This is a genomic window from Cytobacillus sp. T106 (genome assembly GCF_040492155.1).
Taxonomy (GTDB): Bacteria; Bacillota; Bacilli; order Bacillales; family Cytobacillaceae; genus Bacillus_AB; species Bacillus_AB infantis.
Genome location: NZ_JBEUMK010000015.1, coordinates 1 through 57671 on the forward strand (window position 1 = coordinate 1; position 57671 = coordinate 57671).

Annotated in this window: 55 protein-coding genes, 1 tRNA gene and 1 other RNA gene (1 of these 57 running past the window's edge); 48 read left to right on the top strand and 9 right to left on the bottom strand. The window is 47.7% G+C overall.

What is annotated here, in order from left to right; translation table 11 throughout:
- Positions 1-241: 241 nt before the first annotated feature.
- From ABU165_RS20700 to nagA, 4 genes are all read right to left on the bottom strand, one after another.
- Entirely contained in the window at positions 242-895 is a 654-nt protein-coding gene (locus ABU165_RS20700; RefSeq protein WP_318060818.1) for an N-acetylmuramoyl-L-alanine amidase, read from the bottom strand.
- 587 nt (positions 896-1482) lie between these two features.
- On the bottom strand, positions 1483-2208 hold the full coding sequence (locus ABU165_RS20705; RefSeq protein WP_311225611.1) for a GntR family transcriptional regulator: 726 nt from the start codon (positions 2206-2208) through the stop codon (positions 1483-1485).
- Positions 2209-2220: 12 nt separating this feature from the next.
- A complete protein-coding gene (gene nagB, locus ABU165_RS20710) occupies positions 2221-2946 on the bottom strand; it encodes a glucosamine-6-phosphate deaminase (RefSeq protein WP_022544385.1) in 726 nt (241 codons plus the stop codon).
- A complete protein-coding gene (gene nagA, locus ABU165_RS20715; protein ID WP_318060817.1) occupies positions 2946-4121 on the bottom strand; it encodes an N-acetylglucosamine-6-phosphate deacetylase in 1176 nt (391 codons plus the stop codon). Before nagA ends, nagB begins: the two co-directional genes overlap by 1 nt.
- Before the next feature lie 247 nt (positions 4122-4368).
- Between nagA and hprK the strand changes: the two genes are divergently transcribed.
- From hprK to ABU165_RS20815, 20 genes are all read left to right on the top strand, one after another.
- Positions 4369-5298: an HPr(Ser) kinase/phosphatase gene (gene hprK / locus ABU165_RS20720; protein ID WP_009793047.1), complete on the top strand. Its 930-nt coding sequence runs from the start codon at positions 4369-4371 to the stop codon at positions 5296-5298.
- 57 nt (positions 5299-5355) lie between these two features.
- A complete protein-coding gene (lgt, locus tag ABU165_RS20725; protein WP_318060816.1) occupies positions 5356-6174 on the top strand; it encodes a prolipoprotein diacylglyceryl transferase in 819 nt (272 codons plus the stop codon).
- A 34-nt stretch (positions 6175-6208) separates the two neighbouring features.
- The gene (locus ABU165_RS20730) at positions 6209-7156 is read left to right on the top strand and encodes a nucleoside recognition domain-containing protein (protein WP_148949644.1); all 948 of its coding nucleotides are present in this window, start codon (positions 6209-6211) and stop codon (positions 7154-7156) included.
- The gene (gene ppaX, locus ABU165_RS20735) at positions 7153-7806 is read left to right on the top strand and encodes a pyrophosphatase PpaX (RefSeq protein ID WP_009793050.1); all 654 of its coding nucleotides are present in this window, start codon (positions 7153-7155) and stop codon (positions 7804-7806) included. Before ABU165_RS20730 ends, ppaX begins: the two co-directional genes overlap by 4 nt.
- Positions 7803-8336 (top strand): acyltransferase, encoded by a 534-nt coding sequence (locus ABU165_RS20740; protein ID WP_009793051.1) that lies wholly within the window; start codon positions 7803-7805, stop codon positions 8334-8336. The genes ppaX and ABU165_RS20740 overlap by 4 nt, the downstream gene beginning before the upstream one ends.
- Before the next feature lie 404 nt (positions 8337-8740).
- Entirely contained in the window at positions 8741-9925 is a 1185-nt protein-coding gene (locus ABU165_RS20745; protein WP_022544382.1) for an ATP phosphoribosyltransferase regulatory subunit, read from the top strand.
- On the top strand, positions 9922-10563 hold the full coding sequence (gene hisG, locus ABU165_RS20750) for an ATP phosphoribosyltransferase (protein ID WP_009793053.1): 642 nt from the start codon (positions 9922-9924) through the stop codon (positions 10561-10563). Before ABU165_RS20745 ends, hisG begins: the two co-directional genes overlap by 4 nt.
- A gap of 27 nt (positions 10564-10590) precedes the next feature.
- Positions 10591-11871, top strand: a complete 1281-nt coding sequence (hisD, locus tag ABU165_RS20755) for a histidinol dehydrogenase (protein ID WP_248138645.1) — start codon at positions 10591-10593, stop codon at positions 11869-11871.
- Positions 11872-12459, top strand: a complete 588-nt coding sequence (hisB, locus tag ABU165_RS20760; protein ID WP_094768519.1) for an imidazoleglycerol-phosphate dehydratase HisB — start codon at positions 11872-11874, stop codon at positions 12457-12459.
- A gap of 1 nt (position 12460) precedes the next feature.
- Positions 12461-13099 carry an imidazole glycerol phosphate synthase subunit HisH gene (gene hisH, locus ABU165_RS20765; RefSeq protein ID WP_318060815.1) on the top strand — a complete coding sequence of 213 codons (639 nt, stop codon included), beginning with the start codon at positions 12461-12463 and terminating at the stop codon, positions 13097-13099.
- Positions 13096-13827: a 1-(5-phosphoribosyl)-5-[(5-phosphoribosylamino)methylideneamino]imidazole-4-carboxamide isomerase gene (gene hisA / locus ABU165_RS20770; protein ID WP_318060814.1), complete on the top strand. Its 732-nt coding sequence runs from the start codon at positions 13096-13098 to the stop codon at positions 13825-13827. Before hisH ends, hisA begins: the two co-directional genes overlap by 4 nt.
- Positions 13827-14585, top strand: coding sequence for an imidazole glycerol phosphate synthase subunit HisF (gene hisF / locus ABU165_RS20775; RefSeq protein WP_318060813.1), 759 nt, complete (start codon positions 13827-13829; stop codon positions 14583-14585). Before hisA ends, hisF begins: the two co-directional genes overlap by 1 nt.
- Positions 14582-15217 carry a bifunctional phosphoribosyl-AMP cyclohydrolase/phosphoribosyl-ATP diphosphatase HisIE gene (gene hisIE / locus ABU165_RS20780; protein WP_318060812.1) on the top strand — a complete coding sequence of 212 codons (636 nt, stop codon included), beginning with the start codon at positions 14582-14584 and terminating at the stop codon, positions 15215-15217. Before hisF ends, hisIE begins: the two co-directional genes overlap by 4 nt.
- A gap of 472 nt (positions 15218-15689) precedes the next feature.
- Positions 15690-17189, top strand: a complete 1500-nt coding sequence (locus tag ABU165_RS20785) for a tetratricopeptide repeat protein (RefSeq protein WP_022544381.1) — start codon at positions 15690-15692, stop codon at positions 17187-17189.
- 219 nt (positions 17190-17408) lie between these two features.
- Positions 17409-18359, top strand: coding sequence for a thioredoxin-disulfide reductase (gene trxB / locus ABU165_RS20790; protein ID WP_009793062.1), 951 nt, complete (start codon positions 17409-17411; stop codon positions 18357-18359).
- 569 nt (positions 18360-18928) lie between these two features.
- Positions 18929-19387: an 8-oxo-dGTP diphosphatase gene (locus ABU165_RS20795; protein ID WP_094768572.1), complete on the top strand. Its 459-nt coding sequence runs from the start codon at positions 18929-18931 to the stop codon at positions 19385-19387.
- Between the two features lie 29 nt (positions 19388-19416).
- Complete coding sequence (rapZ, locus tag ABU165_RS20800; protein ID WP_009793065.1) at positions 19417-20310, top strand: RNase adapter RapZ; 894 nt, start codon at positions 19417-19419, stop codon at positions 20308-20310.
- Positions 20307-21290: a gluconeogenesis factor YvcK family protein gene (locus tag ABU165_RS20805; protein WP_094768526.1), complete on the top strand. Its 984-nt coding sequence runs from the start codon at positions 20307-20309 to the stop codon at positions 21288-21290. The genes rapZ and ABU165_RS20805 overlap by 4 nt, the downstream gene beginning before the upstream one ends.
- Before the next feature lie 41 nt (positions 21291-21331).
- Positions 21332-22282: a DNA-binding protein WhiA gene (gene whiA / locus ABU165_RS20810; protein WP_009793067.1), complete on the top strand. Its 951-nt coding sequence runs from the start codon at positions 21332-21334 to the stop codon at positions 22280-22282.
- 30 nt (positions 22283-22312) lie between these two features.
- Complete coding sequence (locus tag ABU165_RS20815) at positions 22313-22570, top strand: HPr family phosphocarrier protein (protein ID WP_009793068.1); 258 nt, start codon at positions 22313-22315, stop codon at positions 22568-22570.
- A 115-nt stretch (positions 22571-22685) separates the two neighbouring features.
- Here ABU165_RS20815 and clpP read toward each other — a convergent pair whose 3' ends face one another.
- Positions 22686-23291 carry an ATP-dependent Clp endopeptidase proteolytic subunit ClpP gene (gene clpP / locus ABU165_RS20820; protein WP_009793069.1) on the bottom strand — a complete coding sequence of 202 codons (606 nt, stop codon included), beginning with the start codon at positions 23289-23291 and terminating at the stop codon, positions 22686-22688.
- A 334-nt stretch (positions 23292-23625) separates the two neighbouring features.
- On the opposite strand from clpP, the gene ABU165_RS20825 reads away from it, so the two are divergent.
- From ABU165_RS20825 to eno, 10 genes are all read left to right on the top strand, one after another.
- On the top strand, positions 23626-24132 hold the full coding sequence (locus tag ABU165_RS20825) for a DUF6241 domain-containing protein (RefSeq protein WP_318060811.1): 507 nt from the start codon (positions 23626-23628) through the stop codon (positions 24130-24132).
- A 96-nt stretch (positions 24133-24228) separates the two neighbouring features.
- Positions 24229-24300, top strand: a tRNA-Arg gene (locus ABU165_RS20830).
- 142 nt (positions 24301-24442) lie between these two features.
- Entirely contained in the window at positions 24443-25774 is a 1332-nt protein-coding gene (gene rpoN, locus ABU165_RS20835; protein WP_318060810.1) for an RNA polymerase factor sigma-54, read from the top strand.
- Positions 25775-25791: 17 nt separating this feature from the next.
- Positions 25792-26046 carry a glutaredoxin family protein gene (locus tag ABU165_RS20840; RefSeq protein ID WP_224949684.1) on the top strand — a complete coding sequence of 85 codons (255 nt, stop codon included), beginning with the start codon at positions 25792-25794 and terminating at the stop codon, positions 26044-26046.
- A 150-nt stretch (positions 26047-26196) separates the two neighbouring features.
- A complete protein-coding gene (locus ABU165_RS20845; RefSeq protein ID WP_318060809.1) occupies positions 26197-27219 on the top strand; it encodes a sugar-binding transcriptional regulator in 1023 nt (340 codons plus the stop codon).
- Positions 27220-27276: 57 nt separating this feature from the next.
- Positions 27277-28284 (top strand): type I glyceraldehyde-3-phosphate dehydrogenase, encoded by a 1008-nt coding sequence (gene gap, locus ABU165_RS20850; protein WP_094768528.1) that lies wholly within the window; start codon positions 27277-27279, stop codon positions 28282-28284.
- A gap of 196 nt (positions 28285-28480) precedes the next feature.
- The gene (locus ABU165_RS20855) at positions 28481-29665 is read left to right on the top strand and encodes a phosphoglycerate kinase (protein ID WP_101549481.1); all 1185 of its coding nucleotides are present in this window, start codon (positions 28481-28483) and stop codon (positions 29663-29665) included.
- Positions 29666-29692: 27 nt separating this feature from the next.
- Positions 29693-30454 (top strand): triose-phosphate isomerase, encoded by a 762-nt coding sequence (gene tpiA / locus ABU165_RS20860; protein WP_009793077.1) that lies wholly within the window; start codon positions 29693-29695, stop codon positions 30452-30454.
- On the top strand, positions 30447-31982 hold the full coding sequence (gpmI, locus tag ABU165_RS20865) for a 2,3-bisphosphoglycerate-independent phosphoglycerate mutase (RefSeq protein WP_009793078.1): 1536 nt from the start codon (positions 30447-30449) through the stop codon (positions 31980-31982). The genes tpiA and gpmI overlap by 8 nt, the downstream gene beginning before the upstream one ends.
- 25 nt (positions 31983-32007) lie before the next feature.
- Positions 32008-33303, top strand: a complete 1296-nt coding sequence (gene eno / locus ABU165_RS20870) for a phosphopyruvate hydratase (protein WP_009793079.1) — start codon at positions 32008-32010, stop codon at positions 33301-33303.
- Between the two features lie 220 nt (positions 33304-33523).
- On the opposite strand, the gene ABU165_RS20875 is transcribed toward eno, so the two are convergent.
- A complete protein-coding gene (locus ABU165_RS20875) occupies positions 33524-33796 on the bottom strand; it encodes a hypothetical protein (protein WP_318060808.1) in 273 nt (90 codons plus the stop codon).
- Positions 33797-33864: 68 nt separating this feature from the next.
- Positions 33865-34479 carry a nuclease-related domain-containing protein gene (locus ABU165_RS20880; protein WP_318060807.1) on the bottom strand — a complete coding sequence of 205 codons (615 nt, stop codon included), beginning with the start codon at positions 34477-34479 and terminating at the stop codon, positions 33865-33867.
- Positions 34480-34729: 250 nt separating this feature from the next.
- Between ABU165_RS20880 and secG the strand changes: the two genes are divergently transcribed.
- The 6 genes from secG to ABU165_RS20910 all read left to right on the top strand — a co-directional run bounded on the left by secG (position 34730) and on the right by ABU165_RS20910 (position 40414).
- Entirely contained in the window at positions 34730-34963 is a 234-nt protein-coding gene (gene secG / locus ABU165_RS20885) for a preprotein translocase subunit SecG (protein WP_009793081.1), read from the top strand.
- A gap of 172 nt (positions 34964-35135) precedes the next feature.
- Complete coding sequence (locus tag ABU165_RS20890; protein WP_318060806.1) at positions 35136-35882, top strand: alpha/beta hydrolase; 747 nt, start codon at positions 35136-35138, stop codon at positions 35880-35882.
- Between the two features lie 27 nt (positions 35883-35909).
- Positions 35910-38255, top strand: coding sequence for a ribonuclease R (gene rnr / locus ABU165_RS20895; protein WP_318060805.1), 2346 nt, complete (start codon positions 35910-35912; stop codon positions 38253-38255).
- 115 nt (positions 38256-38370) lie between these two features.
- Positions 38371-38838 carry an SsrA-binding protein SmpB gene (gene smpB / locus ABU165_RS20900; protein WP_009793084.1) on the top strand — a complete coding sequence of 156 codons (468 nt, stop codon included), beginning with the start codon at positions 38371-38373 and terminating at the stop codon, positions 38836-38838.
- A 176-nt stretch (positions 38839-39014) separates the two neighbouring features.
- Positions 39015-39373: a transfer-messenger RNA gene (gene ssrA, locus ABU165_RS20905) on the top strand.
- Positions 39374-39511: 138 nt separating this feature from the next.
- Positions 39512-40414, top strand: coding sequence for a helix-turn-helix domain-containing protein (locus tag ABU165_RS20910; RefSeq protein WP_318060804.1), 903 nt, complete (start codon positions 39512-39514; stop codon positions 40412-40414).
- 34 nt (positions 40415-40448) lie between these two features.
- Here ABU165_RS20910 and ABU165_RS20915 read toward each other — a convergent pair whose 3' ends face one another.
- Positions 40449-40988, bottom strand: coding sequence for a flavodoxin family protein (locus tag ABU165_RS20915; protein WP_318060803.1), 540 nt, complete (start codon positions 40986-40988; stop codon positions 40449-40451).
- A 130-nt stretch (positions 40989-41118) separates the two neighbouring features.
- On the opposite strand from ABU165_RS20915, the gene ABU165_RS20920 reads away from it, so the two are divergent.
- From ABU165_RS20920 to ABU165_RS20960, 9 genes are all read left to right on the top strand, one after another.
- Entirely contained in the window at positions 41119-41445 is a 327-nt protein-coding gene (locus ABU165_RS20920) for a thioredoxin family protein (protein ID WP_009793089.1), read from the top strand.
- 242 nt (positions 41446-41687) lie between these two features.
- On the top strand, positions 41688-42644 hold the full coding sequence (gene opuFA / locus ABU165_RS20925; RefSeq protein ID WP_101549506.1) for an osmoprotectant update ABC transporter ATP-binding subunit OpuFA: 957 nt from the start codon (positions 41688-41690) through the stop codon (positions 42642-42644).
- On the top strand, positions 42637-44154 hold the full coding sequence (opuFB, locus tag ABU165_RS20930) for an osmoprotectant update ABC transporter permease/substrate-binding subunit OpuFB (protein WP_318060802.1): 1518 nt from the start codon (positions 42637-42639) through the stop codon (positions 44152-44154). The genes opuFA and opuFB overlap by 8 nt, the downstream gene beginning before the upstream one ends.
- 144 nt (positions 44155-44298) lie before the next feature.
- On the top strand, positions 44299-44451 hold the full coding sequence (locus ABU165_RS20935) for a DUF1540 domain-containing protein (RefSeq protein WP_009793092.1): 153 nt from the start codon (positions 44299-44301) through the stop codon (positions 44449-44451).
- Positions 44452-44622: 171 nt separating this feature from the next.
- The gene (locus ABU165_RS20940) at positions 44623-46182 is read left to right on the top strand and encodes a histidine kinase N-terminal 7TM domain-containing diguanylate cyclase (RefSeq protein WP_318060801.1); all 1560 of its coding nucleotides are present in this window, start codon (positions 44623-44625) and stop codon (positions 46180-46182) included.
- Between the two features lie 877 nt (positions 46183-47059).
- A complete protein-coding gene (locus tag ABU165_RS20945) occupies positions 47060-48205 on the top strand; it encodes an ABC transporter ATP-binding protein (protein WP_318060800.1) in 1146 nt (381 codons plus the stop codon).
- Positions 48198-49751 (top strand): glycine betaine ABC transporter substrate-binding protein, encoded by a 1554-nt coding sequence (locus ABU165_RS20950; RefSeq protein ID WP_224949702.1) that lies wholly within the window; start codon positions 48198-48200, stop codon positions 49749-49751. Before ABU165_RS20945 ends, ABU165_RS20950 begins: the two co-directional genes overlap by 8 nt.
- Before the next feature lie 425 nt (positions 49752-50176).
- On the top strand, positions 50177-50638 hold the full coding sequence (locus ABU165_RS20955) for a MarR family winged helix-turn-helix transcriptional regulator (RefSeq protein ID WP_009793098.1): 462 nt from the start codon (positions 50177-50179) through the stop codon (positions 50636-50638).
- A 2-nt stretch (positions 50639-50640) separates the two neighbouring features.
- Positions 50641-53772, top strand: a complete 3132-nt coding sequence (locus ABU165_RS20960) for an MMPL family transporter (protein WP_318060799.1) — start codon at positions 50641-50643, stop codon at positions 53770-53772.
- Between the two features lie 152 nt (positions 53773-53924).
- On the opposite strand, the gene ABU165_RS20965 is transcribed toward ABU165_RS20960, so the two are convergent.
- Positions 53925-55622, bottom strand: coding sequence for a methyl-accepting chemotaxis protein (locus ABU165_RS20965; protein WP_253618311.1), 1698 nt, complete (start codon positions 55620-55622; stop codon positions 53925-53927).
- A 259-nt stretch (positions 55623-55881) separates the two neighbouring features.
- Between ABU165_RS20965 and ABU165_RS20970 the strand changes: the two genes are divergently transcribed.
- The 3 genes in view from ABU165_RS20970 to ABU165_RS20980 are tightly spaced (at most 15 nt apart) and all read left to right on the top strand, a layout consistent with a single transcriptional unit that may run on beyond the window.
- The gene (locus ABU165_RS20970; RefSeq protein ID WP_318060798.1) at positions 55882-56601 is read left to right on the top strand and encodes a hypothetical protein; all 720 of its coding nucleotides are present in this window, start codon (positions 55882-55884) and stop codon (positions 56599-56601) included.
- 15 nt (positions 56602-56616) lie between these two features.
- Positions 56617-57012 (top strand): GntR family transcriptional regulator, encoded by a 396-nt coding sequence (locus tag ABU165_RS20975; RefSeq protein ID WP_009793102.1) that lies wholly within the window; start codon positions 56617-56619, stop codon positions 57010-57012.
- Positions 57013-57014: 2 nt separating this feature from the next.
- Positions 57015-57671, top strand: partial view of an ATP-binding cassette domain-containing protein gene (locus tag ABU165_RS20980; RefSeq protein WP_180827303.1) — the 5' portion only. 216 nt of this gene lie beyond the right edge of the window; only the first 657 of its 873 coding nucleotides appear in the window; it begins with the start codon at positions 57015-57017; its stop codon lies beyond the right edge, outside the window.

The following is a 57671-nucleotide window of genomic DNA, read 5'->3' on the forward strand; positions in this document are numbered from 1 at the left end:
CGCTGCGCGCTGTGGGGTCTCAACTTTTCCGCTATTTCCCGCAGGAGTCTACGTGCCTTCCACTCCGATCAACAGGGTTTCTAAAGTTTTTTGTGTCCTAGAGATTAGGCTAGTTTACTAATTCCAAAAAAAGGCCAGTAGGATTAATTAAATCGGCTGAGGGCGGAAGATTATATACCATGCACTTTTGTCTATAAAAATGAGCGGATCACTTTATGCGGTGACCGCTCTTTTTTTATTCTCAGGAGTAAGTAATATAAGCCGGTACCCCGTTTTCTCTTAGTCTTCCGGCGAGGGATTGGGCGTTTTTTAGTTGGGAGAAGGCTCCGGCCTGGACTCTGTAGAGGCCGCCGGCTGGTTTGTAAAATGATAGGAGTGCCATGCCGATGGTTTCTCCGCAGAGCTGCTGGTATTCTTTGGATTGCAGCAGACTGCATTCTGTTTTATTGGTCATGAATCCGCATTCGATGAGGATGGCTGTCATGGTGGTTTTTCTTAGTACATGGAAGTCCGCAGTTTTGACTCCGCGGTCGGCCAGGCCGGTTTCTTTTACGAGCTGTGCCTGGACGGATTGGGCTAGCTTTACTGCTTCTGCAGGGCGGGAGGTGTGGACGTATGTTTCGATTCCGTTTGCGCTGTTCCAGCCTGTTCCGTAGGCGTTGGCGTGGATGGAGACATAGCAGTCTGCTTTCCAGCGGTTGGCTATTCCGGTTCTTTCGGATAATGGGATGTCCCATTCGTCGGAATGAGTGTCCATGACGGTTAATCCGGCCTGTTCGAGGAGTTTGCGGCAGTGGTGGGCGGCCTGGCGGTTGAATTCGTATTCTCTGAAGCCGTCGGGGCTTCTTTTTCCAGGGGTTTCGTAGCCGTGTCCTGCGTCGAGTATGATTTTCATTTGTTTCCCTCCTAATGATTTGTTCATTTACTATATAGGGAGAAATGGGGATTTAGGACATGGTGAGGGAGAAAAAATTTTAGGAACTATGTAGTTTGGTTCTTTGGATGTAGTCTGTTGATCTGCGTTCCAGGCACTTCACTTTCCGCGGCGCTGAGCCTCCTCAGAGCGAGCTCTTGCGGGGTGTCAGCTTTGCCGCTGCAATCCCGCAGGAGTCTTCGTGCCTTCCACTCCGATCAACAGGGTTTTTAGAATTTATTTGCATTAGCAAAAGGGAGACCTTAGCTCTCTTTGAATGGGGCTGTTGATCTGCGCTGCAGGCACTTCGCTTTCCGCGGGGCGGAGTTGAGCCTCCTCGCGCTGCGCGCTGTGGGGTCTCAACTTTTCCGCTATTTCCCGCAGGAGTCTACGTGCCTTCCACTCCGATCAACAGAGCTTCTGAAATTGATTGGGCAACCTAAAGCTGCTTTCAAAGGCTCCCTTAAACTCCCTTAAATATGACAGCATTCCGAGTTGAGTAACTTAACCCGCCCCCATGAAGAAGCACATCCTCCCCATTCTATACTGATTTAATAACCGCTGAACCCTCACACCCTCCGCATTGTATGAATAAATTTATACCTGTCAGCACGGTATGCCGATTGGACGAATTCGAAGGGGGTACCGTCGGAGAGCCGGGTTGTGCGGAGGATGAGGAGGATGGGGGAGCCTTCTTGTATGGAGAGAAGTCCTGCCTCCCGGTTTTTGGCGCCGGCTGCTTCGATTTCCTGTTCTGCTTCTGCAATGGACAGGGATAGGCGTTTTTCAGCGTATTCGTAAAGGGAATGGCCCAGGTCCTCTTCGGTCAGGCCGGGCATGAGCGCTTCAGGGATATAGTTGGTTTCCAGTGCCATGGGGAGTCCGTCGGCCAGGCGGATCCTGGAGATTTCATAGACTGGGCTGCCCTCGGCAATCTGGAGGCGTGATGCTATGCCGCCTGGAGCCGGCAGTGTCTGAAAGGAAAGGGTGCGGCTGCTCGGCTTCATCCCGCGCATCTGCATATCCTCCGTGAAACTTGTTAGCCCCTGAAGCTCCTGCTCTACTTTTTGTTTGTTGACGAATGTGCCGCGGCCTTTTTCCCGATATAGGAGGCCTTCCCTCACAAGATTGCTGATGGCCTGCCTGACGGTCATCCTGCTGATCTGGAACTGCTCGGCATATTCCCGTTCAGATGGGATGGCTTCTTCTTCCTGCAGGAGGCCTTCCCTGATCTGCTTTTTCAGCTGTTCTTCCAGCTGATGATAGATGGGGATCGGTGAATTTTTATCAATCATATGAATGTCTCCTTATACCTTTTGCAGTGCCTCTGCGTCAGCCACGATTGTCACTTGCGGATGCAGCTGGAGGGCGGAGGCAGGGAATTTTTCATCCGGCTTTCCGTTCAATAGGTGATAGACGGCTTCGGCCTTTGATTTTCCGGAAGCAAGCAGCAGGATTTCCCTGCTGTCCAGGATAGAGGCAATGCCCATTGTGATGGCCTGGTTCGGAACTTCTTCTATGCTGGAGAAAAATCGGCTGTTTGCTTCGATTGTGCTTTTATCAAGGTCTACGACATGGGTCCTGCTTGAAAAGGGGGTTCCTGGTTCGTTGAAGCCGATATGGCCGTTCTGGCCGATGCCAAGCACCTGAAGGTCAATTCCGCCAAGCATTTTGATCTGCCTGTCATAGCGCCTGCATTCCTCTGTCAGGTCAGCAGCCAGGCCATTCGGAATATAAGTCTGGCTCAAAGGTATATCGATATGCTTGAACAGGTTTTCATTCATGAAGGTATGATAGCTGTTTTTATCTTCCTTCGGGAGGCCGATATATTCATCAAGATTGGCGGTATGGATATTTTTATAAGAAGTCCGGTTTTCCTTATAATCTGCTGCTAAGCAATCATAAAGCCCTTTCGGTGTGCTGCCGGTTGCAAGGCCCAGTGTGAGGGAAGGAGCCGATTTGATTTTTTCCAGGATGATCTGGCAGGCAATCGAGCTCATATCCTGGTAGTTTTTTGCTTGGACGATTTTCATCATTCTACCTCCAAATGATTATATGCGACTTTTCCGCGGCAGATCGTCAGTACGATGTCCATGTTTTCGTTCAGTACAGTAAGATCGGCATCTTTTCCTTCTGCAATGCTGCCTTTGCGGTCGAATACTTTCAGCTGCTTTGCCGGATTTTCGCTGGCGAGCTTGACTGCCTCAGCCAATGTGATATCCGCGAACTTGGTCATATTTTTAACAGAGTCTTTCATTCTCAGGATGCTTCCCGCCAGTGTGCCGTCCTCAAGCAAGGCCATCCCATCCTTGACAGTAACATCCTGGCCGCCGAGATCATAGGTGCCGTTTTTCAGGCATTTTGCCCTCATTGAGTCGGTGATCAGCACCATTCCGTCCATGCCTTTGCTGTTCAATGCAAGTTTGATCATTTCTGGACGCACATGGACTCCATCTGCAATCATTTCCACGATCAGTTCTTTGAAGAGGAGAGCTGCGCCTGCTGTGCCTGGTTCACGGTGATGAAGTCCCTTCATGCCATTGAACAGGTGGGTTACATGGGTCGCACCTGCTTCGACAGCCTCCCTGACTTCTTCATAGTCAGCATCGGAATGCCCGATGGAAGCGATAACGCCTGTTTCGGCCAGATGGCGGACCAGCTCTTTTCCGCCCTCGAGTTCAGGTGCAAGGGTGATGAGCCTGATCAGCTGTCCGGATTTTTCCTGCCAAGCCTTGAATAACTCGACATCACTTTTCAGGATATGCTCGAGCGGCTGGGCGCCTTTTCGTTTTTCGTTGATGAATGGGCCTTCCAGGTGGATGCCGAGCATTTCGGCCTCAAAACCTTCCGGCTTGTATGCCGCTGCATTTGCCAATGCCTTTTCGATCAAGGATCTTTCCTGTGTAATGGTGGTCGCGAGGAAGCTTGTCGTCCCTTCGGCGGGAAGGGTCCGGGCTATTGTCTGTAATGCTTCAGGTGTGCTGTCCATCGTATCGGCCCCGCCTGCACCGTGGATATGAAGGTCGATAAAGCCCGGCGCCAGGGTTGCACCGGCATCCAGCTCTATCGTCTTGTCTGCAGACTGGCCGCCAAGCTCATCCGCCGGGCCGAAGCTTTTAATCTTGCCGTCTTCAACCAATATATATCCTTTATCAATTATTCCATCCTCTGTCAGCACTCTGCTGTTTTTTAAAAGTAGGGAACTCATGCCTCACATCTCCGTTCTGAATCCTGATATTTTATATTTCCATGATAAAATAAACACATATAGTTGTCTATACCAATTTTGTATCCTTTATGTAAAGGTTTTTGAAAAAATCAGATAGCACAATTTGGTTCTGCGGGGAAAAATGCTACAATAAGATGAAACTTTATTGTCTAGTTTCTCCAATCGAAAGAAACCATTCATTATAATAGACCTTATCAGGCGCATTCCGCAAAAGGAGGACAACAGCGTGGCAAAAGTGCGAACAAAAGACATCATTGAGAAATTTAATTTAGAGCTGATCAGCGGGGAGGAAGGGATCAGCCGTCCGATTACAACCAGTGATATTTCCAGACCCGGGCTTGAAATGGCGGGCTTTTTCGACTATTACCCTGCAGAGCGCATCCAGCTTATAGGGAAGACAGAGATGAGCTTTGCGGAAAAGCTGAGTGATGCAGACAGGCAAAACAGGATGGAATCCCTCTGCACTGATATCACGCCAGGCATCATCATTACAAGGGATATGGAAGTGCCGGAAGGGCTGATTGAGGCTTCGGAAAGGGAAGCGGTGCCTGTCATGCGTTCCAAGCAGAAAACGACGAGGTTCTCCGGCCTTTTGACAAATTTCCTTGAAAGCAAGCTGGCCCCGACGACCGCAGTGCATGGCGTGCTAGTCGATATATACGGAGTTGGCGTGCTCATTACGGGCAAGAGCGGCGTCGGTAAAAGTGAAACGGCCCTTGAGCTTGTGAAAAGAGGCCACCGCCTTGTTGCTGACGACTGCGTGGAAATCCGCCAGGAAGATGAAGATTATCTTGTCGGTACTTCGCCGGAACTGATTGAGCACTTGCTTGAAATCAGGGGACTGGGCATCATTAATGTGATGACCTTGTTCGGTGCAGGTGCTGTCCGCAGCAATAAACGCATTTCCCTCGTTATGAATCTTGAGCTGTGGGATCAGAAAAAACAATATGACCGTCTTGGCCTTGATGAAGAGAAAATGAAGATCATTGACACAGATATCACAAGGCTGACCATCCCGGTCCGTCCGGGGCGGAACCTGGCTGTCATCATTGAAGTGGCGGCGATGAATTTCCGCTTGAAGCGAATGGGCGTCAATGCCGCAGAACAATTTACAAGCCGCCTTTCTGATGTGATCGAGGACGGGGACAACGACTAGTATACCCAAATAAATAGAGAGTTTCTGTAAGGGGATTCTGCAAAAAGGAGAATGATTATGGAAGAAAATATCCAGCCGCTTGATCCGATTGCTTTTTCGCTCGGTCCCATCCAGGTTCACTGGTACGGGCTGATCATCGGTACGGGGATTGCGCTTGCTTTATGGCTGGCCATGCGCGAAGGGGAAAAGCGCGGGCTGCAGAAGGAATTGTTTGCTGATCTGATGCTGTGGGCGATTCCGATCGCAATTTTGTCTGCAAGGCTGTATTATGTCATTTTTGAATGGGACTATTATGCACAAAACCCTGCCGAAATCATAAAGATCTGGCATGGCGGAATCGCTATACACGGGGCACTGATCGGCTCAGTCATCACTGCGTATGTTTTTGCGAAGAAAAAAGGCATTTCTTTCTGGCAGCTGGCTGACATCACCGCGCCGAGCATCATCCTTGGCCAGGCCATCGGCCGCTGGGGCAACTTTATGAATCAGGAAGCACATGGCCGTGAAGTGACACGTGCGTTTTTGGAAAATCTTCATCTTCCGGAGTTCATCATAAATCAGATGTACATAAACGGAACGTATTACCACCCGACCTTCCTGTATGAATCAGTATGGAATATAGCCGGATTTGTTATCCTGCTGTCTTTAAGAAGAGTAAATTTGCGCAGGGGCGAGCTTTTCCTTACGTATGTGATCTGGTACAGCATCGGCCGCTTTTTCGTTGAAGGGATGAGGACGGACAGCCTGATGCTGACTGAGAGTCTCCGCATGGCGCAGTTTATATCCATCGTCCTGGTCATCGGGGCCATAGTGCTCATCGTTATCAGAAGAACAAAGGGTTATGCAGATAAAAGGTATTTGGATAGGAGTGCTTAAGCTCATAGTATAAAAACAAAGGGGAGAGAGAAACATGCTGTTCGGCACGCTCAAACGAGGATTAGCTGCAGGGCTTAAAACGACATGGTCACTGGGGAAAATCATTTTCCCTGTCACGCTGATCGTTGCGCTGCTTCAATATACGCCTGTGCTTCCCTGGGTCATTAAGGTGATAACGCCGCTGATGGGACTGCTTGGACTATCCGGTGATGCCGCCATTCCGCTTGTGCTCGGGAACTTCCTGAATCTGTACGCAGCCATCGGGGCCATCCTGACATTGGATCTTTCGGTGAAGGAAGTATTCATCATTGCGGTTATGCTGTCCTTCTCGCATAATATCCTGATTGAATCCGGTGTGGCGCTCAAGGTGGGTGTTAAGCTCTGGATTATCCTGGCTGTACGTTTCGGCCTGGCCATCCTGTCTGCCGTGGTGATCAATCTGGTATGGCGCGGCGGCTCCGAGCTTGCACAGTACGGCCTGATCCCGGCCAAGGAAGAACAGGCATCAGGTGTTGCTGCCATTCTTCTAGAAGCGGTAACCAAGGCGGGTCTCGGGATTCTGCAGCTCGCCATCATCGTCATTCCGCTGATGATTGGGATACAGCTGCTGAAAGACTTGAAATGGCTGGATGTTTTTTCAAAATGGATGGCGCCTGCAACAAGGGCGCTGGGAATGAAAGAGAATACCTCGACCACTTTGGCTGCCGGCCTGATTTTTGGCCTGGCATACGGGGCGGGAGTCATGATACAGGCTGTCAAAGAGGACGGAGTCAGCAGGAAGGATGTAACCATCGCGTTCATCTTCCTGGTCGCATGCCATGCGGTAATCGAAGATACACTTATTTTCCTCCCGCTGGGCATTCCGGTGCTGCCGCTGCTCCTGATACGCCTTGGCACAGCCATTGTACTGACATTGGCGGTCGCCTTTTTCTGGAACCGCCGTTCCCAAGTGGCCAGCAATAGAAAGGAAGCTGCTTTGTGAACGAAAACATAAACACGATTTTATTTGATCTGGACGGAACATTGATTGATACAAATGAACTGATCATCAGCTCATTCCTCCACACGCTTGAAGCGTATTATCCGAACAAATACAAGCGGGAGGATGTGCTTCCGTTCATGGGTCCGACCCTGCATGAGACTTTTGCCGGCATTGATGAAAGCCGGGTTGAAGAGATGATCGGCAAATACCGCGAGTTCAATCTTGCGAACCATGATGTGCTTGTCAAAGAGTTTGATGGTGTGTTTGATACAGTCAGGACCCTGAAGGAATCAGGCTACAAGCTTGGGATTGTTACGACGAAGGTTATGCCAGTCGTGGAAAAAGGGCTGAAGCTGACGAATCTGGACCAGTTCTTTGAAGTTGTTGTGGCACTGGACCATGTTGAAAAAGCTAAGCCTGATCCGGAGCCGATTTACAAGGCGCTTGAGCTCCTCGGCTCCCGTCCGGAGGAAGCTATCATGGTGGGGGATAACCACCATGATATCCTTGCCGGGCATAATGCAGGCACCAAATCAGCCGCTGTCGCCTGGTCTGCTAAGGGCAGGGAGCATCTGATGCAGTATAAGCCTGATTTTATGCTGGAGAATATGGCTGACCTCCTTGATATCCTGGAGGATTATAAAGGATGAGGAAGACAGTCAGGCATCCGGTTGAGGGCGCCAATTCTCTCTGGCATGTGTACAAAACGGTCCCGTTTGCGAAGGTTGTAAAAAATTTCATCGTCATACAGCTGGCCCGGTACACCCCTTTTCTCGGATTGAAAAACTGGCTGTACCGTACATTCCTGAAAATGAAGGTCGGCGATCAGACTTCGTTCGCGCTTATGGTCATGCTGGATGTGATGTTCCCGGAAAAAATAAGCGTCGGACGCAACACGGTCATCGGCTATAACACGACCATCCTGGCGCACGAATATTTAATCCGCGAATACCGCCTCGGTGAGGTGAAAATCGGCAGCGAGGTCATGATCGGCGCCAACTCAACTCTGCTGCCCGGAATCACGATCGGCGACGGTGCGATCGTCTCCGCCGGCACCCTTGTCCACAAGGACGTCCCGCCCGGCAGTTTCGTCGGGGGAAACCCGATGCGCGTCATTTATACAAAAGAAGAACTGCAAAAGCGCTGGCAGGATGATCCGATCTACGGCCAGGCTGAGTGAGAAAAGCTCCATTAACTTCGGTTGATGGAGCTTTTTTGATAGGAGGAGGGGACAGGTAAATCGTGAAAGCTGCAAAAAGGGGAACTTGCTAATATATCGGAAAAGCCGCAAATAAAATTGGAAACTCGCAAATAAAACTTAAAACCCGCAAATATAATCAGATTCCCGCAAATAAAACAAAAATCCCGCAAATATAAACCATAGAACCCCTGCATATACCGGTTCCAAGCCCAGTACTCAACTGCCTCAAAAGCTTTTCCACGGATACATCCCCCCGATTTTCAGAAAATAAGCATTAATGGTTGACGCATGCTGGAAACAGCGATAAACTACTATTAACTTCAATTCGATAACATATTAGCGAACTAAAGGATTCGGAACTTTTGATTTAGAGGTGGAATACGATGAGCCGTTTATTTATGTTTGAAAAGCCATTAGGCATGCGTGATACATTGCCTGAAATATATGAAACAAAAAGCAGGGTCCGCTCTTCCATTGAAGAGGAGATGAAGAGCTGGGGCTATCAATTTATGGAAACACCGGCGCTAGAATATTATGAAACCGTCGGTTCGGCTTCGGCGACACTTGATCAGCAGCTGTTCAAGCTCCTGGACCAGCAGGGCCATACTCTTGTGCTCCGGCCGGATATGACAGCCCCGATTGCCCGGGTGGCTGCATCCAGGCTTTTGAAAGAAGATCTTCCATTGAGACTCGCCTATTCAGCCAATGTATACCGGGCCCAGCAGAGAGAAGGCGGCCGCCCGGCTGAATTTGAACAGATCGGCGTCGAGCTGATTGGCGATGATTCAATCAGCGCGGATGGCGAAGGCCTGGCTCTCCTCATCAGCTCGCTGAAAAAAGCGGGGCTGGAGGACTTCCAGCTGTCTGTCGGCCATATCGGCTTTGTACAGGAGTTTTTCCGCCAGGTTCTTGGAACAGAAGAAAGGGCCAATGAATTAACGAGATTTCTTTATGAAAAAAATTATGTCGGGTACCGGGAGCATGTGAAGAATCTCCCGCTATCTTCTATAGATAAGCAGCGCCTCCTGGATTTCCTTCAGCTCAGGGGCGGCCGTGAAGCGATTGAGCAGGCGTTCAGCCTGATTGAAAATAATAAGGGCAGGGAAGCGATCGTCCAGCTTGAACGTCTGTGGGACACGATGGCCGATTTTGGCGAAGGTGAAAAAATCAAGCTTGATCTGACGCTTGTCAGCCATATGAGCTATTACACCGGAATCTTATTTGAAGTATACGCAGGGAATGTCGGCTTTCCGATCGGCAATGGGGGCCGCTATGACCTTCTGCTGAAAAAGTTCGGAAAATCTTCAGGGGCGACCGGCTTTGCCATCCGGCTTGACCGCCTGCTTGAAGCTCTAGGCGGAGCAGGGGAAAAAGAGCCGCTCCATTGCATCATCTTTAGCTCGGAGCGCAGGCGCGAGGCATATGAAAAAGCAAAGGTTATGCGGAAATCAGGGATCAAGGCTGTGCTTCAGGATATCAGCGGCGTCAAAAACCTGGATGCGTGCACAAGCCAATATGATGATATTACCTTTTTAGTTGGAAAAGCCGGGAAGGAGGAGCAGCAATGAAGGACCTGCTGACGATTGCGATGCCGAAAGGGCGGATATTTGAGGAGGCTGCAGAGCTGCTGCGCCAGGCCGGCTTCGATCTGCCGCCCGAATTTGATGACTCACGCAAGCTGATCATTGATGTGGAAGAAGAAAGATTTCAATTTATCCTTGCAAAGCCGATGGACGTACCGACCTATGTGGAGCATGGGGTGGCGGACCTCGGGATAGCAGGAAAAGACGTTATGCTCGAGGAAGAGCGTGATATATATGAGCTGCTTGATTTGAAAATCAGTGCCTGCTATCTTGCTGTAGCAGGAATTCCGGGTACAAAAATGAATGAAGTGGCGCCAAAAGTGGCAACTAAATATCCGAATGTGGCCGCGGCATATTTCCGCGAGCAGGGGGAACAAGTTGAAATCATCAAGCTGAACGGCTCCATTGAACTTGCCCCGCTGATCGGACTGTCGGACAGGATCGTCGATATCGTGTCAACAGGCAGGACACTGAAAGAAAATGGACTGGTCGAGTACGAGCAGATCGTCGGCATCACATCCAGGCTGATTGTCAATCCGGTCAGCTACCGGATCAAGGACAAGCGCATCAGCGAGATTGTCGACAAGCTCAGCAGGGTCGTGAATGAACAGGCAGCTCAATAGCTTGCTGCTTCAGGGAGGGGAAACAGGATGAAAATCATCAGAGTATCAGAAGAGATTTCTATTAAGAGATCGGTTGACAGCGGTACGGAAGAGCAAAGGAATGCTGTTAAAAGCATCATTGCCGAAGTGCGCAAAAATGGTGACGAGGCAGTCCTCAGCTACACAGAAAAATTTGACGGGATCCAGCTTTCCTCCTTCGCGGCCACTCCTGCTGAAGTAGAGGAAGCCTACAGTACAATTGATCCTTCAATCCTCGAGGTAATCAAGGAGGCCGCAGCCAATATCCGCAGCTTTCACGAGAAGCAGCTTCGGCCATCCTGGATGACGACAGATGAAGATGGGACGATGCTCGGACAGAAGGTGACTCCCCTTGATTCAGCAGGCTTGTATGTTCCGGGCGGCACTGCAGCCTATCCATCCTCTGTCCTGATGAATGTAATTCCGGCAAAAGTGGCTGGAGTCAGAAGGATCGTTATCACCTCCCCGCCAGGCCGGGACGGAAAGCTCCCGGCTGCAGTACTTGTAGCTGCTAAGGAAGCAGGAGCAGAAGAGATCTATAAAATCGGCGGTGCACAGGCCATTGCTGCATTGGCTTATGGAACAGAATCCATTAAGCCTGTAGACAAAATTACTGGACCGGGTAATATTTTTGTAGCTCTTGCCAAAAGGGAAGTCTTTGGAGATGTTGATATTGATATGATTGCCGGCCCGAGCGAAATTGCCGTGCTCGCCGACGAAACGGCGAGAGCAAACGAAGTGGCTGCAGATCTGCTGTCACAGGCAGAGCATGATCCGATGGCCTGCAGTGTTCTGGTTACAGCCTCCTCAATTCTCGCTGAAAAGGTAGCAGAAGAGGTGGAACGGCAGCTTGCAGATCTCCCCCGCCGGGAAATTGCCGGAAAATCAATTGAAGACTTCGGTATGATTTATGTGGCGGAAACTATGGAAGAAGCCGTAGAAACGGTGAACCGTCTGGCACCTGAGCACCTCGAAGTGCTGACGGAAAACCCGATGGAGCTTCTCGGCCAGATTAGGCATGCTGGGGCCATCTTCCTGGGGAGATACAGCCCTGAGCCTGTCGGCGACTATTTTGCCGGCCCGAATCATGTATTGCCGACGAACGGGACAGCCCGTTTCTCCAGTCCGCTCAATGTGGAGGATTTTCAGAAAAAATCGAGCATCGTTTATTATAGTAAAAAATCGCTTCAGGAAAATGGAGCAAAAATCGCTGCCTTTGCCAGGCTTGAAGGCCTGGAAGCCCATGCGCGGGCAATCGAGGAGCGCCTGAATAACAAGGAGGAAAAATAAATGGCAAGAACGGCATCTGTTGAACGGAATACAAACGAAACACAAATAGCTCTATCCCTCGAAATTGATGGAGAAGGACAATCCAAACTGGAAACGCCTGTCCCATTTATGACACATATGCTCGACCTTTTTGCCAAGCACGGGCAATTCAATCTGACAGTAGATGCGAAGGGCGACACAGAGGTGGATGACCATCATACAACAGAGGATATCGGCATCTGCCTCGGCCAGGTTTTAAAGGAAGCGCTAGGGGATAAAAAAGGCATCAAACGCTACGGAAATGCATTTGTGCCGATGGATGAAGCATTAGCGCAAGTTGTTGTCGACCTGAGCAACCGTCCGCACCTGGAAATCAGGGCAGACTTCCCGAGCCAGAAGGTCGGCACCTTCGATACAGAGCTTGTCCATGAATTCCTGTGGAAGCTGGCCCTTGAAGCGCGGATGAATCTGCATGTGATCGTCCACTATGGCCAAAATACACATCATATTATCGAAGCCATTTTCAAGGCGCTTGCAAGGGCGCTTGATGAAGCGACGACAATCGATCCAAGAATTAAAGGAGTTCCGTCAACGAAAGGGATGTTATAAAATGATCGGCATCATTGATTATGGAATGGGTAATCTGTTCAGCGTAAGCAAAGCGCTAGAGCGGCTTGAAGTCCCTTACTTTCTATCAGAAGACCAGGAAGAGCTGAAAAAAGCGGATGGGCTGATCCTTCCTGGAGTAGGCAGCTTCAAGGATGCGATGGACCGGCTGAATGCTACCGGGCTGACAGGGATGATTCAGGAATATACCGCGGCAGGCAAGCCGCTTGCCGGCATCTGCCTTGGCATGCAGCTTTTGTTCGAAAGCAGTGAGGAAAATGGCTATTCAGAAGGCTTGAAACTTTTGCCTGGAAAGGTTGTCCGTTTTCCAGGAGAAGATGAGCAAGGGGAAAAATACAAGGTCCCGCATATGGGCTGGAACAGGCTTGAGTTCATCAACTCTTCACCGATTCTGAAGAATGTGGAAGAAGGATATGTTTATTTTGTCCACTCCTATTATGCAGAGCCGGGCGATCATGATGTTGTCATTGCAAGAAGCTTTTATGATAGGGAAGTTCCTGCTGTGGTCGGCAGGGACAATGTCTTCGGGATGCAGTTCCACCCGGAAAAAAGCAGTTCCCTTGGCATGGAGCTGCTGCGGAATTTTACGACGATAGCCAGCAAAGGAGGAGGGTCCCAATGAGCTTTACAATCTATCCGGCCATTGATATGAGAGCAGGCAAATGTGTCCGCCTGCTGCAGGGAGATTATGAGAAGGAAACGATTTACGGCGATTCTCCGTTCGATATGGCCAAATCTTTTGCAGATGCAGGCGCAGAATGGATACATATGGTCGACCTTGACGGCGCAAAAGATGGCAAGCGTGTGAATGACTCTTTTGTCATTAAGGCTGCGCAGGAGCTTGGTGCAAAGGTCCAGATAGGCGGGGGAATACGGACAGAGGAGGATATCGCCCACTATCTCAATAATGGCGTTTCCCGTGTGATCATCGGCAGCATCGCTGTTTCCAATCCTGAGTTTGCTATAGAAATGATCCGCAAGTACGGCGATAAAATTGCGGTCGGTCTTGATGCAAAGGATGGCTATGTTGCGACACATGGCTGGCTCAATACTTCCGAGGTAAAAGCGGTTGAGCTTGGGAAGCGGTTTGCTGAAGCTGGAGCAGAGACCTTTATTTTTACCGATATCGCGACAGACGGGATGCTGTCCGGGCCAAATGCGGATGCTGTCAGGGAGCTCGCGGCAGCGACCGGAAAAATCGTCATTGCTTCAGGGGGCGTAAGCAGCCTTGCTGATTTGGCAGCATTGAAGGAGAATGAGGCTGAGGGTGTTGCCGGCGCGATTGTCGGGAAAGCCATCTATGAAGGCCGGTTCACGGTTGAACAGGCCTTGAAGGAAGTGACCCGCTGATGCTGACAAAACGAATCATTCCATGCCTGGATGTTAAGGAAGGCCGGGTTGTAAAAGGAATTCAGTTTGTACAGCTCCGCGATGCCGGCGATCCGGTCGAGCTGGCCCGCTTTTATGATCAGCAGGGAGCTGACGAGCTTGTGTTCCTTGATATCTCAGCATCACATGAAGGCAGAAAAACGATGACCGAAGTGGTAAAGGCGGTCGCTTCAGAGCTGGCCATCCCTTTCACGGTCGGCGGCGGAATCAATGCACTTGATGACATGAAAAGAATCCTCAGGGCAGGTGCAGACAAGGTTTCCTTGAATACAGCAGCTGTAAACAATCCGGACCTGATCAGGGAAGGAGCAAGCTTCTTCGGGTCACAGTGCATCGTTGTCGCAATTGATGCGAAGTATGATCCTGAGCTTGGATCCTGGAGAGTGTACACTCATGGAGGCCGCAAAGAGACGGACCTTGAAGTGATTGAATGGGCAAGGCAGGCGGTTGAGCTTGGCGCCGGGGAAATCCTGCTGACCAGCATGGATGCCGACGGCGGGAAAAAAGGGTTTGACCTTTTATTAACGAAAGCAGTGAGCGAGGCTGTCAGCGTTCCGGTCATCGCATCCGGAGGTGCCGGCAACAGCGCCCATTTCGCTGATGCCTTTACAGAAGGGAAGGCTGATGCTGCCCTTGCTGCGTCAATCTTCCATTATAAAGAAACATCAGTCAGTGAAGTAAAGCAATTTTTAAAAGAAAAAGGGGTGACGGTCCGATGAATCTGGAAGAACTGAAATTTGATGAAAACGGTCTGATTCCGGCGGTGGTCCAGGACCGGAAAACGAAGGAAGTATTGACTCTGGCCTATATGAACAGTGAATCACTGTCTCTTTCCATTGAAAGCGGCGAAACATGGTTCTACAGCAGATCACGCCAGGAGCTGTGGCATAAAGGAGCAACCAGCGGAAATACGCAGAGGATCGCTGAAATCAAATATGACTGCGACCAGGATGCACTCGTCGTGCTTGTTGAGCCAGCCGGGCCTGCATGCCATACAGGTGCCGTCAGCTGTTTTAATGAAACTGTCTATCAAGCAGAAGAACTGACAGAAGGTATACAGGACAGCTACAGCATCCTTGCCGAGCTGGAGCGGGTAATCGAGCAGCGGGAAATAGAGCGTCCGGAAGGGGCCTACACAACCTATCTGTTTGAAAAAGGTGTGGATAAAATCCTGAAAAAGGTTGGCGAGGAATCCGCAGAGGTCATCATCGCGGCAAAAAACCGCGACCAGGAAGAGCTCAAATGGGAAAGCGCCGATCTGCTTTACCACCTGCTCGTCCTATTGCGCGAGCAGAAGCTGCCATTCGAGAAAGTGCTTGGTGTGCTGAAAGAGCGGCATGAAAAAGGTTGATTTTTGAGGAGGGCAGCTCACTTAAGCTGGCCTCTTTTTGGTGAATTGTGGTGAAAATGTAAGAAGGGGTGAATCATGCGGAAACTAGGGTGAATAACAAAAAAACTAGGGTGAATCGTGCGGGATTAGGGTTGAATAACGGCTGTTCTAGGTAGAATCACGGCAGAATTATGCTGTAACATGCTTAGGTTAAGCAGAACAGTGCGGAAATTCAGCAGATACTGTGAAAGAATCCAAGAATTTCCTCGAGAACCGCCGGAATTGCCGTAGGTAAACCAACTGAATGCCATGATGGGCAGGAAAACTCCACCTGCAGATACGCTTTTAAACTCATGGCCACAATTCTGTTTCCCGAAAAATACTAATCTCATTCTGCTCTTCTCCGGCGGCTTGCACATGTGATATACTACTGTAGTTAAGGCTGGCGCAGGTGTGCGAGTGATTGGCCTGCTGCCTAGAGATGAGGGATTACATGAGCAAAGACTCAAAAGCAAGACAACCGATGGGGAAACTACTTACATTCATCCCGACTGGCGAGTATTATTTTTCAAAAGGGATCAAATCCTTTCACCGCCGGGATTTTCATAAAGCAAGCAAATATCTGCAGCGTGCGATGCAGCTGGAGCCGGGCGAGCCAATGATTGCCTGCCAGCTGGCGATCGTGTATACAGAATTGAATGAATACCAGAAGTCGAATAAGCTGCTGCATCTTGTCCTGGAGGAGCTTGACGAGGAAATGGCTGAATGCCATTACTTCCTTGCCAATAATTATGCCCACCTGGGATTCTTCAAGGATGCTTACCAGCATGCCAATACGTATTTGGAGCTCGAGCCTGATGGAGAGTTCATTGAGGATACGGAAGATCTTTTGGAACTTTTGACACTGGAAGCAGAAGATCTGGATGAAGAGCTGTATGAGCAGGACGACCTGATCACCAAGCAGGAGCAGGCAAGAGAGCTTCTTGAATCAGGGCATTTCCCGAAAGCAGTGGAAATTTTGAGCACGGTGATTGAGGATTATCCGGAATATTGGTCAGCCTACAATAACCTGGCGCTTGCCCATTTTTACCTGGGAGAAGTGAACAAGGCGAACGATATCCTTGACGAGGTGCTTGTACGCAACCAGGGCAATCTTCATGCGCTCTGCAATAAGCTTGTGTTTGCCTACTATCAGCATGATCTTGAAGAGGTAAAGGCTTTAATTGAAACGCTGAAAAAAATTCAGCCGCTTTTGATCGATCACCAGTTCAAGCTGGGGGCCACCTTCGCGCTTGTCGGTGAATATGAGCCTGCCTACAAGTGGCTGCGCAAGCTTCACAAGTCAGGCTACGAGGGGGATGGCGCCTTTTATTACTGGCTTTCTTATTCTTCCTACTTTACGGGGAAAGAGGACCAGGCCAGGAACTTCTGGAAACGGGTGCTGGAATACAGCCCTGAGAAGGCGGGCCTTGAACCATGGAATGAAGATAAGCCGGAAACAGCGGGTTTCGAGGACCATCTGGATTCCATCTATAAAAAAATGAACAGTGAATATGCGGAGGAACGCTTATTTGCTCTTTTCCTTGCTTCAAAATCAGGCAGCAAAGATGAGATCCTTGCAAGCAAGGATGTTAAGCAGAATCCGAAATTCAACAGCGTTGACAGGGAATATGCATCATTGATTGAAAAGGGCGCACCAGAAAAAAACAGTGTGAATATTGCCCATGAAACGGCAGAGCTCTTATACAAACACCACAAGCCGATCGGAACGGTTGAAGCCGGATTGTACCTGGCATGGTTTACTGTCTTCAATGAAGCCGAAGGCCAGGGGCTCCTTGCCAGGAATGCAAAAGCATGGGCCGGTGCCGTGGAATATGTCTGGAGAAAGCAGCGCAGTGAAAAAGTCTCGCAGCAAAGCGTCGCAGCACAGTACGGACTTTCTGCTTCCACGCTGCAAAAGTATATAAAATCAGTCAGCAGCTTTCTGAAATGAGCAGATTCTTGGACTGTTTCCTTATTGTTTTATAGGATATGGTTAGTAAGGAAATACTATTGAAACAACCGCTGTTTTTCTTGGGAATAAACGCACTGCTCCATCAGTTCCTTCTGCCCGCCGAGGCGGTAAAGGCAATTTTTTCAGAGCGGTAATATGACTATAGAAAAAGCATTTCTCAGGGGGAATCAGCAAGTCCTAGTGAAGGAGTGGAGCAAGATGACAGAAGAAAAAATTTATGATGTCATCATCGCTGGCGCAGGACCGGCCGGAATGACAGCTGCTGTGTATACATCCCGTGCCAACCTGTCTACATTGATGATTGAACGCGGCGTGCCGGGAGGGCAGATGGCCAACACAGAAGAAGTCGAAAACTATCCTGGTTTCGATCATATCCTGGGCCCTGACCTATCTACTAAAATGTTCGACCACGCCAAGAAATTCGGCGCCGAATATGCATATGGCGATATCAAAGAAATCATCGACGGTGAAGAATACAAAACCGTTGTTGCAGGATCAAAACAATATAAAGCCCGTGCTGTAATCATTACAACGGGTGCTGAATATAAAAAAATCGGTGTTCCGGGTGAAAAAGAACTCGGCGGCCGCGGTGTATCATATTGTGCTGTCTGTGATGGCGCGTTCTTCAAAGGCAAAGAGCTTGTTGTTGTCGGCGGAGGAGATTCTGCTGTCGAGGAGGGCGTCTACCTGACCCGTTTCGCGGAAAAAGTAACCATCGTCCACCGCCGCGACGAGCTGCGCGCACAGGCAATCCTTCAGCAGCGCGCGTTTGACAACGAGAAGGTTGATTTCATCTGGAACTCTACAGTTAAAGAAATCAACGAGAGCGAAGGCAAGGTGGGAAGCGTCACGCTTGTTTCTACTGAAAATGGGGAAGAGCGCGAATTCAAGGCAGATGGCGTATTCATCTACATTGGCATGGTGCCATTGTCCAAACCTTTCCAAAGCCTTGGCATCACCAATGAGAACGGCTATATCGAAACGAACGAACGCATGGAAACGAAGGTTCCCGGCATTTTCGCTGCCGGAGATATCCGTGAGAAAATGCTTCGCCAGATCGTGACAGCAACAGGCGATGGCAGTATTGCCGCACAAAGTGCCCAGCACTTTGTGGAAGAATTGATGGAATCTTTAAAGGCGAAAGCTTAATATTGAATGAAAAAACGTCCATTCCTAAGATGGGCGTTTTTTTCATTCACTGTCAGGGCGGATAAGATTTTTTAAAGAGGGAAAAGCAAAAAAGATGCCGCTTCCATCCAGCTGGGGTAATAGGCCAAAAGCCGCAATATATAAGGGTTTTGGGCAGCTTTTTACGAGAATTTTAAAAAGTCATTTTGTTTTAATCGTACTGTAACAGTAGTGCAATAAACATCGGGTAATATAGGAATAGAAATTGACCCCCTTTTAAGATATAATCCTTTGTGCAGCACAGGCCTACATAGCCTGTGCTCTTTTTTTTGGGCGAAGGCAAGACGCCTTTGCATTTCAATTTGTCCAGCTCCGGCGGAGCCTCGAGTCATAAGCCACAAAAGAATTAAAGGCAAAGAACGCCTTTTATTCTTTTGCGTCTTATGATTGTCGGCTCTGGGCGAGCCGCCTCCGCATTTCATTTTTTCATTTCATTGTGGCAGCATGACAAAAATAGTATAATGAAAGGAATATATTCGACAGGACTGCCTGTACGGCGGTCATGAGAAGGAAATGCTGAGGTGAGGCTGTTGCAGCGGGTCACGAATTGTGTGCTGTTGAAGGAAAATCAAGTATTGCTTTTACAAAAACCGAGACGTGGCTGGTGGGTAGCGCCCGGAGGAAAGATGGAGCCGGGTGAATCAGTCCGGGATTCCTGCATCAGGGAATTCCGCGAGGAGACAGGCATATACTTAAGAAACCCGGGCTTGAAGGGGATCTTTACCTTCATTATGAAAGACGGGGATAAGGTGCTTTCTGAATGGATGATGTTTACTTTCCTTGCACGGGAGTCTGATGGCATCAATCTGGATGAGTCGGAGGAAGGGAAGCTGGCCTGGCATGATTTTGATGATATTAAGAATCTGCCGATGGCTGCCGGCGATTATCACATTCTTGAATATATGATTCATGGAAATGGAATTATTTACGGGACGTTTACGTATACGCCGAATTTCGAGCTTCTAAGCTACCGGCTGGACCCGAGTTAAATAATATAGATTACAGGGGGAGAATAGGAATGAGCAGCGGTGCGGCGACTGATACACAAATGGTCATAATAACTGGGATGTCGGGAGCAGGGAAAACAGTGGCGATCCAGAGTTTTGAGGATCTTGGCTTTTTCTGTGTGGATAACCTGCCTCCGACTCTGCTTCCGAAATTTCTTGAACTGATGAAGGAATCAGGGAATAAGATGAATAAGGTTGCACTGGTCATGGACCTTCGCGGCAGGGAGTTCTTTGATCATCTATTCAAGGCGCTGGACGATTTGGCCGAAACTTCATGGGTGGCTCCGCAGATTTTGTATCTGGATGCGGATGACTCTACATTGGTCAGGCGCTACAAGGAAACGCGTCGTTCCCATCCCCTTGCTCCGTCAGGTTTGCCTCTTGAAGGCATCAAACTTGAAAGGGAGCTTCTGGAGGAGCTGAAGGGGAGGGCCCAGCTGATATATAAAACATCAAACATGAAGCCGCGGGAGCTGAGGGAAAAAATCCTTGATCAGTTTTCAGTCAACCGGAAGACGACGTTTACCGTCAATGTAATGTCATTTGGCTTTAAGCATGGCCTGCCGATAGACGCAGATCTTGTGTTTGATGTACGATTTCTGCCGAATCCCCATTACATCGAGAGCATGAGGCCGAAAACCGGCTTGGACGAAGATGTGTCGACATATGTACTGAAATGGAATGAAACCAATAAATTTCTCGAAAAGGTTACAGATCTGCTGAGCTTCATGCTCCCTCACTATAAGCGCGAGGGCAAGGCCCAGCTGGTGATCGCGATTGGCTGCACAGGCGGCCAGCACCGTTCTGTAGCCCTAGCTGAGTATATTGCCCGCTTTTATGAAGCGGATTACCATACACATATCACTCATCGCGATATCGAGAGGAGAAAGGATAAAACAACATGACAGGTACAGAACAGCCTAGAATCGTCATCATAGGGGGAGGCACAGGGCTCCCGGTCCTCCTGCGCGGTTTGAAGAAGCATCCTGCAGATATCACAGCCATCGTGACGGTGGCTGATGATGGCGGGAGCTCGGGCCGCCTCCGGAATGAACTGCAGATTCCTCCCCCTGGGGATATTCGAAATGTTTTAGCTGCACTGTCTGATGTGGAGCCGCTCATCGAGGAAATGTTCCAGCACAGGTTCAGCACCGCGAATGAGCTTTCCGGCCATTCACTCGGCAACCTGATCCTTGCTGCCATGACCTCGATCACAGGCAATTTCACTCATGCCATCCAGGAAATGAGCAAGGTTCTCAATGTTAGGGGAAAGGTTCTCCCGGCTGCAGACCAGAGTGTCGTCCTCCATGCTGAGATGGAGGATGGGACAATTGTTTCGGGAGAATCCAAGATTCCATACTCAGGGAAAAAAATTAAAAAAGTCTTCCTGAGCCCTGAGGATGTCAATGCCCTGCCGGAGACCATCCAGGCCATCAGGCAGGCGGATCTGATCATCATCGGGCCTGGCAGCCTTTATACAAGCATACTTCCAAACCTCCTTGTTCCGAACCTGGGAAGAGAGGTCTGCAATGCGAAGGCCAAAAAGGTCTATATCTGCAATCTGATGACGCAGGCAGGGGAGACGCTGGATTTTACGGCGAGCGATCATGTAAAGGCCATATATGACCATATGAACTGTTCTTTTATCAATACGATCCTTGTCAATAAGGAAGATATTCCGCAAAAAGTACAGGAGCGGTACAGCGAGGAGCTGGCCAAGCCTGTCCATTATGATGTGGCCAACCTGCAGGGGCTGGGCCTCGAGGTTGTTCACGGCGAAATCGTCAGCCTGGACGGCGGCGTCATCCGCCATGATACACAGGAAGTAGCAGATATTTTATTTTCTTTACTAATAAATGAAACCAGCAAGCGATATAAAGCGTAAATATAAATGTGCAAACGTTTGTCTGGGCGGGGGGTGAAGGTATGTCTTTCGCTTCGGAAACGAAAAAGGAACTAACCAACCTTGAAGTTAAAGACTGCTGCGGCAAGGCTGAATTATCAGCGCTTATTCGGATGAACGGATCACTCTCTTTTTCCAGCCGGAAACTAATTGTGGATATCCAGACAGAGAATGCCGCCATAGCGAGAAGAATTTATACACTGACGAAAAAGAATTACACCGTTCAAGTGGAGCTGCTTGTACGAAAAAAGATGCGCCTGAAAAAGAATAATGTCTATATTGTAAGACTGGCGCAGCAGGCGCAGGAAATACTCGCCGACCTGAAGATCCTGAAAGAGGGATTTGATTTTACCCATGATATTTCAGAGGAGCTTGTGAAAAAGAAATGCTGCAAGCGCTCCTATCTGCGCGGCGCCTTCCTTGCCGGCGGCTCGGTGAACAACCCTGAAACATCATCTTATCACTTGGAAATTTTTTCACTATACAAAGAGCATAATGATTCTTTGTGTGAATTAATGAATACATTTGGATTGAACAGCAAGACACTTGAAAGAAAAAAAGGCTATATCACGTATTTGAAGGAAGCCGAGAAGATCACCGAATTCCTGAACATCATCGGTGCCCACGGAGCGCTGCTGCGCTTTGAGGATATCCGGATTGTCAGGGATATGAGGAACTCGGTGAACAGGCTTGTAAACTGCGAGACCGCCAATCTTAATAAAACAATCGGCGCGGCTCTCAGGCAGGTCGAGAATATCCGTTATATCAAGGATACTGTCGGCCTTGATATACTCCCGGAAAAGCTCAGGGAAATTGCAGAGCTTCGGGTAGCCTATCAGGATGTAACCCTGAAGGAGCTTGGGGAGATGGTGTCAGGCAGCCATATCAGCAAATCAGGCATTAATCACCGACTTAGAAAAATAGATGAAATAGCAGAAAAACTGCGTTTAGGTGAATCCATAACAGGCAATTAGAAATAAGATAATATGGGAGGTTAGAGAGAAATGGTTGAAAAACAAGTGGAAGTAAAGCTGCGGACCGGCCTGCAGGCCCGACCTGCCGCCCTGTTTGTCCAGGAAGCAAACCGCTTTTCTTCAGATATCTTTTTGGAGAAGGACGGAAAGAAGGTCAATGCGAAGAGCATCATGGGCCTTATGAGCCTTGCAGTCAGCACCGGCTCTGTTGTAAACCTGGTGGCTGATGGAAGTGATGAAGAGGAAGCACTCGAAGAGCTTTCGCAATATATCCAGCAGGAAAGCTGAAAAAAAACTGAAAAGGCACCCTGAGCATTTGTGCAGGGCGCTTTTTCTTTGTTTAACACCATAATCTCTTTAACCACAAAAAAGAGGGCTGAACCTGTCAGCCCTCTTGCTCTCTTTACTTGTCTTTCTTTTCTTCCAGGACATTGCGGCTGATGATCTGGTCGATCAGGCCGTATTCCAATGCTCTCTCAGCTGTCATGAAGTTGTCGCGGTCAGTATCCTTAGCGATCACTTCAAGCGGCTGGCCTGTGCGTTCTGAAAGAATCTGGTTGAGCTTTTCGCGAAGGAAAAGAATGCGCTTTGCGGCAATTTCGATTTCTGTTGCCTGGCCCTGAGCTCCGCCCAGCGGCTGATGGATCATGACTTCACTGTTTGGAAGGGCAAAACGCTTGCCTTTCTCGCCTGCTGCCAGAAGGAATGCACCCATGGAAGCGGCCATCCCGATGCAGACTGTGGAAACCTTCGGACGGATGTACTGCATCGTATCATAAATCGCCATACCGGCAGTGATGCTGCCGCCAGGGCTGTTGATGTACAAAGTGATATCCTTTTCAGGGTTTTCTGCTTCCAGGAATAGCAGCTGAGCTACAATGGAGTTTGACACATTATCATCGATCGCACTACCAAGCATGATGATGCGGTCTTTCAGAAGGCGTGAATAAATATCGTATGCGCGCTCGCCCCTGTTTGTCTGTTCAATAACTGTAGGGATTAAATTCATTTGTCAGTTCCTCCTTCAAGATAAAGATCCAACATACAACGGATTAAAGCATGTTCTTCCATAAGAAGAAATATTTTGGGTTCTGTATGTAATCATTATGATACACTGATGGTCAATAAAGGTCAAACAAATCGCTTATGGAAATCCAATATATGCTGCAATCATTTTATTCTCTCTTTAGCAGGATATACCTGCTTAATGCGGTATAATAATTGCATTGATAAAAATTTCCTTATCCATAACCATCATACCCAGCTCTTCTATTTTTAAACAAAGGAAGCTGAAAATTGAAGTGGGGATACGGGCATGTAAATTAATGCTGGAGGCTGCGATTTTGTCTAAAAAAAAGAAATCATTTTTTCATAATAAGCTGCGGCTTGCAGGGCTGGGCCTGATCATCCTGGCACTGGCCGGATATGCTGCCTATAATTATACTTCACTAGGAAAGGGAGAACGGGCTGCGGAAGAAAGGTCAGCTTCGTCCAAAGGGGAAAAGGACTTGAAAAAGCTGTTCCCGGGCAATATGGAAGAATCAGCTGTACAGCAGGCCATCCATGATATGAGCCATCAAAAGGTGAAAGCGGAAAATAAATGGGGCGCACTGCAGATCACTCCTGACAGGATCAGCAGGCTGATCTATGTGGTGGAAGCAAATGAAATGAACTACCAGCATTCAGATTTATACCTGGATATCCTTAAAAGATGGAGTGAGGGCGACTTTTCGTCTGCAGCCAGGAACCATAACAGCATCTGGAAGCTCCAGGGAGGTACTGTCGGGGAAGCCAAAGGACTCCTGAGCGAAAAAGAGGAACAGAAGTATATCGAGAAAAACTTTAAATAAAATCGGCCGCTATAGTCAATTATTGTTTAACCATTGACAAAAAGCGGCCGGCTTTAGTATTATATACTAGTGTCTTATAGAAGACCTGTATGATTTGCCCTCGTGGTGCAACGGATAGCACGTAAGATTCCGGTTCTTGAGATGTGGGTTCGATTCCTGCCGAGGGCGTACTAAAAGCCTCCTGCCTGTTATAGGGCTGGAGGCTTTTTTTCGTTTGAGCCGGAATGCGAAATGCTTCTGCTTTCTTTATATATATTCCCATTCACCATTCCCCTCCCATCATGTAAAATAGAAGAAGGGGGAATGTGCAATGAACATGAATGCAGGTTTATTTCAGCAGCAGTCGCTTAAATTGGCGATGACACAGGAGTTGTCCCAGGCGATTGCGCTCCTTCAATATTCTGCGCTTGAGCTTACGGCCTTTTTGGAGAGCAGGGCGCTTGAAAATCCCCTTATGCAGATAGAGACAGAAAATGTAAGGGCGATGGATCCGCGCCGCGACAGAGTCAGAGGTGCAAGCAGCAAGCTGAAAAAGGATGACAGATCGTGGATCGAGCAGATCAGGGCAAAAGACAATCTGCTTGAGGATTATTTGATCTCACAGCTTGAAATTAAATATATATCTCCTCTGATGGACAAGATCATCAGAAGGATTATTAAAAGTATAGATGAAAACGGTTACTTGCGTGAAAGTGTCACAGAAATTGCGGATGAGCTCTGCGTCAGTAAAGGCGATGCAGCAGAAGCACTCGCAGAGCTTCAGCTTCTGGAGCCGGCGGGCATTGGGGCGCGGACACTGCAGGAATGCCTCCTTTTGCAGGTGCAGCGGCTTTTGAGCCCGGATGATCTCGCTGAAGTGATCATGGAAGAGCATTTCGAATGGTTCGCCGATAAAAAGTGGAAGCAGCTGGCTTCGCTCCTTGGTGTGGAGCTGAAGGATATCCAGCGTGTCTCCGATTTAGTCAGAACGCTCAATCCAAGGCCTGCAGCGGCTTTTTCAAAAGAAAGTGCAGGCTATATTGTCCCTGATGTGGCTGTCAGCTGGGACGGCAGCTCTTTCCTGATAACCGTCCAGGATGAGCTGCTCCCAAAAGTCAGCTTTAACAGCCAGTATTATGAAAGCTTTAAAAGCACTGGCGACAAAGAGGTCAGGAAATACCTCCAGGACCGGTCGCAGGACTATAATTGGATTGTCCGCAGTTTGGAACAAAGGAAAGATACGATTAAAAAGGTTACAATGAAGCTGGTAGAAAAACAGCAGGATTTTTTCATTGAAGGGCCTGCAAAGCTGAGACCGATGACAATGAAAGAAATCGCGGATGAATTGGAAATCCATGAGTCGACAGTAAGCCGGACGGTCCGCGAAAAGTATGTCCAGACTCCTTTTGGCACATTTGAGCTGAAGACCTTTTTTACAAGCGCGGTAAAGACTACCGGTGCCGATGGTGCTTCGTCAGCAAGTGTGAAGAAGAAGATTGCTGCCATGGTAGAAGCTGAGGATAAACTGAAGCCTCTTTCTGACTCGGAGATCATGAGCATACTGGAGAAGGGGGATGCTATCGTCATTTCCAGGCGGACGGTCGCCAAATACAGGGACCAGCTGGGCATCCCCTCTTCAGCGAAACGCAAAAGATATGAATGAAGAAAGAAGGAAGTATAGTGAAAGATCGACAGATGCGATTATATACAAGAGAAGGCTGCCATTTGTGCGATAATGCAAAAAAATTAATCCTGGATCTTCAAGCAGAGCATGAATTTGAGCTTGAGGAAGTGGATATCAGCGCCAGCGATGATCTGACTGAACGGTACGGGCTTATGATTCCGGTCGTGGAACTGGATGGGGAAGAGGTCCAGTTTGGGCGGATTGATCAATTTACGCTATATGAAGCGCTTACAGCAAAAAACCGGTTCTAATCAGTTGAATTCGCAAATCACTCCTGCTAGAATGTAATTGTAACAGGGGTGATTTTTTTTGGTTCAAGCGGGACATAATATGTCTATGCGGGACAGAAATTGACCACGTTAGAACGTTCCTATGGAATACTTCTAAAAAAGGGGCATGCGATGGACTCATTGATCGATATACAAAAAAGATTATTGCCTGATTTACTTACTGTTATGCAAAAACGCTACCAAATTCTTCAGTACATAGGTTTTATGCAGCCGGTGGGCCGAAGAAGTCTGGCAGTGAGCCTTGGATCAACGGAAAGAGTGCTTAGAAGCGAGGTTGATTTCCTAAAGAATCAAAATCTTATCTCTGTAGCAAGTTCAGGTATGAACCTGACAGCCGAAGGCAAGGATTTACTGGAAAGACTTGAAAGCATAATGAGAGACATAACGGGTATAGACATACTGGAAGCAAGGCTGAAAGAAGTCCTTGGCGTCCGGCAGGTGATTGTGGTTGCCGGCAACAGCGATGAATCACCATGGGTGAAAAGCGAGCTTGGCAGGGCCTGTGCGGCCAGTATGAAACAGAGGCTTAAAGGGAAGAATACCGTTGCTGTAACGGGCGGATCGACCATGGCGGCCGTGGCGGAGATGCTGACGCCCAATCTCTTTGACGACGAATTGCTGTTCGTCCCTGCACGGGGCGGCATCGGCGAGGAGGTCAAAAACCAGGCGAATACCATCTGCGCCATGATGGCGGAGCACACAGCCTCCCGCCACAAATTCCTTCATGTCCCGGATCAGGTAAGCAAGACGATGTACGAGACAATCATGAAGGAACCCGTTATTAATGAAGTATTGAATCTGATACAATCCGCTGGAATGGTTTTACATGGAATTGGAGACGCTATAACAATGGCGGAGCGCCGTAAAACGACACCGGAGGACGTATTGAAGATTCAGGAGCGGAAAGCAGTAGGAGAAGCATTCGGCTATTATTTCGATGAAGCGGGCGAAGTGGTCCATAAAGTGCAGACCATAGGGCTTCAGCTCAAAGACCTGGCAGATATCGAACATGTTATTGCAGTTGCCGGAGGGTCTTCGAAGGCAAAGGCAATAAGGGCCTATATGAAACAGGCGCCGTCCTCAACGATCCTGATCACGGATGAAGGCGCAGCAAAACAGTTGTTAAAAGGGTAATCCCCTTTAATATAAAACTAACAAATATCCCTACTATCTAAAGGAGGAAATATTAACATGGCAGTTAAAGTTGGTATTAATGGATTTGGAAGAATCGGGCGCAACGTATTCCGCGCAGCACTTAAGAACTCAGAAGTAGAAGTTGTAGCGGTAAACGACCTTACAGATGCAAACATGCTTGCACACCTGTTAAAATATGACACAGTTCACGGCACACTTAACGAAGAAGTTTCTGTAGACGGAGATTTCCTGGTAGTAGGCGGCCAAAGAGTGAAGGTTCTTGCAGAGCGCGATCCTGCTCAGCTTGGATGGGGAGACCTTGGCGTTGAAGTAGTAGTAGAATCTACTGGACGCTTCACAAAGCGCGACGATGCAGCTAAACACTTAGAAGCAGGCGCGAAGAAGGTTATCATCTCAGCTCCAGCTTCTGACGAAGATATCACAATCGTTATGGGTGTTAACCATGACAAATATGATGCAGGAAGCCACCACGTTATCTCAAATGCATCTTGTACAACAAACTGCTTAGCGCCATTCGCTAAAGTATTGAACGACAAGTTCGGCATCAAGCGCGGTATGATGACTACTGTTCACTCATACACAAATGATCAGCAGATCCTTGACCTTCCGCACAAAGACTACCGTCGTGCGCGTGCAGCTGCTGAAAACATCATCCCAACTACAACTGGTGCTGCAAAAGCAGTTTCCCTTGTATTGCCTGAACTGAAAGGCAAGCTGAACGGCGGAGCTATGCGTGTTCCAACTCCAAACGTTTCTCTTGTTGACCTTGTTGCTGAGCTTGACAAAGACGTAACAGCTGAAGAAATCAACGCAGCATTCAAAGCAGCTTCAGAAGGCGACCTTAAAGGAATCCTTGCTTACAGCGAAGAGCCGCTTGTATCAAGCGACTACAACGGAAGCCCTGCTTCTTCTACTATTGATGCATTGTCAACAATGGTTATGGAAGGCAGCATGGTAAAAGTAATCTCTTGGTATGACAACGAATCAGGCTACTCTAACCGCGTTGTAGACCTTGTAGACTACATTGCAAAGCAAGGCCTTTAATAGGCACGATTTAAAACAATAAATAAGCTATTGTTTGGTCCTGTATGAACTCCGGGAACCGAAGCTTTCCTTTAAAACCCTGTTTTATTGGATAAAAAAATAGCGAACATCTATAATGATGGGGAAAAGGGGAGCGGGAAACAATTCCCTCTCCCTTTTCTTTTGAACACTATCAGAAACTGGGAGGTCCTTTGCCGTGAACAAAAAAAGCGTAAAAGACATTGATTTAAAAGGTAAACGCGTTTTTTGCCGTGTGGACTTTAACGTGCCGATGAAAGATGGCTCTATTACGGACGAAACTCGCATCACAGCAGCTCTTCCTACCATTCAGTACTTGACTGAACAGGGAGCTAAAGTCATCCTTGCAAGCCACCTTGGCCGTCCAAAAGGCCAGGCAGTAGAAGAACTGCGCCTTACACCAGTTGCCAAGCGCTTATCAGAGCTGTTGGGCAAGGATGTAAAGAAAGCAGACGAAGCCTACGGTGAAGCTGTACAAGGGTTGGTTTCCGAAATGGCTGAGGGCGATGTTCTCCTTCTTGAAAACGTCCGCTTCTACCCTGGTGAGGAAAAGAATGATCCTGAGCTGGCAAAGGCGTTTGCAGAACTTGCGGATGTGTATGTAAATGACGCATTCGGCGCTGCCCACCGTGCCCATGCTTCAACTGAAGGCATTGCACACCATCTTCCGGCTGTTTCCGGCCTGCTGATGGAAAAGGAACTGGACGTTCTTGGAAAAGCGATGTCCAATCCGGAGCGCCCGTTTACGGCAATTGTCGGCGGAGCGAAGGTAAAGGACAAAATCGGTGTTATCGAAAACCTGCTTGATAAGGTAGATAATCTGATCATCGGCGGAGGTCTTGCTTATACGTTCGTTAAAGCACAAGGCCATGAAATCGGGAAATCCCTTCTTGAAGAAGACAAAATCGATCTTGCCAATTCGTTCATGAAAAAGGCAGAGGAAAAAGGCGTTAAATTCTATATGCCTGTCGATGTGCTTGTTGCGGATGATTTCTCCGAGGATGCCAATATTAAAGAAGTTTCCATTGAAGAAATCCCTTCAGACTGGGAAGCGCTTGATATCGGTCCGAAGACACGTGCCATCTATCAGGATGTCATCAAATCAAGCAAGCTTGTCATCTGGAACGGCCCTATGGGTGTGTTTGAACTGAATGCATTTGCAGGCGGAACGAAAGCAGTAGCCGAAGCCCTTGCTGAATCCCAGGATACATATTCGGTAATCGGCGGCGGAGACTCTGCGGCTGCAGTCGAAAAGTTTGATCTTGCTGATAAAATGAGCCATATCTCAACAGGCGGCGGCGCTTCCCTCGAATTCATCGAAGGAAAAGAGCTTCCTGGTGTAACGGCTTTAAATGATAAATAAGCAAAAGAGTTGAAAGGATGTGCCGGAATGCGTAAATCAATTATTGCAGGCAACTGGAAAATGCATAAAACCCTGCCTGAAGCGAAAAGCTTCTTAGAGGAAATCAACGGCCTTGTACCTTCAAAGGAAGATGTTGATACAGTCGTTTGTGCTCCAGCTTTATTCTTAGAGCGACTTGTTGAAAGTGCAGAAGGCCATGACGTCGCAATCGGCGCCCAAAATATGCACTTTGAAGAAAGCGGTGCTTTCACAGGCGAAATCAGCCCGAAAGCCCTTCAGGACATTGGTGTATCTTATGTAGTGCTTGGTCACTCAGAGCGCCGTGAAATGTTCAACGAAACAGACGAAGCTGTTAACAAAAAGACTTTGGCTGCGTTCAACTACAACCTGACACCGATTGTTTGTGTCGGCGAATCGCTCGAACAGCGCGAAAACGGCGAAACAACTGAAATCGTCGGCAGCCAGGTGAAAAAAGCCCTTGCCGGCCTCACAGAAGACCAGGTGAAGCAGACTGTTATCGCTTATGAGCCTATCTGGGCAATCGGGACAGGCAAATCTTCCACTTCTGCGGATGCAAACGAAGTTTGCGCCCATATCCGCCAGGTGGTAGGCGAGGAGTTCTCAACTGCGGCAGCTGAGGCAGTCCGCATCCAGTACGGCGGAAGCGTTAAGCCGGAAAACATCAAAGAATACATGGCCCAGCCTGATATCGATGGTGCACTGGTCGGAGGGGCGAGCCTTGAGCCGAACTCATTCCTTCAATTACTGGAGGCAGGCAAGAATGAGTAAATCCCCAGTAGCACTGATTATCCTGGACGGATTCGCCCTGCGTGGTGAACGGATGGGAAACGCAGTTGCTCAAGCGAACAAACCGAACTTTGAGCGTTATTGGAACAAATATCCCCACTCTACCCTGCAGGCAAGCGGAGAAGCAGTCGGCCTTCCTGAAGGGCAGATGGGGAACTCGGAAGTAGGACACCTGAATATCGGTGCCGGAAGGATCGTCTACCAGAGCCTGACAAGGGTGAATGTGGCCATCCGTGAAGGCGAGTTTGAAAAGAATCAAACCTTTTTAGACGCAATTAACCATGCGAAGGAGAACGATAAAGCTCTCCATCTGTTTGGCCTTTTGTCCGACGGCGGTGTCCACAGCCATATCCACCACCTGTACGCCCTGCTGAAGCTTGCAGCTGATGAGGGACTGAAAAAGGTATATATCCACGGTTTCCTTGACGGCCGAGACGTCGGTCCGAAAACAGCCGAGAAATATATCAAAGAAGCACAGGAAAAAATCAAGGAATATGGAGTAGGCGAATTTGCGACCATCTCAGGGCGCTACTATTCCATGGACCGCGACAAGCGCTGGGACCGTGTGGAGAAATCCTACCGTGCGATGGTGTACGGAGATGGACCATCTTATTCCGATCCGCTTGATCTTGTCGAAGACAACTACAAAAACGGAATCTTTGACGAGTTCGTCATTCCATCCGTGATTACAAGGGAAAACGGTGAGCCGGTGGCAACGATTGAAGACAATGACTCAGTCATTTTCTACAACTTCCGCCCGGACCGTGCGATCCAGATTTCCAATACATTCACAAACAAAGATTTCAGATCCTTTGACAGGGGCCCAGGGCACCCGCAGAATCTGCACTTTGTCTGCTTCACCCACTTCAGCGAAACCGTTGACGGCTATGTAGCATTCAAGCCAAACAACCTGGACAACACGGTCGGCGAGGTTTTGGCCCAGAACAATCTTAAACAGCTGCGCATCGCTGAAACTGAGAAATACCCGCACGTAACATTCTTTATGAGCGGCGGGCGTGAAGAGAAATTCCCAGGCGAAGAACGGATCCTCATCAATTCGCCAAAAGTGGCAACCTATGATCTTCAGCCTGAAATGAGTGCATATGAAGTAACCGATGCCCTCGTGAAAGAAATAGAAGCAGATAACTTTGATGCTATCATCCTGAACTTTGCTAATCCTGATATGGTCGGGCACTCCGGAATGCTCGAGCCGACAGTGAAAGCAATCGAAACTGTGGATGAATGCCTTGGCCGCATTGTTGACCTGATCATTCAAAAAGGCGGTCATGCCATCATCACAGCTGACCATGGAAATGCAGACGAAGTTGTCACCCTTGAAGGCAATCCAATGACAGCACACACCACTAATCCGGTGCCTGTCATCGTAACAAAAGAAGGGGATGAGCTGCGCGAGGACGGAATCCTTGCTGATCTTGCCCCAACCATGCTTGACCTGCTCGGAGTTGAAAAGCCGGTTGAAATGACCGGTACAACGATTTTAAAAAAATAATTCCATTTTAAGGAGAGATTTTACTATGCCATTTATCCAGCACGTATATGCCCGCGAAGTATTAGATTCCCGCGGTAACCCAACAGTTGAAGTAGAAGTATTAACAGAATCAGGATTCTTTGGAAGAGCAATCGTTCCTTCAGGAGCATCAACAGGCGAGCACGAAGCAGTTGAGCTTCGCGACGGCGACAAGTCCCGCTACCTTGGAAAAGGTGTTCAAAACGCAGTGGACAACGTAAACAACCTGATCTCAGAAGCGATCATCGGCATGGATGTAACTGACCAAGTCGGAATCGACCGCACAATGATCGAGCTTGACGGTACTGAAAACAAAGGCAAATTGGGCGCTAACGCAATCCTTGGCGTATCCATGGCTTGTGCACACGCTGCAGCTGAATCTGTAGGCCTGCCATTATACCGTTACCTTGGCGGATTCAACGCGAAGCAGCTTCCAACTCCAATGATGAACATCATCAATGGCGGATCACATGCTGACAACAACGTTGACTTCCAGGAATTCATGATCCTTCCTGTAGGAGCTCCTACTTTCAAGGAAGCAATCCGCATGGGTGCTGAAGTATTCCACGCGCTTAAGAAAGTTCTTTCAGGCAAAGGCCTTAACACAGCAGTCGGCGACGAAGGCGGATTCGCTCCAAACCTTGGTTCCAACCGCGAAGCACTTGAAGTCATCATCGAAGCAATCAAGAGTGCCGGCTATGAGCCAGGCAAAGACATCCTTCTTGGCATGGACGTTGCTTCTTCTGAGTTCTACAACAAAGAAACAGGCAAATACGATCTTGCAGGCGAAGGCCGCACTGGCTTATCTTCAGAAGATATGGTTAACTTCTACGAAGAGCTGGTAAACGAATTCCCAATCCTTTCAATCGAAGACGGACTGGATGAAAACGACTGGGAAGGCCACAAGCTTCTGACTGACCGCATCGGCGGAAAAGTTCAGCTTGTCGGAGATGACCTTTTCGTAACTAACACTAAGAAGCTTGCACAAGGTATCGAGCAGGGCGTTGGCAACTCCATCCTGATCAAAGTGAACCAGATCGGTACACTGACTGAAACCTTCGAAGCAATCGAAATGGCTAAGCGCGCAGGCTACACTGCAGTTGTATCCCACCGTTCAGGTGAAACAGAAGATGCCACAATCGCTGACATCGCTGTTGCAACAAACGCAGGCCAAATTAAAACTGGTTCTATGAGCCGTACAGACCGCATCGCGAAATACAACCAGCTCCTTCGCATCGAAGACGAGCTTGGCGATCTGGCTGTATATGATGGACTGAAATCTTTTTATAACCTGAAGAAGTAATTCTTTTTGAGGGAGACACCAGCCTTTTGGGGCTGGTGTTTTTTTGGGTTTTGGTTTTTCGAGCTGATGCATGGTACCTGGTTGGAGTTTAGTGGCCGCGAGCAGGGCTAGTTGCTAATAAAATCCAAAAGTTGCTAATATATCCTGAAAGTTGCTAATAAATTTGAAAAGTTGCTAAAATACGGAAAAAGTTGCTAATAAACGCTTTTTACCCATTCCATCAATCTGCTGGTGCGCTGTATTTGCGCCCTTTTCCTCTGCCTGAGACCACTAAATTTGAGCTTGCTAGTATATTTGAAGCTGTATGGACGGATTCCACCCCCGCAAACTCCCGAAATCCCCCATTCGTAATCTCCTTCCCAAACAAAAGGAAGTAGTCCTTCAAAGCTGCGATATGCGCTGACTTGTCCTTCAACCCGCATTTCGGGCAAAACCAAGTACCATATACCCTTATAACCGGAATATGGCCGCAGCCGCCGCAATGGACACCCATCCTCACATTCTCCCGGCTGACTCTCATCCTGGACAGAATATCAATTTTTTCAGGTGTATGGTGTTTGATCAACAATCTAGAGGTTTTTTCAGCTCTCTCGCATCCAGGAGCGCTTGTTGATAGCGGCCGCTCAAGTCTTCTATCTTCCCAAGGAGGCGGTGGCTGTGGATGACCGTTCTGCTGATGGCTGGGGAGTTCGCTTTGAGGACAGTGGATGGTTTGCTGATAACAACGAGGGATTCGACGGGGAGAGGGATGCTGCGTTCCGCTAACCAGCGGGCCAGCTGTTTTTTATGATGTTCTGCCTGAGCGATCGGATCGGGGAAGCCTTCTTCTTTTTCATCCTGGGTGCGGATCATCTGGCTGAATTGCTTATCGAATACAAGGGTGCCAAGTATGTTTTTAACCTCCAGGATTAATGCAAAATGAGCATGCAGCACAAGTAGATCAATTTGAAAAAAGCTGCCGGACAGGCCGAGCCGCAGATCATGCAGTACCAGATACTCTTTTTCCGGCAGCATCTGCAAATAATAATCCAAAGACAATTCACCATAGTAGCCCGCCCAGCGTTTCGCAAGATCTTCCTTAACACGGTGCCAGTCAGGACTCCCTTCCTCCAGCCGGCGCAGCAGAGCTTCCAGGGCTAATATCCGCTTTGGTACTGTTAATTCTTTAACAATCATATCTTCCTCCTTATAAATGTATTATTTAATTATTTCGTCCCCCATGTCCTGTCCTCCTTCTTGAGCTGCTAACTAAATCCCCCACACCCAATGCTCCTTCCTCCACGTGCTCCAATTCATCCGGCACCGTCTTTTCCCTTCTCAAATAACACCCGCTCAATCTTCCGCAAACCAACATTGCTATTGTCCAATCCGCCAAAATATGATAAATTAAGAATAATGTGATTGTACGTTTCAGGAGGTGGACTTCATGTACACATTATTAATTACGCTGTTGATTATTGTTTCAGTTGCTCTTATAGTTGTTGTACTTCTTCAATCAGGAAAAAGTGCGGGTCTTTCCGGCGCGATTTCAGGTGGTGCCGAGCAGCTTTTCGGCAAGCAAAAGGCGCGCGGGCTTGATCTTATACTCCACCGTGTGACGATTGTGTTATCTGTACTGTTTTTTGTTTTAACAATTGCTGTCGCTTATTTTGTAAAATAATAAAGCTGCTGCCTGGCCCAGAAGGTCAGGTTTTTTATTTGCCGCTAAACGGAATATTTTTCCTTCAGCTGCCGATAAGCCGTTTTAGTGGATTGTTGGGCGCGGCTTTGCTAAAAATAAGGAAGCTGAACTTATCAAAGAAATCATTTACATAGCAAAAGGAGTTTTCAAAATGAAGATTGTTGCACCGAAACCATTTACCTTTGAAGGCGGAAAAAGGGCTGTCCTGCTTTTGCACGGCTTTACAGGCAATACTGCGGATGTCAGGATGCTTGGACGGTTTTTGCAGACCAAGGGGTATACCTGCCATGCGCCACAGTATAAGGGACACGGGGTGCCGCCTGAAGAGCTGGTCCATACCGGTCCTGAGGACTGGTGGAAGGATGTTATGGAAGGCTATGAGCTGCTGAAGGGACAGGGCTATGAAGAGATTGCAGTTGCCGGGCTTTCGCTTGGCGGGGTATTTTCCTTGAAATTAGGTTACACTGTTCCTATAAAGGGTATCGTTCCAATGTGTGCACCAATGTATATTAAGAGCGAGGAAGTCATGTATCAGGGCATCCTTCACTATGCCAGCGAGTATAAGAGGCTTGAAGGCAAATCCCCTGAGCAGATTGAACAGGAAATGGCTGAATTCAGGAAAACTCCGATGGAGACACTTAAAGCGCTGCAGGAGCTGATCGCCGATGTGAGGAATCATGTGGATATGATCTATTCCCCAACCTTTGTGGCTCAGGCCCGTCATGATGCCATGATCAATACCGACAGCGCGAACATCATCTTCAGCGAAGTGGAGAATGATAATAAAAAGCTGAAATGGTATGAAGAGTCCGGCCACGTCATCACATTGGACAAGGAAAAGGATCAGCTGCATGAGGATATATATCAGTTCCTGGAATCGCTGGATTGGACTGTTTAAATCCTTTATTTAGGAGGGATAGCATAGATGGAAAATAATATTAAGCAAATCGTGGATAAGCTTCTCCACTTTATGAAAGATGAAGCATATAAGCCACTGACCGTCCAGGAGATGGAAGAGGCATTCGGAATCGAGGATTCTTCCGATTTTAAAGACTTTGTGAAGGCCCTTGTGGTCATGGAGCAGAAAGGGCTTGTTGTCCGGACTCGGAGCAACCGCTACGGCCTGCCGGACAGGATGAATCTGATCAAAGGTAAGCTGTCCGGCCATGCAAAAGGCTTTGCTTTTGTCATTCCTGAAGAGCCTGGCCTTGATGATATCTTTATACCGCCGAATGAGACGAATAATGCTATGCATGGCGATATTGTCCTTGCAAGGGTTTCTTCTGAATCTTCCGGCCAGAGGCGTGAAGGGACGGTCGTGCGCATTCTCGAACGAGGTGTCCAGCAGATTGTCGGGACATATGTTGAAAGTAAAAATTTCGGCTTTGTGCTCCCGGACGACAAAAAGTTCACCAGCGATATTTTTATCCCGAAATCAGCTTCTAAAGGGGCAATAGAAGGACATAAGGTCGTTGTCAAGCTGACGACGTATCCGGAGGGGCGCAAGAGTGCTGAAGGGGAAGTCCTTGAGATTCTTGGCCATAAAAATGATCCAGGCGTGGATATCCTGTCTGTCATCCACAAACATGGGCTGCCGATGGAATTCCCGAAAGAAGTGCTGGAGCAGGCGAATGATACACCTGACAGCATTGATGAAAGTGAAATCAAGAACCGGCGCGATCTCCGCGACCAGACAATCGTCACGATTGACGGCGCTGATGCGAAGGACCTGGATGATGCGGTAACTGTTACAAAGCTTGAAAACGGAAACTATAAGCTCGGAGTACATATTGCCGATGTGACGTATTATGTGCGCGAGAATACACCGATCGATCAGGAAGCGGAAGAACGGGCGACAAGTGTTTACTTGGTGGACCGGGTCATCCCGATGATCCCGCACAGATTATCCAATGGCATCTGTTCCCTTAATCCGCAGGTTGACCGCCTGACCCTTTCCTGTGAAATGGAAATGGACAGCTCCGGTGAAGTGGTTAATCATGAAATCTTCCAGAGTGTCATTAAAACAACAGAGCGTATGACTTATCATGACGTTAACAAGATTTTGACCGATAAAGACGAAGAGCTGATGAAGCGCTATGAGCCGCTTGTCCCGATGTTTCAGCTTATGGAGGAGCTGGCAGCGGTGCTCCGCAAGAAACGGATGGGCCGCGGCGCCATCGACTTTGATTTTAAAGAGTCAAAGGTTCTTGTTGATGAAGAAGGAAAGCCAAGTGATGTCGTACTCCGCGAACGTTCCGTGGCAGAGCGCCTCATCGAGGAATTCATGCTTGCAGCCAATGAAACGGTCGCCGAGCATTTCCATTGGATGGATGTGCCGTTCATCTACCGTATTCACGAAGATCCGAAGGAAGATAAGCTGAGAAGATTCTTCGAGTTTATTACAAACTTCGGTTACATTGTAAAAGGCACGGCAAACTCTGTGCATCCGCGCGCCCTCCAGGAAATCATTGAAGAGGTGCAGGGTACACCTGAGGAAATGGTAATTTCGACCGTCATGCTGCGCTCGATGCAGCAGGCGAAATATGATCCTGAGAGCCTCGGCCACTTTGGGCTGTCGACTGAGTTCTATACTCATTTCACATCACCGATCCGCCGGTATCCGGACTTGGTTGTCCACAGGCTCATCCGCACCTATCTGATTGAAGGCGATTTAAGCCAGGCAACAAGAGAGCGGATGAATTCAAGGCTTCCTGATATTGCCGAGCATTCCTCCAATATGGAGCGCCGCGCGGTCGAAGCTGAAAGGGAAACAGATGAGCTGAAGAAAGCAGAATATATGGCTGATAAAATTGGCGAAGAATATGATGGCATCATCAGCTCAGTTACAAACTTCGGCATGTTCGTCGAATTGCCGAACACGATTGAAGGTCTGATCCATGTCAGCTATATGACGGACGATTATTACCGCTATGATGAACGCCATTTCGCGATGATCGGCGAGAAAACCGGCAATGTGTTCCGGATTGGCGACGAAATTACAGTACGCGTCATTAATGTCAACAAAGATGAGCGCTCCATAGATTTTGAAATCGTCGGCATGAAAGGCCCCCGGAAGCGTGATGATCGGGATGCGCCGCGAGTGTTCAAGACGGGCAGCACAGAAAAGAAGCCGCGCAGAGGCAAAGCCGGCGAAGGCCCAAAAGGACGCAGCGGCGGCTCGAAAGGCAAAAGCGGCGGCGGACCTGCCCGGAAAGAGAAAAAGCACTTTGAAAATGCGCCAAAAGCCAAGCGTAAGAAAAAGAAACGCTAAAAAGCTTGAACCCGGAGAGCCATCCAAGTGGCTCTCCTTTCCGATATAGGGTCATGATTGTTGCTGGGAGAGATTTTTGTTAAAATCAGTGTAAGAGATTGAGGGGGAAATTCATATGCCAAAGGGAACGGGCAAGGTTATCGCCCAAAATAAAAAAGCGTATCATGATTATTTTATAGAAGACACCTATGAAGCGGGAATCGTCCTGCAAGGTACAGAGATTAAGGCTATCCGGGCAGGAAGGGTGCAGCTGAAGGATTCTTATGCAAGGATCATCAGCGGGGAGGTATTCCTGATCAACATGCATGTCAGCCCTTATGAGCAGGGGAACCGGTACAACCATGATCCGCTCAGAACCAGGAAACTGCTGCTTCATAATAAAGAAATCAGCAAGCTGATCGGCGAAACAAAGGAAGCCGGCTATTCTATCGTACCGCTGAAAATGTATTTGAAAAATGGTTTTGCGAAAGTTTTAATCGGCCTGGCCAAGGGTAAAAAGAATTATGATAAACGCGAAACCTTGAAAAAGAAAGAAGCAGGCCGGGATATTGAGCGGGCATTCCGCGAACGGCAGAAAATGTAAATCCAAGACTTAACAATTGATATCCGTGCTGTATATGATATAATAAGTATTGTAGCAGTGATGCTATCTGACTTACGCTCTTCTATTTCGAGCGCTCCTGGCGTCAAACCGAGTGGCAGAATAAGATTTGCACCGGCTCTCAGCGGAAATGATGCCTTATGCACATTGCCCAATATGGGGACGTTACGGATTCGACAGGGATAGTTCGAGCTTAGGTTGCGAGTCGAGGGGATCGGCCTCGTTAAAACGTCAAAGCCTATAACTGGCAAACAACAAAACAACTTCGCTCTAGCTGCCTAATAGCGCTAAGCGGTTCCTCCCTCCATCGTCCATGTGGTAGGGTAAGGGACTCACTCTAAGTGGACTACGCCGGATTCCACCGTCTGAGGATGAAGGAAGAGAACAACCAGACTAGCTGCACGGACGCCTGTCAGCAGGCATAAGATGCAGCGAAACGCAAATATGCTGACTACACTCGTAGAAGCTTAAGTGGCGATGTTTCTGGACGTGGGTTCGACTCCCACCGTCTCCACCATACATACTTTGGTGGATTTTATACAAATTTTACACGGACCGGCCTTATGGCTGGTCCGTTTTGCGTTTTATAAAATTGTTTTAAATTTGTCAGATTTCCTGCTATTCTACTATAAAAAGGAAAAATGGACGTGATAGATTGAATATTTTTGGGAGCAACCTCGGAAAAAAAATAAAAGATTTAAGAGTCACGAGGGGGCTTAAGCAAAGTGAACTGTCTGAAGGCATTTGCACACAGGCGCAGATCAGCAAGATTGAGCGGGGGGATATCATTCCTCTTTCTTCGACTCTCTACCTTATTGCCCGAAGGCTAGGAGTGGATATTTCCTATTTCTTCGGGATGAATGGGATTGCCAGCAATGAGTATGTTGAGGATGTGCTGGAACAGCTTTATGCTGCCAGAAAGGCGCTTGATTATGACGAGCTCCGCAGAATTGTGGCCACAGAAGAAAAGAACCCGCAGGTGCTTGAAAATCCCGAGTATCACCAGGTGCTTCTCTGGAATAAAGGCATTTATACTTTTTACTTGGAAAAAGATTTTGAGAAAAGTATTAAGATCCTCCGGGAAGCGATTGATTTGACCCATAGAAATGCATCGATTTGGACGGAATCAGAACTTGAAATTCTTATTAGCATTGCACTCTTCCACCATGACGTAAAAAACTTTCAGCAAGGATTCAATGTGCTGCAGGAAGCATCTGATATTTTAAAAGGTTTACCGCAGCTTCAGAATAAAGATTTAAAAACAAAGGTAATATACAATCAGGCAAGGTGCCTTTACGACCTGGAGAGATACCAAGAGGGAATTGAATACTGCCATGAAGCAATTGAATGGTGTGTAAAAGCAAATAGAATCCGCTTTTTAGGCCAAATATATACTTACCTAAGTGGAAACTATGAAGGCTTAAAAGATTATCGCAAGGCGATTGAATATATAGAAATTGCCATCTCGGTCTTTAGGGCACAAAAAGATTCCAGATTTATTCTGTTCCTTGAAGCCGACCTTAAGAATTTGAAAGAACTGGAAGGTTCTTCCGAATAGAAAGAGAACCTGCCCTCCCGGCAGGTTCTCTTTATTATGATCGCAATCTTCTGTTCCAAGCCTCTGCCTTAGCCAGCGCAATCTGGTCTTCCTTCACCTCGCCAGGCTTGACGCCTGCGCCGATGATATAGTCTGCGAATTCCATGCCGACAAATTCAAATATGTATTCAAATTGCTGGATGAGCGGCAGTCCCTTGATTTTTGCGCTTGTGCCGCCTGTTACGGCTACATAAGCTTTTTTTCTGGCAAGCTCTTCTTTTAAATTAAAGCGCTTGTCGCGAAGATACTGTGACCATCTGTCAAAAAAATTCTTCATTGGGCCGCTCATACCATACCAGTACAGGGGAGTAGCAAACAGGATGACATCATGGCTGAAAATCAGCTCAATCAATTCGTCGTAGTCATCGTGGACCGGATCAAAGCCGCCTTCAGCATGGCGCTGGTCGTGGATGGCTTCAATATGCTTATCAGCCAGGTGAACAACAGTATGGTCTGTTCCTTCAAGAATTTTTCCTGCCAAATATTCTGAGTTGCCATTTTTGCGGGTGCTTCCCAGCAAGCATAAAGTTTTCATCGTCACATGCTCCTCACTTGTGTTCTTTTATGCTTAAGTGTAACACGGAAATACCTTATTTTCGAAGGAAAGCAAGTTTGAGGATAAGCAGAAACGTTTTGTATATAATGAGGGCAGGAGGTTGATGAGAATGGCTAATATGATCAAAACAGAAAAAGAATTCAGGGAAATAATCGGCAGCGGGGAAACAGTGACTGTAAAGTTTTTTGCGGGCTGGTGCCCGGACTGCAAACGGATGGATATGTTCATGCCGAGCGTGCTGGAGGAATTTCAGGAGTTTCCTCTATATGAGCTGAACAAAGACGAACTGCCTGATTTGGCTGCCGAATATAATGTGATGGGCATTCCGAGTCTGCTGGTATTCAAGAACGATGAAAAGCTTGGGCATCTTCACAGCGCAAATGCGAAGACACCGGAACAGGTATCAGAATACCTTGGCGAGTATTATAGCAAATAAACAAATAAAGGCCTGGAGACTGCTCCCGGCTTTTTTACTTTTTGTAAGAGAACTGAGAATTGAAGCTGGCAGTGAAAAATGCTATGTTTGGAAAAATGGGCAACAGGGTAGGTAATAGAGTTAATGGAGTGAGGTGGTTAAATTTTCCTGGGTGCAGGAGCCGCAGACAGCTCAAAAAAGGCAATAATAAAAATGGTGTTTATACATAAAGAGTAAACAGGACGATGAAAAGGAGAGAAGCCATGATAGAGTTTGAGGGTGTGACAAAAGAGTACCCCGGCGGAACGAAGGCGGTAGAGTCCCTGGATTTTACGATAAAGAAAGGGGAATTCTTCGTGCTGATCGGGCCAAGCGGGTGCGGGAAGACAACGACGCTCAAGATGATCAACCGGCTGATCGATCTCACGAAGGGAACGATCAGGATAGAGGGGAAAAGGATCAGTGAGTATGATATCCATGAATTACGATGGAGCATCGGCTATGTGCTGCAGTCAATCGCGCTCTTTCCGCATATGACGATCGAAGAAAATATCGCTATAGTCCCGGAATTGAAAAAATGGGAGCGGGAAAAGATCCGCAAGCGGGCGGCAGAGCTGCTGACTATGGTCGGGCTGGAGCCGGATGTATATTTGACGAGGAAGCCGAGCGAGCTTTCCGGCGGGCAGCAGCAGAGGATCGGTGTTATCCGTGCCCTCGCAGCCGACCCTGAAATCATTCTGATGGACGAGCCTTTCAGTGCACTTGACCCTTTAAGCAGGGAAAAGCTGCAGGATGATCTTCTGGATCTGCAGCGCAATATTAAGAAGACGATCGTGTTTGTGACGCATGATATGCAGGAAGCTCTTAAACTGGGAGACAGAATTTGCGTCATGAAGGAAGGGAAGATTGTGCAGCTGGCTGCGCCTGAGGAAATCATTGCAAATCCGGCAGATGAATTTGTGCGTGAATTTGTCGGTGCGCAGGCTGGAGCCGGCCGCGAGATTACAGCTGAAAAAATGATGAAAGCCGGATATGCCGAAAGTGTGTCTGCTGAAGCGGTCGCAGCTTCGGCCAGTTTAAAGGAAGTGCTGGAACTGCTGACTGACAGGGAAGAGATACCTGTTGAAAAAGACGGGACCATCGTCGGTTCAATCAGCCGCAGGGAAGCCATCAGGCATGTGGCGGGAAGCTTAGGAGAAAGGGGGGCTCTAAATGAATGATTTGGCCGGTGTTTTTAAAGAGAGGCAATCAGAGCTTTTCAGTGCACTCATTGAACATATACAAATCTCATTCATTGCGCTTTTCTTCGCTGTCCTGATTTCAATCCCGCTCGGAATTTATCTGACGCGGCATAAAAGAGCAGCTGAGGCGGTCATCGGCGTTACAGCGGTGCTGCAGACCATTCCTTCCCTCGCCTTGCTAGGGCTCCTTATCCCGCTGTTCGGGATCGGGAAAGTGCCTGCAAGCATCGCGCTGATCGTCTATGCACTTCTGCCGATCCTGAGGAATACGTACACAGGCATAAAAGAAGTGGAGCCTTCGCTTATTGAAGCGGCAAGGGCCATGGGGATGAACAGCTGGAAACGGCTTATTAAAGTAGAATTGCCTCTATCCATGCCAGTGATCATGGCAGGGATCAGGACGGCAATGGTCCTGATCGTCGGGACAGCAACGCTTGCAGCTTTGATCGGTGCAGGAGGCCTTGGGGATATCATCCTTCTCGGGATTGACCGGAACAATACATCCCTCATTGTACTGGGAGCAATCCCGGCAGCGCTGCTGGCCATATTATTTGACCTGCTGCTGAAAAGGTTCGAAAAGATTTCATTCAAAAAATCACTGATCCCGCTCGGGGCGATTGCCCTTGCAGCCATTGTCATCATGGTTCTGCCGTTTGTTTCAGGCAAGGGAGAAAAAGATCTCGTGATTGCCGGAAAGCTTGGCTCTGAACCGGAGATCCTGATCAATATGTACAAACTCCTCATTGAAGAGGAAACGGATATGAGCGTTGAATTGCAGCCAGGGCTTGGCAAGACTTCTTTTGTGTTCAATGCACTCCGTTCAGGTGATATTGATATATACCCTGAGTTCACAGGAACAGCCATTTCGGAATTTTTAAAAGAAACGGCAGTGAGCACAGACCGGCAGGAAGTATATGAGCAGGCAAGGGACGGCATGTCAGAAGAGTTTGAACTGGAGATGCTGGAGCCGATGGACTATAACAATACATATGCACTGGCTGTGCCGGAAGAGCTGGCTGCACAATATGGACTTGAAACGATTTCAGATGTAAAAGCGGTTCAGCAGAATATCAACCCGGGCTTTACGCTGGAGTTTTCCGACAGGGAAGATGGCTACCGGGGTATTCAAAAGCTGTATGGCATAGAGTTTCCTAATGTGAAAACAATGGAGCCTAAGCTTCGCTATAGTGCCGTTGAAACCGGCGATATCAATATGGTGGATGCCTATTCGACGGACAGTGAGCTGGAAGCCTACAATCTGAAGGTGCTTGAAGATGATAAAAATCTGTTTCCGCCTTATCAGGGGGCCCCCCTTTTAAAGAAAGAGACGCTTGATGATCATCCGGAAATCGGGGATGCTTTGAACAAGCTGGCAGGAAAAATCACAGATGACCAGATGCGGGAAATGAACTATAAAGTCAATGTTGATGGAATGAGTGCTGAAGATACAGCCAGGGAATTCCTGAAAAATGAAGGGCTTATAGAGTAGAGGGCATACTGAATCAGGTGACCGGCAGCCCCGCGGGTTCCATTTAAAAGCGTTTAAAATGCCTTTATACGGGAATAGACTATTAAGTGCTACTTAATCAGAAACACTAGTCTCACTTTACAAATCTCACAGGAGGTGGTTAGAGTGGCACAGGATGTATTATGTGAAGTAGTCAATTGCAAGTTTAACCGCAACGGCAGGAAATGCGGGGCGGATGAGATTTTTGTCGGGGCGATCACCGGAAAGAAAGCGAGCACCAATGAAGAAACCGACTGTAAAACTTTTGAGCCTCAATAAGCACTATGGCAGCCTTGGATGAAGGCTGCCGCTACATAACGGCCTGCCGGACAAAAGTCCAGGCAGGTTTTTTCTGATTACAACTAAACAAAATTCCATCTTTCCGGTTTATATTCTTTTTCTATCCGGGTTATGGTACCATTAAAGCAAAAAATTAACCTGGTGAATATAATGAACTCAGATATTTTCAGCTATATGGTTCTGATCTCTGTATCCGGAGTCCTGACAAGCATTTTGGGCATATATGCCTTTGCTAAAAGAAAGACCTTTTCAGCCGGCAAAACCTTTGTCTGGATAGCGGTTACCTCGGCCATCTACATATTCGGGCATGCTTTTGAACTGACAGCTGATTCGCTGGCAGAAATCAAGTTCTGGATTGCCTTTCAATATGCGGGCCTGCCCTTTATTTCCCCTATCACATTAGTCATGGTCATGAGATTCACAGGTTTGGACAGATATTTGACCACCTTCAATCTTATTCTTTTATACACCATTCCTTTCATCAGCATGGTTATGGTGGTGACAAATGATTGGCATGGCCTTTTTTACACCGGATATCATCTGCACCGGGAGGGGTCATATCTGCTTGTAGATATGGATGTTGGCTTTTGGTATGTGATTCATGGCAGCTTTACCTTCGGCAGCCTTTTTGCAGGGGCTTGCATGGTTGTATGGTATTGGAAGAGGGCAGGATTCGCCTACAGAAGGCAGCTGATGACCATGTTCGCGGGACTGACGATCCCCATGACAGCCTCTTTCCTTTATTTAATGGGATATTCCCCTTACGGCATGGATCCTGTTCCGATGGTGATGTGCCTGACATCCTTTTTATATTTGCGCGCCTTTTTTATGGACAGGCTGACAGCCGCACCGATCGCAAAGGAACGGGTCTTTGAAAGCATGAGAGATGGTGTTCTCGTTTTTGCCCAGGATGATGGACTTGTGGACTTTAACCCGGCTGCAGAGGAAATGCTGCCAGGGCTTGATTCCAGCTCAATCGGTGAAAATATGAAGGTAGTTCTCCAGCCGGCTGCAGCATATTCAGGGACCGGGGCTGATGGCGGCAGCTATTCCGGCATCCATAAACTTGAGAGCGAGGCAGAAACTTATATCCAGATTCATTCTTTCCCGATAAAAAAAAGCAGCGGGGAGTTGGCCGGTACTACGGTGATCCTCAGCGATATCACCCAGGAAGTACTGCTAAGGCAGAAACTGGAGGAGCTTGCTTTTAAAGATGGGCTGACAGGCATTTATAACCGGACCTATTTCATTGAGCAGAGCGGCAGGCTTCTTAAGGAAGCGGAAGCTGCCGGGGGAACCATGTCAGTCATTTTGTTTGATATCGATTATTTTAAGAATATCAATGATCAGTATGGGCATCTGCAGGGCGATGAAGCGCTTCGGCATATAGCGCGGGTCAGCGGAAGCCTGCTGGGGGGAGGTTCAATTTTTGCACGCTACGGAGGAGAGGAATTTGTCATCTGCCTTCCTGGTGCCGATCTAGAATCAGCGGCTGATCAGGCAGAAAAAATCAGGGCCGGAATCGAAGAGGTTTTTCTGCCTTCTGAAACGGGAATGATTTCACTGACCGCGAGTTTTGGAGCGGCAGAAGCAGCACCGGGAATGACGCTCGAACGGCTGCTTCACAATGCAGACACTGCTTTATATCAATCAAAAAATGGAGGCAGAAACAGAGTTACATGCTGCGAATCACCTGTTTCCGTATCCTAGCCTGGCTGCCTTCATGGCGGCCTTTTTTGGTTTATTAAGCCGGGACTGAAATTGCGGTAAACGTGCTGGATTCCAACAAGGAAGAGCTGGCTGATGGTGATTAATTGGCAAATAAATGGCGTGGCGTGCAGATGAGTTAAAAAAGAGTCTGTTTAGCAGGGGGGATATTCAATCGGCAGAATATTTGGCCGATTCGGTAGAACCCTTGCCCAATTTGGTAGAATATATGCTCAATTGGTGAAATTAAAGTCGGATTTGGTAGAATCCATGTCCGTTTGATTAAAAACAATAAATAAGCTGGCAGATATTGTGCTGTGTTTTTAAATCGCAGCTTCATTCACTAAGAAACCACTGAAAATTGAATTCAGCATCAAGTTAAAACAGTCGTTATTTCAAATAAATTTGAAAAACTGTGTCATTTATGTTTACAATTAAATAGAGATGGGTAAAAAGTTGGACTATATAAAGGAGGGAAGGCTACAAAGAATTATTGCTATTGGGATTTCATTTTTTTGCATCAGCCCTGTTTAGGGCAGGCAGCTCTGGCGGTCTCCACCGCATCATGCTGCTGAGTATTTGGGAACGGCGAACGCCTGCTCAATACATTGATTTGCTGAATCCGCGATTTTATGGCCAAAATCCTCAGCGCCATATAAGGCAAATCAATCTTTCAGGATCTACCTGTCTTTGAAATTCCCGCATTTATCTGCATCTGCTAATCGCAGAACTCTTGTCTAATACCATTTTGCAAATCCAATAGTATACACCTGGCTGCTTATGATGCTACAGTCTGCTTTTTTTCTGTGCGTTCATTCAAGCTGCCTGTTTTGGGCATGTTAATCCTAGCAGCACTAGATAATGAAAGAGGCGTTGATTATTGATTACGTTTAAGCATGTAGGAAAGAAATATCCGGATGGCTTTGTTGCCCTCAAGGATATCGATTTCCATATAGAAGAAGGGGAACTGGTTGCCCTGATCGGGCCGAGCGGCTGCGGAAAGACGACAACCATGAAAATGATCAACCGGCTTATTGAGCCGTCCAGCGGCCAGATTTTTATCAATGGAGAGGATATATCCAAAAGGGATCCTGTGAAGCTGCGGAGGGATATCGGCTATGTGATCCAGCAGATCGGCCTGCTTCCCCATATGACCATTGAAGATAATATTACACTTGTCCCGCGGTTGAAAGGCTGGGAAAAGGAGCAGTACTCCGATAAAGTGGACGAATTACTGGAGCTTGTCGGCCTGGATCCAAAAGAGTACAGGACCCGGTTCCCCGGCGAGCTTTCGGGCGGGCAGCAGCAGCGTGTCGGCGTTATCCGCGCCCTGGCGGCAGAACCGCCCATCATCCTTATGGACGAGCCTTTCAGCGCACTGGATCCGATCAGCCGTGAGCAGCTGCAGGATGAGCTGGTCAAGCTGCAGGAAACCATCAAAAAAACCATTGTGTTTGTCACCCACGACATGGATGAAGCCATTAAAATCGCCGACCGGATTGCCATTTTAAAAGACGGCGAAATCATCCAGTTCGATACGCCGGAAAGAATTCTGCGTTATCCAAAGAATGAGTTTGTCAAAGGCTTCATTGGCGAAGACCGCCTGAATGATGCTGAGAATGGGCAGCCTGCTGCTGCTGACCTGATGCTCAGGAAGGTCATTACAGCCCGTCCCGGCAGAGGTCTGGCACAGGCCTTGAAAACGATGAAGACATATAAAGTTGACTCCCTTTTTGTAGTGAATGGCGAGAATGAGCTCCTCGGCATCGCAACCATTGATGATGTCGAAAAATATTACGCCGAGGAAGAAAAGACGCTTGGCGATATTATGAGCGCGGACTATCAGTCAGTGCTTGTTGATGCACCTTATAATGAGGTTGCTGAGCTGTTTGCCAAAGGGTCCCTTTACATTCCCGTCCTTGAGGGCGGAAAGCTTGCCGGGCTTATCACAAGGTCAACGATGATGAGAGGTCTGGCGGGGATGAAAATTTCATCACCGGCTGAAGGGGGCACTATAAATGAATGATAATTTCTTTGTACTCGTTGTTGATATTTTTAAAAATAGATGGCCTGAAATTCTGGAAGCCCTTCAGCAGCATTTATTTTTGTCGGTTGTTTCCATTGTGATAGCAGCAGCCATATCCCTGCCTTTGGGCATCTTTATTTCGCGGAGGAAGAAGCTGGCTGAGCCGATCATCGGCATTACATCCATCTTCCAGACGATTCCGAGCCTTGCGCTGTTCGGATTCTTGCTTCCCTTGTTCGGGATAGGAAATGTAACGGCGATCATCGCCTTGACTGTGTATGCTTTGCTGCCTCTTTTAAGAAATACATATACCGGCATCAATGGTGTAGACCAGTCTGCCGTTGAGGCAGGACGCGGCATGGGGATGACGAGCAACCAGATCCTCAGGATGATTGAGCTTCCCCTTGCATTGCCAATCATCATGGCAGGACTCAGGACAGCAGCCGTTCTGACAATCGGTGTGGCGACCCTCGCCGCCTTCATTGGGGCAGGCGGTCTTGGGGACTTGATATACAGGGGCCTTTCCACTGCCCGCAATGAGCTTGTGCTTGCAGGTGCGATACCGGCAGCCGTCCTTGCGATTGTGATTGATTTGATCCTGAAAAGAATTGAAATTGCCACCGACCCGCGCAGAGGCAAAAAGGTGAACTGGAAGAAGTTCTCCTTAGTCCTCATTCCTATTGCTGCGCTGGCATTGTTCTTTGGACTGAGGGGAGGCAATGAGGAAGATACCATTGTCCTCGGCGGGAAGAGATGGACAGAGCAGTATATCCTCCCTCATATCCTTTCTGAATATATCAAAGATCAGACAGATTATAATGTCAGGGTGCAGGAAGGGCTCGGCGATACCCCGATCCTGACCCAGGCACTTCAAAAAGGCGATATTGATATGTATGTGGATTATACGGGGACGGGTCTCCTGACGATCATGAAGGAATCCTATAATCCGGAGGACAGCCCTGAGGATATATATAACAAAGTAAAGAAAGGCTACAGCGAAGAATATCAGCTGGAGTGGATGGAGCCTTTAGGATTCCAGAACACATACGCCCTTGCAGTCAATCAGGAAACCGACAGCGAGTATGGTGCTGAAAAAATTTCCGACCTTTCTCCTGTGTCCTCGGAGCTCAGATTTGGCGGCCCTGCTGATTTTTACGAGCGTGAGGATGGATTTACTGCTTTCACTGAGACGTATAATCTCGATTTCAGCGAAAAGCGGACATTGGATGCAAACCTGATGTACTCCGCTGTACAGGAGGGGGAAGTAGATGCCATCCCTGCTTTTACCACAGACGGGCGGATTGTCCGCTTCGGCCTGAAGGTGCTTGAAGATGACAGGCAATTCTTCCCGCCATACTATGCAGCACCAATCATCCGCCAGGAAACACTGGCAAAATATCCAGAGCTTGAAGAAGTCATCAACAGGCTCGGCAACCAGATTTCCGAGGAAGAAATGGCTGAAATGAATGCCAGAGTCGACCTCGACAAAGAAAACCCGCGCGAAGTAGCAATCGACTTCCTGAAACAGAAAAACTTAATCGACTAAGCAAATAAAAGACAGCAGGGGTACGGAATAATCTCATTCCGTGCCTCTTTTTTTGTTTAGTGATTGTTCAATAGCCTTGGTTACATAGCTAAACGAGTTTCAAAAAACTTGGTGATTGCAGTGGAAGGCACGAAGACTCCAGCGGGATTGCAGCGGAAATGTTGAAACCCCGCAGCGCGCAGCGTGAGGAGGCTCAACTCCGCCCCGCGGAAAGCGAAGTGCCTGGAACGGAAATCAACACCCATAACAAGCAGATACCTGAAAAACCTCTTTTTTTACAGAAATAGTCTAATTATAGGAAATCCATTTGAGTTCAATTTTTACTCAAAAACTCCCCCTTGACAGAAAAATACAATTAAGATAAATTAGTTAAAGTGTTGAATTATTAAAGGGTAGAACTTTATAGCGGGAGAGGTGAATAATGCATGCCGCATGAGAATATAAAAGACTTAGTGGACCGGTACATATCCGTTTCCTTCTCAGTAAACAAGACGGGCGAAAACCTGGTAAAGTGCCAGCTAGGGGATGAACTGACGAATGACCAGCATTACACGCTCAGATACATCCACCATTCAGAGAACTGCACGTCAACAGAATTGGCTGAGGTGTTCGATGTCAAAAAAAGTGCGATCACGGCCATCATTAACCGACTGTTTGAGAAGGGCCTAATCGAACGGACCCGTGATGAAAAAGACCGCAGGGTCGTGTACTTGACGCTTTCTGAAAAAGGCAGGGAGCTTTTTTCGGAAACGGAAGAACGCATCAACAAGCTGGTTGAATCTTTTATCAAAAAATTTGACCAGCAGGAGATAGAGCAGTTTATCACAACCTATGAGAAACTGGGCAGTATTCTGCTTGAAATTAAAGATCAACAGGTGGAGGAATAGGCGTGTATACAATAATCAAGAGAAAATGGTTTGTCCTTATTGCGTGGATCGCAGTTATTGCCGGATTGTTTTTCCTGGCCCCTAATATGGCTGATCTTGTCCGTGAAAAAGGGCAGGTGGATGTGCCGGAGGAATACTCCTCCAAGCTGGCCGGCCAGATTATGGACGAAGTGCAGAAGCAGGAAGGCGGAGGCGATGAAACCTCGGTGGCCCTTGTTTTCCATGATGATAAAAAGCTGTCGGCAGATCAGATCCAAGAAGCTGAGAAAGCCATCAATGATCTGGAAGCAAATAAAGAGGAGCTTGGGATCACGCAGATCCTCTCCCATTTTACAGAAGAAAACCTGAAAGACCAGCTTGTTTCCGATGACGGGAAGTCAATTCTCGCATCATTGAGCATCAGCTGGAACGGCCGCGAAGCAGGCGAACTGAGCGATGCTCTGTATGAAACCATTGAAGATGCGGATGTTGACCATTATTATACGAGCAACTGGATGATCAATGAAGATCTGACCACCAGCTCTGAGGAAGGCCTGAAGAAAACAGAGGGGATTACCGTTGTGTTCATCCTCGTTGTCTTGTTCCTGGTATTCCGCTCTATCGTGGCGCCGGTCATTCCGCTGCTGACGGTTGGATTTTCATATCTGGCTTCACAATCGATTGTATCGATCCTGGTGGATAAAGTGGATTTCCCGATTTCCAACTATACGCAGATCTTCCTGGTGGCCGTCCTTTTCGGTATCGGGACTGATTACTGTATCCTGCTGCTGAGCCGGTTTAAAGAAGAATTGGCTCACAGTGAATCAACGGCAGATGCGATTGTTGCGACGTATAAGAATGCCGGCCGCACCGTATTTTTCAGCGGATTGGCGGTTATGATCGGCTTTGCGGCCATCGGGTTCTCCCAGTTTAAGCTGTATCAGTCAGCCTCAGCTGTTGCCGTAGGGGTAGCGCTGCTGCTGATCGCCCTGTTCACGGTAGTGCCATTCTTTATGGCTGTGCTCGGCCAAAAGATCTTCTGGCCTTCAAAAAGCACGGCAGAGCATGGAGAAAGCAAGCTTTGGGGTACTGTCGGGCGCTTCTCGCTTGCACGCCCATTCATTGCCCTGTTCATAGTTGCGGCGGTTTGTGTGCCGTTCCTTGTGGTGTATGACGGAGATCTTTCCTATAACTCCCTGGAGGAAATCAGCGGGGATGTACCGTCCATCAAGGCATTTGATGCCATCAGCGGCAGCTTTGGCCCTGGTGAATCGATGCCGACGCAAATTGTGCTCCAGAACGATGAGCGGATGGATTCAGCTGAATACATCGCTCTCGCAGAAAAAATCAGCCAGGAGCTGGAAAAAGTGGACCTGGTCGATACTGTCCGGTCTGTAACAAGGCCGACAGGTGAGCCGATTGAAGATTTCTTCGTCTCCAAGCAGGCCGAAAGCCTTGAAGACGGTCTTGGCGAAGGAAAAGACGGACTCGACCAGATCAGCGACGGGCTCCAGGAAGCAGGAAGCGAACTGTCCAAATCAGAGCCGGAGCTGGATCAGGCTGTTTCAGGCATCGGTACATTGATATCAGGAACAGGCGAAATTCAAAATGGCCTTTCTGAAATTCAAACCAATCTGGCCAAAATTGAAGACGGCCTCCGCCAGGGCACAGCCGGATCCACTGAGCTGAAAAAAGGGCTGGAGAAGACAAAAGCCGGCGCGGAAGAGCTTCTTGTAAATTATAAAAAATTACTTGGAGGATATCAGGAAGCGGCAGACGGGTTAAGCGGTCTGCAAGCTAAATATAATGATATTGGTACAGGATTAAACGGTCTTTCAAAAGCCCTTGCAGACATTACAGCAGATGATTTTGCTGTACTGGAAGATAATTATCAGGGAATAGCTGAAAATGATTCTTACAAAAAAATTAAAGGAACTGTGCAGAATGTACAGGCAAATATTACACCTCTGGCAGAAGGCTTGACACAGCTGAATGACGGTCTTGGGGGTGTCAAGGACGGACTTAACACAGCAAACAAAGGTTTTGGTCAGGCAGTCGGTTTCCAGCAGGATTTGTCCGAGGGAATTGGGCAGCTCATCACCGGCATCGAACAGCAGCAGGCCGGCCTCGAACAGCTGGCAGACGGGCAGGGCCAGATTGTCAATGGATTCCCGCAGCTGTCAAACGGACTTGCAGGCGTTAATGATGGCCAAAAGCAGCTGCTGGATGGCTTCGGCAGCCTCGGCGGCCAGCTGGGTGAGCTGACTGACGGCCTTAATCAGAGTGTGGATGGGCTGAATCAGGTATCAGACGGACTGGGTTCTGCACAGGACTATCTGTCCGGACTGTCGCAGTCAGATTCCCTGAATGCATTCTATCTGCCGGAAGAAGTCCTGGAAAGCGATGATTTCGACCAGGCGGTAGATGCTTATATGTCAAAAGACCGCAAAGTCATGACACTGGATGTTATTTTTGAAGCAAATCCGTATTCAAATGAAGCCATCAATCAGGTTCCGGAAATTAAGGATGCCGTGGAGAGGGCGACGAAGGATACAAAGCTTGAAAATGCTAAATTGGCATTGGGCGGAATTACAAGTACGAACGCAGATCTTGATGAGATGTCAGGCAAGGATTATTCCCGCACAGTCGTGCTGATGCTCGTCGGCATTTCTATCATTCTTGTATTCCTGTTCCGTTCTATTATTATGCCAGTCTATATTATCGGATCACTGATCCTGACTTATTACACGTCCATGGCGATGAACGAAGTGATCTTCGTGGATATTCTCGGCTATACAGGCATCAGCTGGGCCGTGCCGTTCTTCGGGTTCGTCATTCTTGTTGCGCTTGGGGTGGATTACAGCATCTTCCTCATGGACCGCTTCAATGAATATAAAGACCTTTCTGTAGCAGATGCGATGCTGATGGCGATGAAGAAGATGGGAACTGTCATCATCTCGGCAGTTGTCATCCTTGGCGGTACATTCGCGGCGATGATGCCATCCGGCATGCTGTCATTGCTGCAGATTGCCTCGATCATCCTGGTCGGACTCCTGTTGTATGCGTTCATCATCCTCCCTCTGTTTATCCCGGTGATGGTGAAAAACTTTGGCCAGGCAAACTGGTGGCCATTTAAAAGGGGAACAAATGAATAAAAGCTGTTAGCTTCTTGAGCACCGTCCTGCTAGGCAGGGCGGTGTTTCTTTATAAGCTCACCTTTATGACCTGCTTACTTATTCCGTCTGTAGCAGGCTCATAGAAATATAAAAAACCACCCATAAAATATGAGTGGCTCTACTAGTACTGCTTAGATTTTAAATTTATCTACCACCTGCTTCAATTCTTCAGCCATTTGTGCCAATGCTTGGGCAGATGAATGGATTTCCTCCATTGATGCCAGCTGTTCCTCTGTTGATGCAGCAGCTTCTTCCGAAGTTGATGCGTTTTCCTGGGCCATCATCGAGATATCCATTGCTGCATTAGTCGCTTCATCTATACTGGCAGTAATCTGCTGGACAGTGGCAGTAACCTGTTCAATCAGCGGGGTAATGTTTCTGGTGCTATTTAGTATCCCGGCAAATTTTTCAGATGTTTGCTCTGAAACTTTTACGCCTTCTTCTGCATTTATTACAGCTTCATCCATGATTTTAACTGATTCTTCTGTATCCTGCTGTATTAGTGCAATCAGGTCAGCGATACTCTTTGTTGATGCTTGAGACTGCTCTGCTAATTTGCGCACTTCATCAGCTACCACTGCAAATCCTTTCCCATGCTCTCCGGCTCTTGCCGCTTCAATTGCGGCATTTAAAGCCAGCAGGTTTGTTTGATCAGCAATCCCGCTGATCACATCAGAGATTGAACCTATTTCTTTTGAACGGCTGGATAAAGAAGATATCACTTGGTTCGACCGCTTGATGGAATGGTGAATAAACTTCATTTGCTCTAGGCTGTCTGTAACCTGTTTCTCCCCCTCTTCAGCCTCCTGAGTTGTCTTTCTTGAGAGCTCGGCTACATTAGCTGACCTTTCCGAGATATGTAAAATGCCCTGAAGCACTTCATTTAAGGCTTTTGAATTATTCTCCAGATTTATTGTCGTGTTTTCGGCTCCACCGGCAATTTCCTGTATGGCAGATGAAACTGTTTCGCTGGCTATGGTTGACTGTTCCGCACTCGCATTCAGCTGCTCAGCAGATGCAGCCACTAAATCAGAGTTAGAAGAGATGGAGCTGATCATGTCTCTGAGATTATTTTTCATTTCCTCGAAAGATTGATTTAAATCAAAAATTTCATCTTTATTCTTTAAATTCAATGTATCCACGTTTAAATTTCCGCCAGCTACCTGCTTGGCCAGACTGCCCAGTTTCGCAATCGGCCTGGTGATTAACACGGAGATAATAATCCCGCTGGCCAAAGCAATTAATGCAGCGGCTAGGCTTAGAGAAAGCAATAACATTCGTGCTTTGCTGGATTGTTCCTGTGTTTCTTTAAATTTAACATCAAGGATGTCTTCTTTCAGCCAATCATGCATAGAAAGCGTGCTCTCTGTCAGATTATTGCTGATAGGGACAATTAAGTTTAAGCCTTCAGCAATTGCTTTCTCCTTATCTATGCTGCTGTCATCCATGATTTGGTTAGCCAATTCTTTGAAGTTCTTATTTGCTTCCTGGATAGAGTTAAATCGATCCTGTGTTTCCTGCAGGGTAGCCAGCTCTCTTCCTTTGGCTATAGAAGCATTGATTCTTTCATTTGCCTGATTCATCATATCTCTGAAACTTTCACTGTCTTCATCATATAACAGGAAAGCACGGTAATAGCCTGTCTGCAGAGCAGCGTCTGTCTGGATGGATTGTGTCAGTGCTCTTACTTCAGCAACTGTTTCAACTACATAATCATAAGATTCATTTGAGTCTTTCATATTTTTGTATGAAATAAATGATGCAATCCCAAAAATGAAGGACACAATTAGGAAGCTTCCTATTAATTTCTGCTTGATTGATAATTTCATTATGCAAACTCCTCTTTCTTTTAATTGGTCTGATTCACCAATTTATTATCGTCAAATAACTTTAAGTGTTTAGGGTATCGGAAATTTTGACTTAAGCTTATCAGAGGATATCCTATCCGGATTTTTTAATAAGTGGTGAGTAGAAAAGGAACAACTGTTTTTGGTGTTTAAAAATTTTTAAAAACATTGGAAATAAAATACTAAATAACATATACTGTGTATATAGATATAAACAGTATAACAGTGGGAGGAATCAAAATTGAATGAATGGAAAGAAGCAATGTGGCTCGTTAAGTTTGAACTGGGCAAATCAGCTAGAGGTTTTATACAGCTAATACTCAATACTGTCCTGTTTCTTGGGGTAACCGTTTTAGCTTTTTCGCTCGGTATTGGCAAAACTGCCATTGTGGATTTTATGTTTATGATTTTATTCGGATTCTCGGGGGCCTGGTCGAGGACAAAAGACTTCCAATCTCAAAAGGTGCAAAGAGATGTATGGGCCTCCCCTTATTTCATGACGCTGAGCCAGCTGCCGATCAGGAAAGGGATTTTGGTGAAAAGCCGTTTTTTGACTTATTTTATGACCGTTATCCCAGCACAGCTGATTTTCATGATTCTGCTGTACAGCTTTAGTCCAAGTCTGAACCATGAGCTGGGAATAGGCGGATTTGCTGCCTTTACTCTTATGTGGCTTGCTTTCAGCATTTTCTTTGGACTGTCTTTCCCGGTAATGGAAGCTGGCGATATGATCAACCGCACCCGCATGGTCATTTACAGCATTATGCTGTATGGCGGAGGAATTGCAGCTGTCATCCTTTTCAATACCTACAGCAGCGGCCTTGTCGGCTGGACGATAATGGCCGCGGGGAAATGGCCGATATTCACTTCCCTGCTGGCGATAGCAGCTGCGGCAGCCTGTACGCTCTTCTATAAAAAATACATGCTGAAGAAAATGTCTACAATTGACTATCTGTCATAGAAAGGAGGAAACCGCTTGGAGCTTCCTATCAGATTATCCAAGGAATCCCGCGTTCCCATCTACCACCAGATTGAGGGCCAGATAAAAGCTTTGATTGCGAGCGGGGTGCTCCCGGCAGGATCGCCGCTACCGTCCATCCGCTCCCTCTCTAAGGATCTTGAGGTGAGTGTCATCACAACGAGAAGGGCTTATCAGGATCTTGAATATAAAGGCTTCATCACCACGATCCAGGGAAAGGGAACCTTTGTAGCCGAGGTGGCTGAATCGGAAAAGGCGGATGTTAAGCACAGTTCAGTCTACCAGGCACTCGAAAATGGCATCCGGACGGCCATGAGCTATGACTGCACACTTGAAGAAATAGAAGAGATTTTTCATAAAGTGGTAGAAAAAATTAAGAACGGGGAGGAATGAGCATGCTGCCAATAGAAATCACCGGACTTGAAAAAAATATAGACGGCTTCAAACTGGGCCCTTTGAATGCAAGCTTTGAGCCAGGGACCATCACAGCATTGATCGGCAATAACTCATCAGGAAAAAGCACCCTATTAAAATTAATGATGAATCTTGCCAAGAGAGACAAGGGAGATATCCTGATAAACGGACAATCGATTTCAGAGAGGGAGTCATGGAAGCAGACCATCGCTTATCAGCCCCAGACACTGAACGGCGTCAGCACGCTTACCGGATATGAGCTGTATTCACTTGTTTCGCGATGGTATCCTTCCTGGGATAAGCAGCTGTTCGACGAGATTGTAAACCTATTTTCGGTTCCCCTTGATAAGCCGTACGGAAAGCTTTCCCAAGGCGTCCAGCAGAAGCTTAATCTTGCATTGACCCTGCCCAGGGATACAGAGATTCTTCTTCTGGATGAACCGTCTGCCTCCATGGATATACCTGCAAAGCATCTTTTAATGGAAATGCTTGCTAAGTGGATGGAGCGGGGAGATAAGACGATGATCATTGCGACCCATCAGGCAGAGGATATCCGCAAACTGGCCGATTATATCCTTTTTATGAAGGATGGAGAAATCACTGGCCATTTTGAAAAAGATGAATTGGCCCTCAAGTTT

What these genes read in the sequence shown, in the direction of transcription:
- ABU165_RS20700 (WP_318060818.1), bottom strand. Translation starts at nt 895, where the DNA reads ATGAAAATCATACTCGACGCAGGACACGGCTACGAAACCCCTGGAAAA.
- ABU165_RS20705 (WP_311225611.1), bottom strand. Translation starts at nt 2,208, where the DNA reads ATGATTGATAAAAATTCACCGATCCCCATCTATCATCAGCTGGAAGAA.
- nagB (WP_022544385.1), bottom strand. Translation starts at nt 2,946, where the DNA reads ATGAAAATCGTCCAAGCAAAAAACTACCAGGATATGAGCTCGATTGCC.
- nagA (WP_318060817.1), bottom strand. Translation starts at nt 4,121, where the DNA reads ATGAGTTCCCTACTTTTAAAAAACAGCAGAGTGCTGACAGAGGATGGA.
- lgt (WP_318060816.1), top strand. Translation starts at nt 5,356, where the DNA reads ATGGAAGAAAATATCCAGCCGCTTGATCCGATTGCTTTTTCGCTCGGT.
- ABU165_RS20730 (WP_148949644.1), top strand. Translation starts at nt 6,209, where the DNA reads ATGCTGTTCGGCACGCTCAAACGAGGATTAGCTGCAGGGCTTAAAACG.
- ABU165_RS20740 (WP_009793051.1), top strand. Translation starts at nt 7,803, where the DNA reads ATGAGGAAGACAGTCAGGCATCCGGTTGAGGGCGCCAATTCTCTCTGG.
- ABU165_RS20745 (WP_022544382.1), top strand. Translation starts at nt 8,741, where the DNA reads ATGAGCCGTTTATTTATGTTTGAAAAGCCATTAGGCATGCGTGATACA.
- hisG (WP_009793053.1), top strand. Translation starts at nt 9,922, where the DNA reads ATGAAGGACCTGCTGACGATTGCGATGCCGAAAGGGCGGATATTTGAG.
- hisD (WP_248138645.1), top strand. Translation starts at nt 10,591, where the DNA reads ATGAAAATCATCAGAGTATCAGAAGAGATTTCTATTAAGAGATCGGTT.
- hisB (WP_094768519.1), top strand. Translation starts at nt 11,872, where the DNA reads ATGGCAAGAACGGCATCTGTTGAACGGAATACAAACGAAACACAAATA.
- hisH (WP_318060815.1), top strand. Translation starts at nt 12,461, where the DNA reads ATGATCGGCATCATTGATTATGGAATGGGTAATCTGTTCAGCGTAAGC.
- hisA (WP_318060814.1), top strand. Translation starts at nt 13,096, where the DNA reads ATGAGCTTTACAATCTATCCGGCCATTGATATGAGAGCAGGCAAATGT.
- hisF (WP_318060813.1), top strand. Translation starts at nt 13,827, where the DNA reads ATGCTGACAAAACGAATCATTCCATGCCTGGATGTTAAGGAAGGCCGG.
- hisIE (WP_318060812.1), top strand. Translation starts at nt 14,582, where the DNA reads ATGAATCTGGAAGAACTGAAATTTGATGAAAACGGTCTGATTCCGGCG.
- ABU165_RS20785 (WP_022544381.1), top strand. Translation starts at nt 15,690, where the DNA reads ATGAGCAAAGACTCAAAAGCAAGACAACCGATGGGGAAACTACTTACA.
- trxB (WP_009793062.1), top strand. Translation starts at nt 17,409, where the DNA reads ATGACAGAAGAAAAAATTTATGATGTCATCATCGCTGGCGCAGGACCG.
- rapZ (WP_009793065.1), top strand. Translation starts at nt 19,417, where the DNA reads ATGAGCAGCGGTGCGGCGACTGATACACAAATGGTCATAATAACTGGG.
- ABU165_RS20805 (WP_094768526.1), top strand. Translation starts at nt 20,307, where the DNA reads ATGACAGGTACAGAACAGCCTAGAATCGTCATCATAGGGGGAGGCACA.
- whiA (WP_009793067.1), top strand. Translation starts at nt 21,332, where the DNA reads ATGTCTTTCGCTTCGGAAACGAAAAAGGAACTAACCAACCTTGAAGTT.
- ABU165_RS20815 (WP_009793068.1), top strand. Translation starts at nt 22,313, where the DNA reads ATGGTTGAAAAACAAGTGGAAGTAAAGCTGCGGACCGGCCTGCAGGCC.
- clpP (WP_009793069.1), bottom strand. Translation starts at nt 23,291, where the DNA reads ATGAATTTAATCCCTACAGTTATTGAACAGACAAACAGGGGCGAGCGC.
- rpoN (WP_318060810.1), top strand. Translation starts at nt 24,443, where the DNA reads ATGAACATGAATGCAGGTTTATTTCAGCAGCAGTCGCTTAAATTGGCG.
- ABU165_RS20845 (WP_318060809.1), top strand. Translation starts at nt 26,197, where the DNA reads ATGGACTCATTGATCGATATACAAAAAAGATTATTGCCTGATTTACTT.
- gap (WP_094768528.1), top strand. Translation starts at nt 27,277, where the DNA reads ATGGCAGTTAAAGTTGGTATTAATGGATTTGGAAGAATCGGGCGCAAC.
- tpiA (WP_009793077.1), top strand. Translation starts at nt 29,693, where the DNA reads ATGCGTAAATCAATTATTGCAGGCAACTGGAAAATGCATAAAACCCTG.
- gpmI (WP_009793078.1), top strand. Translation starts at nt 30,447, where the DNA reads ATGAGTAAATCCCCAGTAGCACTGATTATCCTGGACGGATTCGCCCTG.
- eno (WP_009793079.1), top strand. Translation starts at nt 32,008, where the DNA reads ATGCCATTTATCCAGCACGTATATGCCCGCGAAGTATTAGATTCCCGC.
- ABU165_RS20875 (WP_318060808.1), bottom strand. Translation starts at nt 33,796, where the DNA reads ATGGGTGTCCATTGCGGCGGCTGCGGCCATATTCCGGTTATAAGGGTA.
- ABU165_RS20880 (WP_318060807.1), bottom strand. Translation starts at nt 34,479, where the DNA reads ATGATTGTTAAAGAATTAACAGTACCAAAGCGGATATTAGCCCTGGAA.
- secG (WP_009793081.1), top strand. Translation starts at nt 34,730, where the DNA reads ATGTACACATTATTAATTACGCTGTTGATTATTGTTTCAGTTGCTCTT.
- ABU165_RS20890 (WP_318060806.1), top strand. Translation starts at nt 35,136, where the DNA reads ATGAAGATTGTTGCACCGAAACCATTTACCTTTGAAGGCGGAAAAAGG.
- rnr (WP_318060805.1), top strand. Translation starts at nt 35,910, where the DNA reads ATGGAAAATAATATTAAGCAAATCGTGGATAAGCTTCTCCACTTTATG.
- smpB (WP_009793084.1), top strand. Translation starts at nt 38,371, where the DNA reads ATGCCAAAGGGAACGGGCAAGGTTATCGCCCAAAATAAAAAAGCGTAT.
- ABU165_RS20915 (WP_318060803.1), bottom strand. Translation starts at nt 40,988, where the DNA reads ATGAAAACTTTATGCTTGCTGGGAAGCACCCGCAAAAATGGCAACTCA.
- ABU165_RS20920 (WP_009793089.1), top strand. Translation starts at nt 41,119, where the DNA reads ATGGCTAATATGATCAAAACAGAAAAAGAATTCAGGGAAATAATCGGC.
- opuFA (WP_101549506.1), top strand. Translation starts at nt 41,688, where the DNA reads ATGATAGAGTTTGAGGGTGTGACAAAAGAGTACCCCGGCGGAACGAAG.
- opuFB (WP_318060802.1), top strand. Translation starts at nt 42,637, where the DNA reads ATGAATGATTTGGCCGGTGTTTTTAAAGAGAGGCAATCAGAGCTTTTC.
- ABU165_RS20940 (WP_318060801.1), top strand. Translation starts at nt 44,623, where the DNA reads ATGAACTCAGATATTTTCAGCTATATGGTTCTGATCTCTGTATCCGGA.
- ABU165_RS20950 (WP_224949702.1), top strand. Translation starts at nt 48,198, where the DNA reads ATGAATGATAATTTCTTTGTACTCGTTGTTGATATTTTTAAAAATAGA.
- ABU165_RS20955 (WP_009793098.1), top strand. Translation starts at nt 50,177, where the DNA reads ATGCCGCATGAGAATATAAAAGACTTAGTGGACCGGTACATATCCGTT.
- ABU165_RS20965 (WP_253618311.1), bottom strand. Translation starts at nt 55,622, where the DNA reads ATGAAATTATCAATCAAGCAGAAATTAATAGGAAGCTTCCTAATTGTG.